This window comes from uncultured Capnocytophaga sp. (genome assembly GCF_963525585.1).
Taxonomy (GTDB): Bacteria; Bacteroidota; Bacteroidia; order Flavobacteriales; family Flavobacteriaceae; genus Capnocytophaga.
The window spans coordinates 1-56896 of sequence record NZ_CAURLX010000012.1 but is presented as its reverse complement, the minus strand read 5'-3'; the positions used below and the strand labels follow the sequence as shown (position 1 = coordinate 56896).

Genomic DNA, 56896 nt, shown 5'->3' with positions numbered 1-56896 from the left:
ACATAATAGTATCTGAGGAGTTCAAGAATATTTGTGAAAGAGAAAAATTAAAAGGATTTAATTTCAAAGAAGAGGGTTATTCTATTTGGAGATAAATCATAGAATTTGTGATATTTCAAAGGTTTTTTCACCGTTGGCTTGAGGTTGTTGCCTGTATTTATATAACAAGAGTTTATAGCTCCACTATGGGTAGAGTAGATGTTATTTTATATCCGATTTAGCAATGTAACTAACGAAAATAAGAGCATTGCTTGCTACTTTTTTATATGAAATTATGGGCTTGATTATGAGGTATTATCGTCTTGATTTTAGAATAGGGTAAATGGATAGCTCATAATGTATTAAATAAGTTGTTGGAATAAAAAATAAAAAATATATAGCTTAAAATAATAGAAATAATGCATTAAAAAATATATATTGATGAATTATTTTCTATTTGTAATTATTCAATAAAAAGTAATTTTTACTATAAAAAGCTGATATTCAGTTTTTTCTACTGGATATAACATTTGGATGAATTATTAATAATGCAATAAAATGAATTTTTTAATAAAATGATTTCAAAAAAACAATGTTTTTATAGTTGTTTATTCAAATTTTTAATGTATATTTGCACTTTGTAAATAAAAATGTATTCTTGTTAAAAAAAGAACACAGATAATAAAATTTGAATATGAATAACAACAAACAGCGAAGAAACCTCTTCTTATGGCTATTGCTCTTCCCCTTAGGGCTTTTAGCACAGCAGGTAACAGTAGAGGGAACTGTAAAGGACGAAGAAGGGGAGGGATTATTAGGCGTTTCGGTAACTCTAAAAGGGACATCCAAAGGAGTAGCAACCAATGCCAAAGGTTACTATCAACTTAAAGCACAGGAAGGAGAAATATTGGTCTTCTCCAGTGTGGGTTTTCTTACACAGGAAGTAGTGATTGGTAAGAGTAACCTGATAAATGTCACCCTTCAGCCAGAGGTAGAAGAGCTTAAAGGGACAGAAATAGTAGCAGTAGCCTATGGAACTACAGACAAAAAGTCCTTTACGGGTTCTATGACCACTATCAAGGAAGATGCATTCAAGGACAAGCAAGCGAATAATGTAGTCAAAGCTCTAGAGGGAGCTGTAGGAGGCGTTCAGATTACTTCAGGATCAGGGGAACCTGGTTCAGGAGCTACTGTGCGCATCCGTGGAATAGGCTCTATCAATGCTTCTAGTAGTCCGCTAATAATTATAGATGGGGTACCCTTTGAGGGAAGTCTTAATGCTATAAATAATAGTGATGTACAGAGTATCAATGTACTTAAGGATGCTTCTGCGGCGGCTTTATATGGCGCCAGAGGAGCAAATGGGGTAATAATCATCACTACCAAGAGTGGTACTCGAGGAAAGCTTTCAATATCGTTGGATAGCAAGGCTGGTTTTAACTATCGTGGTGTCCCAGAATATGACCTGCTTAGTTCGCCTTCTCAGTACTATGAGACTCTCTGGAGTGCTTTATATTACCAGAACTTATACGGGCAAGGGCTTGCTGATGACCAAGCACGTACAAGAGCCAGTAATCGCCTTATACGTAGTGTAGGAAGGGGATATAATATCTATAATGTAGCTGATAATCAAGTGGTAGGGGCTGATGGAAAGCTCAATCCTTTGGCTCAGCTTAAGTATTCTGATGCAGCTACTTTTAACCAATGGGATAAGGCTCTTTTTCATACGGGAGTACGTCAGGAACATAATTTCAGTATGAGCAAGGGAACAGAATATAATAGCTTCTATTTTTCCTTAGGATACTTGGGAGATGAAGGTTATAATAAGAACTCTTATTTTGATCGTTATGCTACTCGCTTCTCCTATCGAGGAGAAATAACACCTTGGTTGAGAGGAAATGCTACCTCTATGCTTACCTATACAGAAAAGCAAGGGGTTTCTAGTAGTTATGATAATCCTTTTGCTTGGACACGGCAGATAGCTCCTATCTATCCTATCTATGAGCACGATGCTAATGGTAATGTACTCCCTACCTATGACTATGGAGAAGGACGTACCTATAGTAGCAATGCTAATCCAGTAGCTACACAGAAGGAAAATAAGGATGTAACAAGGGATTTCTATTTCTCTCAGTCTCTTTCCTTGGATGCTATCCTGCATAAGAATCTCACCTTTTCTGCTACGGGTAATTTCTATGGAGATTTTTATGACTCAAATGTTTTTACCACTCCTTTAGGAGGTGAAGGAAAGGTGTTTGGAGGGAATATCTCCAAGTATAGAAGTGATGTTATAGTAATGACATTCAACCAATTACTTAGGTATAATAAGCAATGGAAGGATTACGGATTAGAAGGACTTTTAGGACACGAAACCCATAAGACTCGTATGGGGAACCTCTCTGGAGCCAAAAGGAACTTAGTAGATCCTCATAATACAGAATGGAATAATGCTGCCGTAATGGGGGGTATGAACTCCTATACAAGCCGTTACTTTGTAGAAGGGTACTTTGGGCAGCTCACAGCACATCATAAGCAGAAATACTTCCTTTCAGCGAGTTTACGTAGAGATGCCTCTTCAGTATTTGCTCCTGAACACCGTTGGGGTACTTTCTGGTCAGTAGGAGGTTCTTGGCTTTTACATCAGGAAGCTTTCCTAGAGAAAGCCACATTCCTTAACACTTTTAAGCTTAAGGCAAGTTATGGTGTACAGGGGAATGATGTACTCTATCTGCCAGATGGAGGCCGTTCGTATGTTCCTTATATGACACTTTATGAGGTAACCACCAACGGAAGTACCCCAGGACTCCGTGCACGATACAAAGGAAACCGAAACATCACTTGGGAAGAAAGTGCAAACTTCAATACAGGGGTAGAACTTGCCTTATGGAATCATCGTTTTACTCTGGAGGCAGACTACTTTATGAAAAAAACTAAGGACTTGCTCTTTAATATGCCTTTGCCTGCTACTTCAGGCTTCTCTTCAGAACCTCGTAATGTGGCGGATATGGAGAACAAAGGAGTGGATTTTACCCTTACTTTTGTTCCTGTGAGAACTGAGAATTTCCAATGGTCACTCTTTTTCAATGGATTGCATTATAAAAATGTGATTACTAAGCTTCCAGAGGAATTGCGTGAGAAAGGAGTCTCTCGAGGAGGAGGACAAATCCTTAAGGAAGGAGGAAGCCTATATGATTTCTATTTTGTACGTTATGCAGGAGTAAATCCTGATACAGGAGATGCTCAGTTCTATATCAAGAATACTGCTACAGGAGCTTATGAGGTCAAGGGTAGTACAAACTATGAACAGGATCATAGTCGCCAGTATGTAGGTAGTGCGATTCCTGACTTGCAGGGAGGTTTCGGGACAACCCTTACTTTCTCAGGCGTAGATCTTTCCTTGCAATTCGCTTATCAATTAGGAGGTAAATTCTTTGATTACCAATATGCTACCTTGATGCATATGGGAGAGCAAGGTAAAAACTGGCATACAGACATACTTAACAGATGGACCCCTGAGAACCGTTATACAGATGTTCCTCGTTTGGAATATGCAAACCAGAAACTCCTTAGTGGCTCTGATCGCTTTGTTGTAGAGGCTTCTTATCTTTCTCTTAAAAATATCTCCTTGGGCTATACCCTTCCTCAGGAAGTATGTCAGCGGCTCCATTTGAGCAAATTACGTTACTATATCACAGCAGATAATGTATATTTGTGGAGTAAGCGTAGAGGGTTAGATCCTCGTAGTAGTATCTCAGGGGCAATTGGCTCAGCTGTTTATAGCCCTATACGCACGGTTTCTTTAGGTATATCACTGACATTATAATAAAGCAAAATAAAATGAAAAAATATACACAACCTCTTCTTTTTGCCCTTCTTACATTAGCTTTTGGAGGGTGTTCCAAGGATCATTTTGATCCCAAAGTAGATCAGTATCTTTCCCAAGAGCGTAAGGATGAGCTCAAGGGAGAGGTAGAGAGCAAGGTTCGCTTGCTAGAGATAGAGCTTAATGGAATCTATAATAACAATGTTGCAGTACAGACCTCAGGAGCAGATAGTTTTGGGCTCAAAGCCATAGGACTTGCTACAGACCTTTCGGGTTTGGATATGATTCAGTACACCTATAGCTGGTTTGGTACGGACTATAATTTTGATATGTGGCGTGCTGAATTTGGGAGAACAGGATTTATGTGGAACTTTCTCTATAAACAAATTAGTTCTATCAATATGGTGCTCTCTGACTACTTTCCAGAAGTGCCTACCAATCAGGTGCTCTACCAGCAATATGCACAGCTGAAGGCTCTCAGAGGTATCTATTACTATTACTTAGTGAATCTTTATCAGCATTCTTACCAAGGAAACGCCACAAGCTTGGGAGTCCCCTTGGTACTTACTCCAAGTGATGGTTACTTAGCCCGAGCAACAGTGGAGGCGGTATATACCCAGATTAAAGAAGATCTCTCAGTAGTGGATAATGCACTCTTCCTAATCACTCCTAGTAAGACAGATGTGGATAAGGCGGTTGCAGCAACTTACTTAGCCAAAGTATATGCCCATCGTCAGGAATGGGGTCAGGTGCTTACCTATAGCCGAATGGTACTCAATAGTGGTTATTTTACCTTTACTTCTCCTACTGAGTTGCAAGCAGGTAAGTGGGATCTGGGAACCTCTTCTTGGCTCTGGGGATATGATGTTACTCAGGAGAATTCTACTCAATGGAGTTCGCTTTATGCGCACTTGGATAATACCATTGCCTTAGGGTACGCAGGGACAGGAGCTTTTAAGAATATCTATAGTAATCTTTATGCACAGATTCCCAATACCGATGTGAGGAAGCAACTATATATCAATCGTACCCTGTTTCCCACCATCGCTAATAGGTATCGACACTTGCCTGATTATGCCAATATAAAATTTGTTACAGATCAGAATTTCCTTTCGGATTACTGCTTTTTGAGGTTTGAGGATCCTTTCCTTCTTTATACAGAAGCCTTGGTAGAACTCAATCAGTTAGATACAGCCAGGAGAACATTATCATATTTCCTACAGACTTTCCGAGATGAGAGCTACACCTCTACAGCTGTAACTCAAGATGCTTTAAGAGATGAAGTACGTACTCAGAGGCGTATAGAACTCTGGGGAGAAGGAACCTCTTTCTTTGACTTCAAGCGTTGGGGAATGGGAGCTAATAGGACAGAGGTGGGGTCCAATCACGTATTTGCTATTCAAGTTCCTGCTGGAGATAGGCGATGGGTATACCAGATACCTACTAGCGAGATGGAAGCCAATACCCATATGGTACAGAATCAATAGTGATGAAAAAAAGTAAGAGAATGAGTTATCATTGGAATTAATTTTGTATTTTTGCCCCCTGATAATAAATACTCAAAAATATGAGTGATATACGTTATAATTGGACTAAGGAGGAAGTGATGGAAATCTATAATAAGCCTCTAATGGACTTATTATATGAAGCCGCTACTATTCATCGCCAATATCACGATCCCAATACGGTGCAAGTATCCACCTTATTGTCGGTCAAGACAGGGGGCTGTTCGGAGGACTGTTGTTACTGCTCTCAGTCGGCACGTTACCAGACGGAAGTAGAGATAGAACCTATGATGACCGTGTCACAGGTCAAGGCACAAGCCTTACGAGCAAAAGCATCAGGGAGTTCTCGGGTATGTATGGGTGCCGCTTGGCGTAATGTGAAAGATGGACCTGAGTTTGAGCAAGTGCTTGAAATGGTGCGTACCATTAACAAATTAGATATGGAAGTATGCTGTACCCTAGGTATGCTCACAGAGAACCAAGCTAAGCGCCTTTCAGAAGCAGGACTATATGCATATAATCATAATCTAGATACTTCGGAGGATTACTATAAGGAAATCGTCTCTACTCGTAGCTATGAGGATCGCTTACAGACAATAGATAATATTCGTAAGACAAATATCACTGTATGTAGTGGAGGTATTATAGGGATGGGAGAATCTCTTGAAGATAGAGCAAGTATGCTCGTATCTCTTTCTACACTATATCCGCAACCCGAATCAGTGCCAATTAATGCCTTAGTACCTATAGAAGGAACTCCTTTGGAGGAATTACCACCTGTAGATATCTGGGAAATGGTTAGGATGATTGCTACAGCTCGTATTGTGATGCCACAATCCCAAGTAAGGCTCTCAGCAGGGCGCACCCATATGAGTAGGGAAGGACAGGCACTGTGCTTCTTCGCTGGCGCAAACTCTATCTTTGCTGGAGATAAGCTCCTTACCACTCCTAATCCAGATATTAAGGAAGATATGCAGATGTTAGAACTCTTAGGAATGCGTACTCAGAAGCCTTTTGAGAAACACCCGCAACCAGTTACTGTAGAAGCTGCAGATTCACAAATTCCAGCTCTCGGAGAGAAACCTAAATGGTCACGACCTACACATAAAAATGCTCACAGTGAAGCTTACCAGAAGAGGAAATAGTATGTCATCTTTAATATAGAGAGAGGTTGTTCTATAAATTTAGGACAACCTCTTGTGTTATCCTTATGCTTAAGAGAGATAGATAACTATTTCTTCAATGTTATCTTCATATGAGCATATTTGTTTTCTAATATTCCCATCAAAAAATCTAGATTTTTCTTTACACGTATGTCTTCAGACTCATCGTACTTTTGCTTCATATAATTATAAGTCGTCCTACTTCCCTCATATTCGATTTCCAGAATGATATGTTCTGATATTTCATCCATAGGGATATCTGGATCCTTAATGAAAATATTCACCATTACTACCAATGCCAGCTCCCACGAATACTTAGAAAGCTCATTGTTCGCATACAAAAATATAGCTTCCGTATCAGAATAATCTAATTCCTCACACTCTTTTACAAGGTCGTGATACTTTCCTTCTATTATCATTTTAGTTTAGGTTTTTATCTCTATAAGCTAACGATTGATTAGTAATGAATCTCTTAGAGAGATTGCCTTTTTTATGGTTTCTTCTGATAGGTCAAAGGTATTTCCTAGCGAAAATAACCTTCCAGATGCTGTTTGTAGCACTTTTATTCCTTGAATAGGTGTAGAAAACTCTGGAAAATGCTTGTTGGAAAAGTAAGTTAGGTATCCAATCCAGAGATTTTCCCCTTTTGTAGGGATTCTATCTTCCAATTCATCGGAAATAACCACGGCATATTGCAAATCTTGGGTTTGTTCCAAGCATAGAATAAGTTTTTCTAGGGTATTTTCGTCTAATTCTTTGGAAAAATCGTTTGAGAATTGAATCATTATGGTTGCTGGGGAGCTGAATTTCTCCACTCCTTGCGAGACACTTATAGAAATATCTGCTACCGAGTGCTTGCTGATAGTTTTTTTCGTATTGAAAAAGAACAAAGACCCGAAAGGAGCCCAGCTGGTCGCCTCTATTGTAAGATGAGGATTATTCTTATCAGGGTTATGATAGGTGATTCCCTTGTCAGGGATGATGATATCACACAAATGCGTTTCATTAAAATCGGACAAATCCTCCTTAAAGAAGAAAAGCCTGTCCTTGTCATCCAATATGTGAAGATGCATTTGAGGAAATAGATTTTTGATAAGAGATAGCAACTTCTTACAATAGATGATATATTGCTTGGCATTCAGCGGTCGAAGACTCAGCCGAGAGATGATTTCTAAAGTATCCATATGATTAGAATTCTTTTATTAGCCTTCTTTATTGGGTAAGTGCTGAGTTAAGAATAAGAGTCTATAGAATTTCAGCTAAGCTATAGATGATAATTGAACTACCTGATAAAAGTACTAATTTCATTCACCAGATGAGAAACAGCATTAGAAGAAGGAGTTGGCTTGTTCATAAACTCTGAGAGGATAGCTTCCCTAAGAGAAGAAGCAGAGATTACCTTCTCCTCGGTGCTGAGCTTATGAATGATTTGTATGGTTGCATTCTTTGCTAAGAGCATTACATTCCAAAGGTTCTCACTGATATAAATCTGTTGGGTGATATTATGGTCGAATTCTGCGTTGATATGCTCAATAAGAAGGTGCTCATAAGCCTGTTTATCTTCGGAAGTAGGAGCCACACGTAGGGTAAGCTTTTGAGGGCTGATGCGGTCAAGGAGTAATACGAGGCGTTCGTATGCTTGGAGCCGTAGGGGTAGAGCTTCTTTCTGAAGGTCTTTCAGTAGGAGCCATTGGCGTTTTTTGTTTTCTCCCTTGAAGTATTGGTCAAAGAAGAAATAAGCGATTCCAGCCACAATAAGGGCAGGGAGGCAATAAGAGAGGGTTTGTAGAAAAAGGTTCATTTTATGTAATTTTATTTAAGGGTTATTTTTCTGTTTTATGTACGTGGAAAAAAAAAGTCAATTTTTTTCCACGTAGTTTTCTCTTTTGAGAATTTTGATTAGTTAGTATAACCAAAGCGTCGGAGTTGCTTGAGGTCGGAACGCCAATTTTTATTAACTTTTACATAGAGTTCTAGGTGGATTTGCTTTCCGAAGAAGGTCTCCAGATCGTGCCTTGCCTGCACTCCTACTTTCTTAAGAGCTTCGCCTTTATGCCCGATGATAATCCCTTTTTGGGTTTCTCTCTCTACCATAATGATGCTTCGGATACGAATAATCTCATCAGTTTCGCTAAAAGTTTCTGTTTCTACTTCTACCGAGTAAGGAACCTCTTTTTTGTAATTTAGAAGAATTTTCTCGCGGATGGTCTCATTGACAAAGAAGCGTTCGGGCTTATCGGTAAGCTGATCTTTAGGATAGAAAGCAGGAGAGGAGGGAAGTAACTCCAGAATACGGTGAAAAAGAGGTTCTATGTTGAAGTTTTCCAGAGCAGAAATAGCATAGATTTCTCCTTTAGGGATTTTTTCTTGCCATAGAGCGAGAGATTCTTTCACAGTCTGTTCATCGCTACGGTCTATTTTGTTTAAAAGGACAATAACAGGGACTTTGGCGTTATTAATCTTCTGGAAGAACTGCTCGTCCTTGAGGTCTTTTTGCCCTACCTCTACCATATAAAGGAGGATATCGGCATCCTCAAAAGCATCCTTGACAAAATCCATCATAGAACTTTGCAACTGATAGGCAGGCTTGATGATACCTGGGGTGTCAGAAAAGATAATCTGGAAGTTCTCTCCACTAACAATTCCAAAGATACGATGGCGAGTGGTCTGAGCCTTAGAGGTGATAATAGAAAGTCTTTCGCCTACAAGGGCGTTGAGTAAGGTGGATTTTCCTACATTGGGGTTTCCAATGATATTAACGAATCCTGCTTTGTGTTCCATAGAGTATTTTTTGCGTATAAATATTTAAATTATCGTACAAATACTAATTCTTTGTCACTAGAGAGTTCCTCATTGAAGGAATAGCCATCTAGATTGAACCCTTTGAGGTCTTCTGCTTCAGTGAGGTTGTTTTGAGCAATATAACGTACCATAGAACCTCGTGCTTTCTTAGTATAAGAGATGATAGTTCTAAGAGTGTCCCCTTTCCATTGTTTGAATATAGGTGTGATTATCGTAGCTTTGAGGCTAGAGCGGTTGATAACCTTGGCATATTCTACACTAGCGAGGTTAATGAGAAGTTCCTCGGGCTGTAGTTCTTTGTTAAGAGCTTCAGTCACTTTTTTCGACCAAAAATCATATAAATCAATAGCCTTATCAATGGTGATTTTTGTACCCATTTCTAAGCGATAAGGGGCAATAAGGTCTAGTGGCTTGAGTAGTCCGTAGAATCCGGAGGGAATTCTTAAGTCTTTTTGTAATCGTTGTATTTCCTCTAGGGAAAGAGAATAGGCATCCAGCCCTTCATATACCGTTCCTGCATAGGCGAAGAGGGCAGGGCGGGCATTCTCTGGGGTTAGTGGTAGGGAGAAGTCCTGATACCGTTCCCAGTTCAGCTGAGCTAGATTCATAGAGATTCCCATATATTGAGCTATTTGCCTAAGAGACAGTTCTTTGAGCTCCTTATGTACTTGAGCAATTTCTTTTTGGAATATAGGCTGAGTATATTCCTTAGTAGGAAGAGTAGAAAAAAAGTTCAGGTTCTTGGAGGGAGAGATGATGATTTTCACGAAAAATTATTTTAAGAGTTCAGTAAGATCGGCAAGGATACTCTGTCCTTTGTCTTGGTTATACCATTTTTGAAGTTCTTCTTTGAACTCAGGAGAGAGGCTTCCGTGTTCTTTTTTGTAGGCTTCTACCATAAGGGTAGCTGTTTTGGGTCTAGGTCCCCATACGTGCAAGACCTCAAGGGTTTCAGAGTCAAGAATGATAAGAATAGGAATTGCTTTTCCTCCATTAGTGAGGAATAGGTTCATCAGAGCTTCATTCTCATCACGAAGGACAATTTTGAGGTTGATTAGGGGATTTGCTAGCGCTATTTTTTCTAGTACAGGGACTATTTGAGCTGCGTCCGCACACCAGCCTTCGGAGATAATAAGCCACGTTTGTTTCTGGGTGTTTTTAGCAAAAGGAGCAAGTTCTTCTGGGGAAAAGTCCAAGGTGTTGTCTAGCCTTTTGATACGTTGGCGGTTGAGCTTGGTTAGTGAAACCATTGATTCAGAGTGGTCACAGCCTGTAGTTTTTCCTTGAGAGAGCAGTTCATCAATGTGTTGTTTGTATTGTGGGTAATCATATGCTTTTAAGAGGCTTTGTTGGATAATTTCTTTCATTGTTCAGTGTGTTAAAAGATTCTTATTAGGAGGCAAAGATACAAAATAATCTTGATTAGCAAAGGGATGAGGGGAAGTAGAAAATCAGTACAAACTTACGATATTTGGACACAGAAGTCAAGGGGAATATAGGTTAAATGGATAATAATTATTTGTTGTTGTTTGTTAAAAAAGCATACCTAAAAAGGTTTTAGGTATGCTAGAGATATTTCTATAAAAATAGGTTTGTAAATCCTTAATAACCAAAACTCTCATAGGAATGAGTTGTAGAAACATTCTGCCCAATAGTATTTTTTTGAGTGATAGCAATCTGAGTAGGATATCCTTTATCATTCTTTTGAGTGATATTATAAGTAAATTCAGTAATCTCTTGATGAGTGCCTTCAGTACGTGTTATTTTCGTTGTTTTCATTTGTTTTTTGCTATAGAAAGCAGGGAGATAAGGGGTTTCATCATAGGTGAGATTATCTGCGTTGAGGAGCTGGAATAGAAGCCCCTGAGTAGGGTTCTTCACAGCTGTATCATAGGTATATTCAGATATTTCGGTAGCGGTTACCTGTTGCCGAATTTTTTTTTCAAAGACAATCTTGGTGATATTTCCCTGTTCAATAGTATAGGTATAAGTATCCGTAATATCTCCATCGGTACGAGTAGCTACAACGGTATTAGCACTAGGGTAGGTGTAGGTAAGTACAGTCCCATTGGCATTGATAGATTTGTATAGTTTTTGGTTTTGATACTCAAAGGAAGCTGTGGTTGTCTGTCCAGCCTCTTCTCTGATAGAAGTAAGCTGTCCTTGAGAATTCTGTTCGAGGGTAAGCTTACGTGTTTGAGCTCCTGTAAAGGCAATTTTAGTGGTGATTTCTTTGGGAAGATTCTTTCCTGCATCATAGGAGAGGGTAGTTGTCTGCTTAGAGATAGGGTATTCATTATTATTCTGAAGTACTACAGAAGTAATGGAAGTAATACGACCTTCATTAATAGTAATGGTTTTTTTGGTGGCATTTGCTTCATTGTCAGTCCAAGATTTGGTTTGAGAGGGGAATACTTGAGCCTCTTGTTGAGAATTTTCCTCTTGAGAAGAAGGATTAGAGTTGCCAGAATTTTGGTCATCTTTACTGCAAGCTGCCAAAACAGAGGCTATGCCTGCCCAAAACAATAGTTTTTTCATCAAAATTAAATTAATTATGAATGCAAAAGTACAAAGAATTACTTTAGTATATAAATTTTAATAATAGATTAACTTTTTAGTAGTTAAACTTAAAGATATATGTCATTAAGACGTTTCGTTTTATTAGAGAAAAAATAAAAAGACTTAATAGTCATTTATTGTTATTTAGATTTTTTATAAATTAGTTCTAAGTAAAAAGATTTCTTTTGAATTTCATTAAGAAGTTTTATTTTTGCACCGTGATAGATACACACATTTTATATAAGAAAAATCAAAAGAAAAACAAGCGTATTTTAAGAAAAATAACTTTTTTATATGGAAAAGCATACCAACCATAAGGCGTGTAAGTTACTGGCAATGTTGTTTTTAGCAATGTTACTGCCTGTACAAATGTTTGGGCAAGGAGCTGAGGGGGATCCTATGAAGGGGAAAGACCTTTTCAAGGCGAACTGTGCTGCTTGTCATAAGCTCGATGGGAAGAAGCTCGTGGGGCCTCCTTTGGATGGCGTTACCCAGAGACGATCTACGGAGTGGTTACACAAGTGGATCAAGAATAGTAAGAGCCTTATAGATGCAGGAGATAAGGATGCGGTTGCTGTATTCGAGGAATACAACAAAGTACCTATGCTTGCCTATGAGAGCATTCTCTCAGATGAGGATATAGATAATGTCCTTGCTTATGTAACTGACCCAGCTAAGGCGGAAGCAGCTACTCCAGCTCCAGAAGCACCAGCACAAGAAGCAGTTGCACAGACAGAAGCTACTACAGAGCAAGCTCCTGTAGCAGTAGCAGATAAAGGAAGTAGCCTTTCTTTGGTATTGCTTATTGGATCAGTAGTTGCACTATTAGCTTTGGTTTTTGTGATTATCAAGTCTAATCGTGAGATACGTAAGCTTGCTAAAGAAAATAATAATGAGGAATACCTCAAGACTAGTAAGTATTATCCTCTTTGGAATATATTTGCTAAAAATAAACTTATCATAGGGGCTGTTATTGCTATACTTTTCTTCTCTTCTACCTATTTTGCCTTTGGTTATCTGATGCAAGTAGGGATTGATCAGGGGTATCAGCCTATCCAAGAAATACACTATTCTCACAGGATTCACGCAGGGGATAATCAGATAGATTGTAAGTTCTGTCACTCAGCAGCTCGTACCTCTAAGACAGCAGGTATTCCTTCGCTGAATGTATGTATGAACTGTCATAAAACTATAGATGAATATACAGGTCCTGTAACTGAGCAATATACTAAGGAATTCTATGATGGAGAAATCCAAAAACTCTACCAAGCAGTAGGTTGGGATCCTGATAATATGAGCTATACAGGTGTACAAAAACCTGTGAAATGGACCCGTATTCATAACCTCCCTGAGCACGTATACTTCAACCACTCTCAGCATGTAACTGTAGCAGGAGTAGCTTGCCAACAGTGTCACGGTGATGTACAAACAATGGAAATAGTAGAACAGCACGCACCTCTTACAATGGGTTGGTGTATCAACTGCCACCGTACTACTGAAGTGGATAATGCTAATCCTTATTATGAGAAAATCCACGAACAGCTAGCTAAGAAATATAACAAAGAAAAACTTACTATCGCTGAGCTTGGTGGATTAGAATGTGGTAAATGCCATTATTAATAATGAGTAATGAATAATGACTAAATTATTGAACATTAATCATTAACAATTAACCATTAACAATTAAGAAAATGTCATCAGAAAAAAAATATTGGAGAAGTGTAGAGGAACTGGATACGAATAATCCAGTAATAGACCAAATTCAGCAGAATGAGTTTGTAGATAAGCTCCCTACGCTTTACTCAGGCGAACACGAATTTTTGTCAAATAAAGAAGTAATGGAGGAGTCCTCCACTACACGTCGTGATTTTCTAAAATATGTAGGTTTTACCACAGCGGCAGCAGCTTTGGCGGCTTGTGAAGGACCTGTGCATAAGGCAATTCCTTATGTAGTTCTTCCAGAGCAGATACGTCCAGGAATTCCTGATTACTATGCCACTACAATTGCTGATGGGTTCGATTTTGCCTCTGTTTTGGTAAAAACCAGAGAAGGACGCCCGATCAAGATAGAAAATAATCGTGAGGCTTCCTATCGTGGTTGTGGGAATGCTCGTGTACAGGCATCTGTACTTACTATGTATGATAGCTATCGCGCTAAAGGACCTCAGAAAGGTAGTGAATCTATCACTTGGGATACACTAGATGGAGCAGTTGTAAAAGCACTTAATGAGGCACAAGCACAAGACAAGCAGATAGTACTTCTTACAGGTACTCTTGCAAGTCCTTCTACAACAGCTCTTATCAAAGAATTTACTGAGAAATATAGCAATACAAAGCATGTAATCTATGACGCAGTCTCTGAAGAGGCGGCAGTATTGGCTTTTGAAAAGAAATATGGCTTCCGTGCCTTAGCGGATTATGATTTTAGCAAGGCTGAGGTTATAGTTTCTTTTGGTGCAGATTTTATAGCTGATTGGCAAGGAGGCTATGAGGAGGACTATGCAAAAGGACGTATCCCAACTAAAGAGGGCAAGATGTCCAAGCACTACCAATTTGAAAGTAATATGTCTCTTACAGGGGCAAATGCTGATACCCGTGTAGCTCTGAAGCCTTCACAACTAAAGGTAGCTTTAGCAAAGTTCTATGGTTATCTTACTGGAAAGAACGTAGGAGGAGAACTTCCTGAGCGAGCAGAGGCAATGGTAAAGAAAGCTGCTGACCAGGCTAAAAAGGCTGGAGGTAAAGCAGTAGTGGTAACGGGTATTCAGGATGTGAATGCACAAAGCCTTGTTCTTGAAATCAACGAAGAGGTACTTCACAGTACAGCCTTTGACTATAGTCATCCAGTATATATCCGTCAAGGAAATAGTGCTGCTCTTAAGCAACTCCTTATTGATATGAATGTAGGTAAGGTAGGGGTGCTCATCACAGCAAATGTGAATCCACTTTATACACTTTATCCTCTTGATGCAATGGCTTTCGAAACAGGACTTAGCAAGGTCACTTCGGTGGCTTTCTCTCTTCGAGCAGATGAAACAGCCTTGAAAACTACCTATTTGGCAGCAGCACCTCACTATTTAGAATCTTGGGGAGATGTACAGATGCGAGAAGATTATTACGCACTAATGCAGCCTACTATCCGTCCGCTTTTTGATACCCGTCAGTTACAAGAAGCCTTACTCAAGTGGAGTGGTAAGGAAGCAAATTACTATGAATATATAAAGAATTTCTGGAAAGCAAATATCCTTGCCGAGGGATATGCTTGGGAAAAAGCTCAGCATGATGGATTCTATCGCTCAGCAAAAGAATATATATTGGCAGAGAAATCTCCAGTGCAAGATGTAGCACCTATGTTGTCCGCACTTACAGCTACCCCTGTTCAAGGTTTTGAACTTACCTTATATACAAAAACAGGTCTTGGAGATGGGCAACAAGCTAATAACCCTTGGTTACAGGAACTTCCAGATCCAATTACTCGTGTAAGCTGGGATAACTATCTTACAATGTCTGCTGCCGATGCTAAAGAACTAGGTATTAAGAATTGGCACGTAGCCAATGGTGCCTTGGATGGGGATTATGCAGAGATTCAGGTAGGACAAGTTAGGCTTAAAGTACCTGTACTTATTCAGCCAGGACAAGCTAAAGGCTCTGTAGGTTTAGCTTTTGGTTACGGGCGTAAAGCAGGTATGCAAAAAGAGATGCAAGTAGGGGTAAATGCTTATGTCCTCTATCATAACTTTAACAACGTACAAGCTGTAGCTTCTATTAAGAAAGCAGAAGGTACTCACGAATATGCTTGTGTACAGCTTCACAATACCCTAATGGGTCGTGGAGATATCATTAAGGAAACTACTCTTGAGGAATTTGTTACCAAGAGTCCAGAGGAGTGGAATAAAAAACCAGAAGTATCCTTAGACCATAAGGAAGTAAAAGCAACTTCAGTAACCCTATGGAAGGAGTTTGACCAGAGTACAGGACATTTCTTTAATCTATCAATAGACCTAAATGCTTGTACAGGTTGTGGAGCGTGTGTAATTGCGTGCCATGCTGAAAACAATGTACCTGTAGTAGGTAAGAGCGAGGTAAGACGTTCTAGAGATATGCATTGGTTACGTATAGACCGTTATTATTCTTCAGAAGAGACTTTTGCACAAGATGACCAGAAAGTAGAGGGTATCAGTGGCTTAGGAGCGGCTCTTTCTACATTTGGAGAGATGGAAACGCCTTCCGATAATCCACAGGTAGCTTTCCAGCCTGTAATGTGTCAGCAGTGTAATAATGCTCCTTGTGAAACTGTGTGTCCTGTAGGAGCTACTTCTCACGGGGTACAAGGACAAAACCATATGGCTTATAACCGTTGTGTAGGAACTCGTTATTGTGCTAATAACTGTCCGTATAAAGTACGTAGATTTAACTGGTTCTTATACAGCAATAATAATGAATTCGATTACCATATGAATAATGATTATGGTAAGATGGTACTGAATCCAGATGTAGTGGTACGTTCACGTGGTGTAATGGAGAAATGTTCTTTCTGTATCCAAGAAACTCAAGCTGTTATCCTACGTGCTAAGCGAGAAAACCGAGAAGTAAAAGTAGGAGAATTCAATGATGCTTGTGCGTGTGCTGCTGCTTGTGGTACAGGGGCAATGACTTTTGGAGATGTCAATAATCCAGCAGATCCTATTGTAGCTCTTAGCGAGGATAAACGTATGTATCACCTATTAGAACACGTAGGAGCGCGTCCAAATGTATTCTATCAAGTAAAAGTAAGAAATAACAATTAATAATTGATAATTAAAAAAATATGGCATCGCATTACGAAGCACCTATACGAAATCCACTGATAGTAGGGGAGAAGACCTACCACGATATTACGGTGGATATAGCACGCCCTGTAGAGGGCAAAGCCAATCGTCTTTGGTGGATAGTATTTACTATTGCTCTTTCCGCTTTCCTATGGGGATTGGGCTGTATTGTCTATACCGTATCCACAGGGATTGGTACTTGGGGACTGAATAAGACTGTAGGTTGGGCTTGGGATATCACCAACTTTGTATGGTGGGTAGGTATTGGTCACGCCGGAACCTTGATTTCAGCAGTATTGTTACTTTTCCGTCAGAAATGGAGAATGGCGATTAACCGTTCTGCAGAGGCGATGACCATCTTCTCGGTGGTACAGGCGGGAATCTTCCCAATTATCCATATGGGACGTCCTTGGTTGGCTTACTGGACAATGCCTATTCCGAACCAATTTGGTTCCTTATGGGTAAACTTTAATTCACCTCTTTTGTGGGACGTATTTGCTATTTCTACCTATCTTTCCGTATCTTTGGTATTCTGGTGGACAGGCTTGCTTCCTGACTTCGCGATGCTTCGTGATAGAGCAATTAAGCCATTCCAAAAGAAAATATACAGTCTCTTGAGCTTTGGTTGGAGTGGTCGTGCTAAGGACTGGCAACGTTTTGAAGAAGTCTCTCTAGTATTGGCAGGTTTAGCAACTCCATTGGTACTTTCTGTGCATACAATTGTATCTTTTGACTTTGCTACCTCAGTAATTCCAGGATGGCATACTACCATATTCCCTCCTTACTTCGTAGCGGGAGCTATCTTCTCAGGGTTCTCAATGGTAAATACCTTGCTAATTATTATGCGAAAAGTATGTAACCTAGAGAGCTATATCACCCTCCAGCATATAGAACTGATGAACCTAGTGGTAATGATCACAGGATCTATTGTAGGATGTGCTTATATTACTGAGCTCTTTGTAGCGTGGTATTCAGGAGTAGAATATGAGCAATATGCATTCCTTAACCGTGCAACAGGACCTTACTGGTGGGCTTACTGGATGATGATGACTTGTAATGTATTCTCTCCACAATTTATGTGGATTAAGAAGTTACGTCGTAGTATCCTCTTCTCATTCTGTATTTCCATTGTAGTGAATATAGGGATGTGGTTCGAGCGATTTGTGATTATCGTTACCTCTATCCATAGGGATTATCTTCCTTCTTCTTGGACAATGTTCTCACCTACAGTAATAGATATGGGAGTATATACAGGAACAATAGGATTCTTCTTTGTCCTCTTCCTGCTCTATGCAAGAACTTTCCCAGTAATAGCTCAGGCTGAAGTAAAATCAATCCTGAAGACTTCAGGGGAGAAATATAAAAAATTAAGAGATGCTAACCCACATAATTCCCATTAATGATGAGTAAGAAAGTAGTACAAGCAATCTATAACGATGATGACATCCTGATGGATGCTGTCAAGAAAGTGCGCCAAGCAAATCTTCAGATAGAAGAGATATATACGCCCTTTCCTGTTCACGGGTTAGATAAAGCGATGGGGCTTAAGCATACCCGTCTTGCGATAGCTTCATTTGTATATGGCTGTATAGGACTTACAGTAGCTATCCTGATGATGAATTATATAATGATAGAGGATTGGCCTCGTAATATAGGAGGAAAACCTAATTTCAGCTATATCGATAATTTACCGGCTTTTATTCCTGTAATGTTCGAGATGACAATTTTCTTTGCTGCACACTTAATGGTCATCAGCTTCTATATGCGTAGTAAGCTCTATCCTTATAAAAAAGCAGAGAATCCAGATCCACGTACCACTGATGACCACTTCCTAATGGAAATAGCTTCAACAGGGAATGATCAGGATCTTGTAAAGCTCTTGGAAACAACAGGGGCTGTAGAAGTGAAAATAGCCGACAAAAAAGCAATACAGATATGAGAAAAAGATATATAATTGCCCTTTTGGCAGTAGGAATTATGCTGACTTCTTGCTTTCGTAAGGATAGGCCGAACTACCAATATATGGCAGATACCGATATGTACTTTCCTGTAGGCTATGAGACCTATCAGGAGGCACCTGAAGGAAATCAAGCCCTTAAAGGTGGAATGGAAGCACAACTTCCTCCTGAAAATACCATCAAGAGAGGTTGGATGCCTTTTCTATACCCCAATACCAATGAAGGATATGAAAATGCTAAGGCTAACCTTATAAATCCTTTGAAAGCTGATAGCCTTTCTTTAGAAAAAAATATAAAGGCAGGAGCAGCTCTCTTTAACATCTATTGTATGGTGTGCCACGGTGCAGAGGGAGATGGACAAGGGATTCTTGTACAGAGAGATAAGTTCTTAGGAGTGCCCAATTATAAGAACCTAGATCTTACTCAGGGAAGCATCTACTATGTGATCTATCACGGACGTAACTCAATGGGTTCCTATGCTTCACAGCTTACACAGGACGAACGTTGGCAAGTAGCCCTCTATGTAGAACAACTTAGAAATAAACTCTTGAATAAATAACCCACTCAGAAATAAGAAATTATGTATTTGTTTTCAAAAAAAATCAAATTAGTCGCCATCCTCAGTATGGTAGTGGGACTTTTAGGAATAGGCTATAGTTTCCTCTCTACTCCTAGTAGTGTAGAAGCCTTAGGGGAACACGCTGGTCACGATGTGGAGCACGCTCATCACGTGTTACACCTATTACAGAATAAGCCTTGGGCAGCCCTCTACGTAGCGGCTTTGTTCTTCTTGCTTATTAGCTTAGGGGTATTGGCATTTTATGCTATCAATCGTGCAGCTCAGGCAGGCTGGTCCCCAATTCTTTTTAGAGTAATGGAAGGGATTACAGGTTACTTACCTATAGGAGGAGCTATCTTTTTCTTGTTGCTAGTAGCTAGTGGCTTGCATTGGAACCATTTGTTTATCTGGATGGATCCAGAAGTGGTAGCCCACGATACAGTTATCCAAGGAAAGACAGGTTACCTAAATGTACCTTTCTTCTTAGGGCGTGCAGCTGTCTATTTGCTAGGATGGATAGGCTATCGTCAGCTAGTACGCAAGTTCTCTAAAGCACAGGATATAGCTACTGATAATCGTCCTTTTGTAAAGGCATTTAAGTGGTCAGCAGGCTTTTTGGTATTCTTCCTAGTTACCGAATCAATGATGTCTTGGGACTGGATAATGAGTGTAGATCCTCACTGGTTTAGTACTCTCTTTGGATGGTATGTATTTGGTAGCTTTATTACAGCTTCTGTAGCAGCTATTATTTTGGTAACAGTAAGCCTTAAATCACAAGGATATTTAAAAGAAGTAAATGATAGCCATTTACATGATTTGGCAAAATATCTCTTTGGTTTCTCTATCTTCTGGACTTATCTTTGGTTCTCACAATACCTACTTTATTGGTATTCTAATATTCCAGAGGAAATAACCTACTTTATCACTAGGTTGAATGATTTTGAGCCTGTAATTTTAGGAATGTTAGCTATTAACTTCCTATTGCCTCTACTTATCCTAGTAGATTCAGACATCAAACGTAAGCCTTGGGTAGTAGGAACAATGGCTGTAATCATTCTTATGGGACATTATTTAGATTTCTATAATATGATTATGCCTGCTACAGTAGGAGATCAATGGAGTATAGGCGCAGGCGAAATAGGAAGCGTATTGTTCTTCTTTGGGCTCTTTACCTATATAGTGTTCCATACACTTACCAAAGCACCATTGGTAGAAGAGCGTCATCCACTGATGGGTGAGAGTGAACATTTCCATTACTAACATATTTTTCACTACTAATTTATATAGGTTAAAACAACTGGAGGCTCTCCTTACTGGGGAGCCTCTTCTTTTGTATAGGTATTTATCAGTAATCACTAGTTATAATGAATACTAAAGATTAAAAGTTAAAATTTTAATAAGAATAACTGTTCAGGCACAAATTCTTACATTTCGTGCTTAAAAATAGGATAAGGAGCTCTTCTATAGATTTTTATTAAGAAAAAATGTTTACCTTTGCCCTAACAATTTAGAAATTAAAGTTTAAAAAAATGAAAAAATTATTTCTCTTTGCAAGTGTAGCTGCTCTTGTAGCTGCTTGCGGTAAAAATGATGACAACAACCCTACTCCCCCTGATCAAGGCGGACAAGGTGGTGGACAGCAAACCCAATAGACAACTCCTACTCCTGTGCCTGCAGGATTTGTAAAAACTATTAAAGAGTATGACAGAGAAGAATCTGAAAGTAGTTTGTTAAGAACCACTACTTACAAGGTAGAAAATAACCTACTTAAAGGATGGGAAGTTCTCGAAGCTCCTAACTATAAAGTAACTAGTACCCTTGAATACGAAGGTCCTAATCTTAAAACCTTTAAGGTACAAACCGGAGAAAATGACAGTAATATTTACATATATACCTTTTCCTATCAAAACAACAAATTAGATAAAATCATCCGTAAACGTGGTGATGATGAAAATACAGTAGATACTTATCAAATTACTTTAGATGACCAAGGTCGTATTATTAAGAAAAAGCACGTAGGTGCTGATGGTTGGGATGGGCAAGAATGGGAAGCTACTTTTACTTATACAGGTAATACACTTACAGTACAAAAAAGTGGTGCAACAGTCAAATACATCTATACTTATACAGAAAAAAATGTAACTAAAGTAGTTAAAGAACCTTCTTTGGGAGTACCTACTAATCTTGAATATGATACTGAAGCAGTGAATGACTTGAATAACAAATATATTTATTTGACCTATATAGCTCAATTATTCAATCCTAGACACGGTATTGCTGCTGATGAATATGATAATATTCTAGCTTCTGTGGAGAGTCCTTTTGTACTCAATAGTGAAAATGTACTCAAAAAAGATGCATTTAATGATTATGAAATTCAAAAAAATGCACAGAATAAACCTACTAAAATTATTCAAAAGCAAGCAGGTATTGCTTTAAAAATAAAAGTATATGGTTATTAATAATATAGAGTAGCTAAGCTAAAATTGCGAGATTTTACAAAAATCTCGCAATTTTATTTTCTATCAATGAAGTTAAAATTTTGATAAAAAAGACAGTTCAGATACAAATTCTTACATCTCGTGCTTGAAAATACGAGAGAAGGGGGCTTTTATAGATTTTTCTTAAGAAAAAATATTTATTTTTGCCTTGATAATTTATAAATTAAAATTTGAAAAAATGAAAAAGTTATTTCTCTTTGCAAGTATAGCTGCCCTTGTAGCTGCTTGCGGTAAAAACGATGACAATACGCCACAACAACCTGTTGTTCAAGAACAAGGTACTATATTTCCTCGTGAATTACACGAAGGAAATGAGGGTTTTACAACAAACTATGAAAAGCAAGTTTTCACCTTTAATGCAGAAGGCTTGCCTACAAAAAGTGAGATTAAAAGTGTAAATAATGGTCAAGAAGGAGCTGCTTATAGTACAAGAGAGTTTATCTATTATTCAGGAAAGAAATTACCAAAGGAAATCAAAGAAAACGGTCAAACAGCTGAATTGACCTATAATGCAGAAAATAAGCTCACCACTGTGAAATACGGAGGTCAGACTTACTCATTTGAATATCAAGATGGAAAACTCTACAAACACGGCTCATCACAAGGTGAATATGTTTATACTTATCCTGATGCCACTACCGTAATCGCTAAAAAAGAGCAAGAAGAGGGGGGTAATAAAATTGTTCATACTTATACCTATACTCTTTCAGAAGGGAATATAGTCAAAGAAATAGAAGTAGTCAAAATAGGGGAAAATATAATGAGGGAACTGACCAATGTATATGAATATTTTACAGATGTGAAAAATCCCTATTATGGTGAATTATCTTGGCTTATCAATAGTGAATTTCCTAATGAAATCAAACCTTTTGATCAACAATTCTATAGCAAGAATCAACTAAAAAAGCAAACCATCATTAATGGTGGAAATATCATTGGAGAGAAGTATAAGGTAGTAGAAAAAGATAACAGAGGATATCCTACAAAATTAAAAATACAATACTTTACAGGAGCTCAAGAGACTTTAACAGGAGGAACTGATGAGGAAAGGTATTCTTATTAGAAATAAGGCTAAGTAAAATCTATAAGGAGCCTATTTGTCCTAGAGCAAATAGGCTCCTTACTTTTAAGGTCAGATAGGAATAGTAAAAACCGTGAGATTTTGCAAGAATCTTGTAATTTTATTTCTCAAAGCTACTTTAAGGAATTTTTGGAGATACTAAAGAATTAGAAAAAGATTTGGATATTCAGAAAGTAAAACGTATTTTTGTAGATAAAATTCGTCTAAATAAAACGTAAATCTTTGGTATTATGAAAATATATTTATGGAATCAATGGTGCTGGTTCTGTTGGGGACTAGTTCTGTATAGTAATGGGATATGGGGGCAACAGTTTGACCTCCGCCAGTGGGCGTGTTCTGATGGAGTGTCTCGCCCTTACGTAGTATATACTCCTGCAGGAACTTCAAAAACAGCACGGCCGCTGGTAGTATTCCTTCACGGAGGTATAGGAGCTTCAGGAGTGAAAAAAGACCCTGTAGAGTATGCTCGCAAGTCTCCTTGGGTAGCGCTTGCTGATGAGGGAAATTTCTGTCTGCTTTTTCCCTTTGGAGAACAAAAGGCTTCTTGGTTTGACCCTGTAGGGACTCAAATGTTACTGGGTGAGATAGAACAGCTTAAGTGGAATGGGGTAGCCGATCCTGAGCGGGTATTTTTGACAGGTTTCTCAGATGGAGGTTCAGGGGTATTCTACCTAGCAATGACTACACCTGACCCTTTTGCAGGTTTTATTCCTATGAACGGGAGTATCAAGGTGGCTAGTATGCTTGGTAAAGAAGGAATATATCCAGAAAATATGAATGGAAAACCAATGTATGTCATTAATACACAAGAGGATATACTCTACCCTTTGGAGCAGATGGAGGCAGCTGCTAATTACCTAAAAGCCTATAATCCTCATGTTACTTTCCGACCTTTGGCAGGGGGGCACGATATGAGCTATTTTGCAATGGAGAAGCCAGCTTTATTATCTTTTATTAATACCCATCAGCGTACTTTTCTTACAGAAATTTCCTTGGAGAGCTCTTCTCAGGGAAAAACAAGTATAGGCTGGCTTACTCTTAAGAAGATAGATACCTCAGCTACCAAAGCACAATGGCATACTTCCTACAAATATAAAATACAAAATAATAAGGCTGATTTTGGACTTAAGTATGATTACAGTTATCGAGGCGTAGGAGTACGTGTAGCAGGCTTTAAGAGTGACACGGCTACTGCAAAGCGAATGGGAGTGCAGGTAGGCGATGTACTGATTCAGATGGAGCAGGATTCTATCAGTTCTCCCTATAGTCCGTTATACTATACGGCGCGTAAGCGAGCGGGTGATTCCACAAGTCTTACCCTAATGAGAGAGGAACATCCCTTAATTCTGTATGGAAAGTTTAATACAGGATATCCTTATTATTTGTTGAATAATAAAAAACCTTCAGGGAAGATTCAAGGGCGTATAGAAGGAAAATATATATATCTAAAAGCTTCTTGTGTAGCTGATTATCAGATAGATAAAAGGAAACTCCCTCGTAAAATTAAGAAAGTAATTCTAGAGAAATAACCTAGGGAATTATACAGGATAAAATTAGTGAAAAGGGAGGAGTGTGGAGAAAGATATTTTTTGTATTTTTGCCCCTGATTCTGACCTTTAAAACACAGTGCAAGAATGTTTATAGACCAATTTATCCCTAAATCCTATTCACAACGTATAGAACGTGGTAAGGTGCAACATCGTGCTCCAAGTAATATAGCTCTGGTGAAATATTGGGGCAAGAAAGAGGAACAAATTCCAGAGAATCCCTCTATTAGCTTCACTCTAAGTGAATCCTATACAGATACAACCGTGGAGTTTGCCCCTAGAACAGATTTTACTACGAGTTTTCAGATAGATTTTTTCTTTGATGAGGAACCTAAGGGGAACTTTCTACCTAAAATAGAGACTTTCTTCACTCGGATACGGAACTATATGCCTTTTCTGAGGGATTATTATTTTATTGTCCGTACTCGCAACTCATTTCCTCATAGTTCAGGAATTGCCTCTTCAGCGAGTGGAATGGCAGCATTGGCTGTATGCTTGATGAAGATAGAAAAGCTCTTCTGTCCGGAGATGAGTGAGGTTTATTTTTATGAAAAAACCTCTTTCCTAGCTCGTTTGGGTTCGGGGAGTGCCTGTAGGAGTGTTACAGGGAGTGTAGTGATTTGGGGTGAGCATAGGGATGTTCCTGATAGTTCTGACCTTTATGGGGTACCTATGGGAGAAATCCACGAAGTATTTGACCAATATCAGGATACAATCTTACTCATAGATAAAGGACAGAAGCCTGTGAGTAGTTCAGCAGGGCATAAGCTGATGTATGATCACCCTTATGCACAGGCACGCTTTGTACAAGCTCGCCGTAATATCAGTTTGCTTAAGGATATCCTTAAGAGTGGTGACCTAAGTGCTTTCGGTCAGTTGGTGGAGAGTGAAGCCCTAAGCCTACACGCAATGATGCTGACTTCTAACCCCTATTATATCCTAATGCGTCCTAATACCCTAGCAGCTATAGAACAACTGTGGTACTACCGGATGAGTACTCAGGTACCTGTATGCTTCACCCTAGATGCAGGGGCTAATATACACGTACTCTACCCCAAAGCCTATAAGGACGAGGTACGTACTTACCTAGAGGAGCATATCAAGGAGTATTGTCAGGATGGGGACTTGATCTATGACCAAGTATATAGTGAATGATGAAAACATATCAGATAGGGCTCATTGGATTGGGATATGTAGGCTTCCCTCTAGCTTGCTTGTTTGCCAAGAAGTATCCTACACGGGGGTATGACCCTAAGAAAGAACGGGTAGAAGCACTCCTCAAAGGAGTAGATCATACAGGAGAAATCCCTACAGAGGTTATCCAAGAGCGTCTCTCTACCCATTTGCAGTGTAGCAACGACCCAGATATCCTTGAAGGTTGTAATGTATATATCATAGGGGTACCTACTCCCATAGACCTCTACCAGCAGCCTGACTTACGTCCGCTTGAGATTGCTAGCCAGACCGTAGGAAAGTATCTTAAGGAAGGTGCAATTGTTATTTATGAATCCACTGTATATCCAGGGGTTACCGAAGAGGTATGTGTGCCTATTCTTGCCAAAGCCTCAGGACTAAAGTATAACGAAAGCTTCTTTGTAGGGTATTCTCCTGAACGGATTAACCCTGGTGATAAGGCACATACAGTAGAGAATATCTGTAAGATTACCTCAGGTTCTACGCCTGTTATTGCTCAAGAAATAGATTGGCTGTATAATACTGTACTAGAGGGGGGGACCTATCCAGCAGGGAGTATAAAAATTGCTGAAGCTGCGAAGGTTATAGAAAATGCGCAACGAGATGTGAATATCGCTTTTATGAATGAAATTGCTAAGATATTCAATATTCTGGAGATAGATACCCAAGCAGTATTAGCCGCCGCTGGAAGTAAGTGGAACTTCCTTCCCTTTCGCCCGGGGCTAGTAGGAGGACATTGTATAGGAGTAGATCCTTATTACCTAATTCAGAAAGCAAAGCTCCACGGACTTTCCCCTCGCCTGATGATGGAATCACGTAAGATTAATGACGGAATGGGAGGTTATATAGCCCAACAGGTAATTAAGAAGATGTGTAAGAAGGGAATGCAGGTTAAGGGGGCGCGAATCTTGCTAATGGGATTCACTTTTAAGGAGAATTGTCCAGATATGCGTAATACGAAAGTGATAGATATTTATCACGCTTTACAGGAATACTCTGTAGAACAAACTCTTTATGATCCTTGGGTAAACTCGCAAGAGGCAAAGCAGGCATATGAGGTGCAAATAGAAACAGATTTTTCTCAAATTAAAAGAAAATATCAGGTGATTATTCTTTGTGTAGCTCACCAGCAATTTCAATCGCTTCCTATACAGGAGTTGCTCTCCGAAGGAGGTATTTTGTATGATGTAAAAGGGCATTTTAGGGATATAGCAACTGATAGTTTGTGAAAAATATTAACAATAAATAACAAAATAAATATAACGAATGTATTTGTAAGAAATTCATTTTCTTTCAGATACATTTTTTTTATAAAAAAATCACGAAAAACAACGCAAAAAACAAGAAAAAGTAGTATATTTGTCCTACAAAAACATTATACAAATGAAAGGACATCTGTTCATTGCCAAGCGAGCAGGGATACTGCTATTGGCGCTAATTATAGGGTGTGCACTTCTATGGTGGCTTCCCTATCCGTTGGAAACCCGTAAGGGGCTTGCCTTATTAGTAGTGGTAGCGATACTGTGGCTTACAGAGGCAATTCATATCACTGTCACGGCGATTTTGGTGCCTATTTTAGCCATTGTCTTGGGGTTAGTAGAGACTAAGCCTGCTTTGCAGCATTTTGCGAATCCTACCATATTTCTGTTCTTTGGAGGTTTTGCTTTAGCAGCTTCGCTTTCTACACAGGGGCTGGATAAGTACATTGCACATAAGGTACTTTCATTAGCCAAGGGAAATTTCCTGATAGCTATCTTACTTTTGTTCCTTACTACGGCTTTGCTTTCTATGGGGATAAGCAATACTGCCACAGCGGCGATGATGATCCCTTTGGGGATAGGGATGCTTAGGAAGCTTCCTTATGAGGAGAATAAATCTACTTATTGGTTTGTTATCCTAGGAATTGCTTATAGTTCTAGTATTGGAGGAATGGGTACTCTAGTGGGGAGTCCGCCTAATGCAATTGTTTCTTCTAACTTAGGAGTAACCTTTCAGCAATGGTTATGGTATGGAATGCCTATAGTAGCGGGACTATTACCCTTAATGGTATTAGTTTTGTATATTGTTTTTCGTCCCAAGCTTCATTTGCGTTTTGAGCAGGAGGAAGAGAAAGAAACGTCATTAAATGCTAAGCAATGGGGAGCTATTATCATCTTTGTAGCAACTGCTTTGTGCTGGATTTTTTCTACTCAACTCAATCCATTTATAGCAGGACTTTTTGGTATCAAGCCAATGGGAGACTTTGATAGTATTATTGCTTTGGTAGCGGCAGCTTTAGTATGTGTTTTTGGAATAGTAAGCTGGAAACAAGTACAAGAAAATACGGATTGGGGTGTATTGCTCCTTTTCGGAGGTGGACTTACGCTAAGTGCAGTGTTGGGAAGTTCAGGAGCAAGTAAAGCGATGGTAGGATGGATTGTATTCTTGGTTCAAGGAAATCATCACTTCTTGATAGCACTTTTGGTGGCAACATTTATCATTTTCCTTACCGAATTCACCTCCAATACCGCTAGCGCAGCTCTTCTAGTGCCTATATTTATCTCTATTGCACAAGAGTTACAAATGAATCCGTTAGGGTTAGCAATGATTATTGGAATAGGAGCCTCCTGTGCTTTTATGCTTCCGGTAGCTACTCCCCCCAATGCAATTGCTTTTGGAACAGGAATGCTACCTCAGAAGGTAATGGTCAGGGCTGGGTTCTGGTTGAATATCGTAAGTATTCTTTTTATATCAATTATGGGGTTCTGTTTTTGGTTCTGAAATCATCGTAAAAATTGTATAGTAGAAGCATTGGAGTGCAGAGATGTACTCCAATGTTTCTTATGGTTGGTTACAATGTTCTTAAGGTGCTTTTCTTAACCCATCCAGTACGTCCGTCAGCTATTTTTAGCTTACACCAATCCTCAAAGGTGTCTATAATTTCTACTTTAGTGCCTTCGTGTAAGGAAAAAGCTTCTTTGCTGTAGGTGTTAGGGGCTTCATAAAAGCGTACTTCCTTCTCGAATAAGATAGCAAAGTCATTTTCGAGAGTATAATGGCTTACTATACGTCCCAAGAAATAACATCCTAAAGAGCATACTAAGCATAGGATAAATAGGGTAAAACTTAATCGTTTCATCCAGATACGCTGAGTAAAATAGTACCATAAGAAAGCTCCTATTCCTAGGCATAGAGTTATAATTGCCCAAATAGCCCATCCTGTAGGGCTTTCTGCCCAGCTGATGCTTTCCATCAGGCGTGTTGTCCAGAGCTTAGGAACGGGCGTAATTTTGTCCAAACACATCCGTTGGGCATAGGTAAGGTTGGTTTGAATCATTGGGTCTTTAGGAGCGAGCTGTAGGGCTTTTTCATAGTAATAGATACTAGGGGCAATTTCTCCTTTTTTATAATGAGCATTGGCTAGATTATAGTATAGGCTAGCAGAGGTATACTTACGGTGGAGAATCTTCTGGTAGAGGTCTATTGCTTCCTGCCAGTCCTCTCGCTGGTAAGCACTTCCTGCCTGAGCAAAGAGTTCTTCATTGGTCTGTCCTTGACTATTCCACGAGCTTAGTAGGAAAGCCAATATACAGAGGCTTATATGTAAAGGAGTGAGTAATACTTTCATTGGTAATACTAAGTTTATAAAGAGATAATCCCTTTGATCTTGCCCGCTTCTTGGTAGTAATGGATAACCTCATCAGCAGAAGAGAGCACAAGGCGTACAGAATAGGCAATGTACTTACCACCAGAGGAGGGCTTCTCAGTAATCAGTGCATTGGAGTTGAGAAATACTGCGTGGAGCGCTTCTCTATTCTCTGCTAGATCAGGGAGGATAAACTTATAAAGGTATTCACAAGGGAATACAGTGGTTTGCTCTAATTCATTCTTGAGTTTGGCATAGAATGCCTCTGGGTTTTGTGTATTTTCTTCCATAAACAAAGTGATTAATTTAATTGGCAAAAATACAAAATAATTATTATATTGCCAATAGTTAGATAATAAAAAAGACTACCTCTTATGGGGTAGCCTTTTCAAAAAGTAATATATCAAAAACCTAATTACAAGTAGTAGTTTGAACTTTGTTCTTGTGCCAATCTCTTAAGCTGCTTTTTACAGCATCTACTCGGCTAGCAGGAACCGCAATACAAGTAATTGGCAAGCGGTTATTGCTATCCTCAACAGTACTAATGGTAGTGATATTGCTAAAGCCAAGAAGGTTTAACTTGGTAATATTCCTATTGCTAGGAATTACAATTGTCTTAAGGGTAGGGTTGCTTCCGGTGATGGTGGCAATGACTCCTCCTAGTTGTATCTCTTCAAGTAGAGCAAGGTTGCTAACATCAATGGTAGTTCCCCCTTCATTAAAGAGTATTAATTTCTTTACTTTACGCAAGTACTGAACTCCTTCTAGGTTTGTAACTCCATTATCTACAGTGAATTCATCAATGATTTTATCTAGATCAGCTTGGAAGAGTTCGTTGCTATCGGTATATCTGAAATAGGTAGCACGGTCAATCCTTTGTAGCTTTTGAATCAGAAGAGTTTTCAAGCGACGGTTAGGAATAGTAAGAGCTGTAGTACTATCTCCAGAACCATTGTTCTGAGCTCTATATTTTCCTGTGCTATCGGCAGTGTTAAGAGCAGAAGCTTCCGCTGCTGTTTTTACAATAATCTCATCAGGATTATTGCTCTTAGTACATTCACGACAAGTTCTCATTATCTGGAAATTACCAGCTACAGAAGAGAGATCTGTAATTAGCGGGGTAAGGTTGATAGAACCTGTAATTCGGTTGCCTAATAAGTTCAGCTTGGTAAGCTTAGTAAGCACACTGAAGATATTATTATCAATAGTTGTAAGGTTGTTACGCTCTAGAGAGAGATCCTCTACTAAGGGTGTATTATCAAAAGATACCTTATTGATACTATTGTTAACCAATCTTACCGTTTTCAGTACAGGTAAGTTCTTAAGCTCTATTTCCTCAAGGGTAGAAGTGGAGATGGTAAGAGTGTGAAGAGCAGAAAGCCCTGTAAGGGAAATCTTTCTCTTTCCATCAGCAAGAGTATTTTGCCCACTTGAAGGTAAAATATAGATAGAGGTAACATTCTTAAAGTATTCTAGCCCACTGAAAGAAGTAATTCCTTCTGCACTAGCAGTAATTCCTCCACTGTAAGCTTCAGCTTCTCCCATAGAAATTTCTCCATCATTGTTTCGGTCAATACTACGACCTGATGACTCAATAATAGCCGCTTTTAAGATAGGGTCAAGCTCAATATTTCGGTCTGTAGCATCTGTACTACTGTACTTAAGAGTATTCTCTACAATGTTCAATGCCGCAGCTTTAGCGGGGGTAGCTACCTTAATACGTACGATATCAGGGTTGTTACCATTGCGAAGAATTTGGGTTTCAGATCCTGTTTTGAGGTTAATTAAAGCAGAGAAATCCAATATCCCACTAAGCTGGTTCCCTAGTAAGACGATGTTAGTAAGCTTGGTTAAGTTATTGAGACTTACAGAAGTTAGGTGGTTATTGCTAGCTTCTAGCACTTGAAGGTTTTCAAAGAACTCTATTCCTGATAAGGAGCGGATATTCTTATCTGAAACACGGATGGCACCTACTGCTTTGGCTTCCTCACGGCTGATTTTACCATCATTATTACTATCTACTGATCCCATACCTTCAGTACCCTGCAAGAGAGCATTCTTAAAGTTGGTGTCAGCAATATAAATTTCATCTACAGGAATAGTCCACGCCCCATTGATTTTTTGATATACTTTATTATTCTGTCCAGTACGTACATAGTAATCTCCATCATTTCCTACATTATTGGATAGAGCTCCCTGATTTACATACACCTTTCCTCCAGTATAGGAAGGTAAGGAGGCAATAGCTCTCCAGTTATTGTCGCCAGAACGCTCATAGAGAATACGGGAATTGGTATCAAGCTGATACCTTCCAGAACTACTGTTAGGCACACCTGTACCAGTAGTAACTTCCTGTACACCTCCTGTCTGAGGTCTTGTGGCGGGCTCATCTGCCTCGTTTTTGTTACAGCTAGCCCCCAGAAAGCCCACTGTGAGCAACGAAATTGTTGCTAAGATACGTAAAGTTTTTCTCATAATTACTTAGTTTTGTTTAACATTACAGTCATTATTTTTACTTTTGATTAGGTATTTGATAGGGCAAAGGTAATCAATTTTTCACAAATGACCAACTAACCTCTTAACTATCTTTAGAAGAATAGCCTTATACACAGAGTTATGAACAGGCTAGAAGATAGAGAAAACAGTATATTTTATTAAAAAACCGGTTTTATGACATACATAAAACCGGTTTTTTAACATAAAAATGAAAGAAATGTTTATTCAGGAATAATTATACACAATTCATGTATTTTTGTTAATAACCCTGCCATTTCTGGATCCATTGGGCTACTACTTGGCTCCAATCATCACGTTCATTTAGGCAAGGGATACAATGATAGTCTGTTCCACCGTGCTCAAGGAAGGTTTCTTTACCCTCCATAGCAATCTCTTCGAGAGTCTCTAGGCAGTCGGCTACAAAGGCAGGAGTTACTACGGATAGTTGTTTGATACCCTTTTTGGCAAGGGCTTCTAGGGTAGCATCGGTATAAGGCTGTAGCCAAGGGTCTCTTCCTAACCGAGATTGGAAGGACACGCTATAGGTGTCTTTATCTAGTTTTAGTTCTTGTGCGACAGCCTCAGTAAGGGCATAACACTGGTGTCGATAGCAGTAAGCGTGGGCAGGGGAGGGGGTGTTACAGCAAGAACCATCTATTTGGCAATGGGAATGGGTAACATCACTCTTATGGATATGTCTTTCGGGTATCCCGTGGTAGGAGAAGAGTAGGTATTCATTCTCTCGATGGTATTCCTTGATAGAGGAGACTAGTACCCTGACATACTCAGGTTGGTTGTAGAAGGGAGGTAAAGAGGTAAGCTGTATATGCGGATACTTCTTCCGTAGAATCTTCTGGGTGAGTACCTCAATAGTCTCGGTAGTGGACATCGCATATTGGGGATACATAGGCATTAGGAAAAGTTCTGTAATGCCCTCCTGAGCTAGGGAAGCTATCGCTGAAGCGATAGAAGGGTTTCCATAACGCATAGCCATACGTACAGGAATAGTTACTTGTGCTTGTACCTTCTCGGTGAGCTTACGGCTATGTACTATTAGAGGGGAGCCCTCAGGTGTCCATACTTTCTGATAGGCCGCAGCTGATTTCTTCGGGCGTGTATGTAGGATAATCCCCTTGACTAGCAAAGCCCTGCTCAGGTAGGGCATATCAATTACTCGTGAATCCATCAGGAACTCATCTAAGTACTTTCTTACATCACTCACTTTGGTGGAGTCAGGAGACCCCAGATTGACGAGCAAAACTCCTTTTGACATTTATATAAAATTTGCCACAAAAGTACACATTTTTCATCTATTTCAGCCTCTTTGAGTATTGTTTTTTTCTATAGGAATAAATTTTTCTTAAAAAAGAGTTTTTAATTTCGAAAAAGATTGTATCTTTGCCTCACTAAAAACAACAATATGCAAGTAGATTTTTCTTTCCAAGAATATTTGGGCTTTCTAGCTTTCTTAGGAGTGGCTACAATGGGATTCTGGCTGATGATATTCCTTCTTACCTATGTGGTTCCTTATTGGCTCTTTGGTTCCATTATAGAGCGTATCAAAGAGAAACGAGCTGAGAGAAAGCTTCATAAGCAACAGGCTTAGTAAGATTACCTTTGCTTACAATAGGAAATAGAAAGCTACTTTTACAGAAGTATTTATACTTTTGTAAGAGTTCTTTTCATATCTGTATAACAAATAATTTATGAATGGCTAAAACTCTGAAAGACTATATAGAATCGCTTCCTTTGATAAAGAAATTAGTTTATTTTTTTAAGCAGATTCCCTTGGGGAAAAAGCAGGCTTTTTCTCTCTATGACCTCCTTGTACTCTATACAATAGGGATTGTTAGGGGTGCTCTCACCTATAGGGCAAGTGCTATTTCCTATAGTTTTTTTGTAGCTATATTTCCTTTTTTACTGGTGGTACTGAATCTGATTCCTTATATTCCTATTGAGGACTTTCAGAATGATTTTTGGGTATTTATTGATAATCTCCTACCTCCAGGGACGCATTCTTTTTTTGAAGATATCTTCGTGGATATTGCTAGTAAAAAGCGAGCAGGTTTACTCTCTACAGTATTCATTCTTTCCATTTTTTTGACTACCAATGGTATTAACGCAGTTTTTGGAGGCTTTGAAACCTCTTATCATATAGAACAAACTCGTGGTGTTATTCAGCAATATTTTATTTCAATGGGAGTGGCTATGCTTTTGGTCTTTGTATTGCTTTTCTCAGTGATTCTCTGGCTTGCCTTTGAGTATGTTCGCAGTTTGGGGATATTGCCCCTATTTGAGCAAATGGAATGGCTGGTTTCTCTGATTAAGAAGGTGTTTTTTATTCTAGTAACCTACCTATGTGTTTCTATTCTTTTCCATTTTGGTACTCCTGAGAAAGGAAATCGTTTCTTTTCGGCAGGTTCATTGCTCACTTTGTTGCTTTTTATTCTTACTACCTATGGTTTTGGGATTTATATAGAACATTTTGCTCGCTATAATCAGCTGTATGGGTCTATAGGGGCTTTGCTCATCTTCCTATTATATATATGGCTCAATGCTACCATTCTTCTTCTGGGATTTGAGCTGAATGCTTCCCTACTAAAGCTCAAAAAATCGGATAATTAATAGTTTTTTTTGCTAATAAAAGATTTAAAAATCTGTAATTTTAAGGCTGCCAAGACTTCATTTTTTTAATTAAACAGCATTTTAGTTAAAATACAATTAAAGAATATGTATGATAATTCTTTTTTTGTATATTTGCTCTATCTATGAGATCTCTTCTATAAGCCTCATAGAAAGGATTATTGTGCTTATAATTAAGGATATGAATATATTGAAAATCAAGTTTCTGCTAGGGTTATTTCTTTGCCTAAGTATGGGAAATATCTCCTTAGCTCAACAGAGGCAAACTCTCACGGGGATAGTGAAGGATGCCAATGCTAAGCCTCTTGTGGGGGTACTCATCAGTGTGAAGAATACCTCTCATAGTACTGTTACCGATTTCAGTGGGCAGTATTCTATAGAGATTACAAAGGGAGATACCCTTATTTTTTCTTTACAAGGAATGAAATCCTATGAGGTAACTCCTACCACAACGGTACTGGACCTTATTATGGAAGGAGACAAAGTAACTACAACTACGCCAGAGAAAAAAGAGAAGAATACTCCTATGAATACCAATACAAGGGGGCAAACTTCCATTGCAAAAGAAGTAAAACCTCTCTGGGTGCTTAATGGAGTGATTCTTCAGGACGATATCAGCCTAAAGCCTGAGGAGCTTGTCTCTGATGATGCCAAGATGCTCATTGCTTCAGCAATACCAGGGCTTACAGCTGAGAGTATTGAGAGCTTTAACGTCCTTAAGGATGCTTCTGCAACAGCCATCTATGGACCTCGAGCCATCGCCGGGGTAGTGGTGATTACTACCAAAAAGGGGACTGCTGGAAGTAGCTCTTTTACCTATACCAACGAATCTACTTTTCGCTTGATTCCTACTTATGGAGAGTATAATATAATGAATTCTAAAGACCAAATGTCTGTTATTCAAGAACTTCTACAGGGAGGGCATTTTAAGGCAGATGATATGGTCTTTTCTTCCGATAAAGGGGTGATGGGTAAGATGTATGAGCTCTATAATACCCTCAATGCACAAGGTAACTCTGTTGTTCCCAATACAGCAGCAGGGAGATTAGCTTATATGCAAGCTGCTGAACGCAGAAATACTGACTGGTTTAAGCAACTTTTCCAAACAAGTATTATGCAGAACCATACACTTTCATTTTCTTCAGGAAGTGAGAAATCCTCTTATTATGCCTCCTTGAGCCTTCTCTCTGATCCAGGATGGACAAAAGGGAGCAAGCTAGCTCAGTATGCAGGGAACCTCAATGCCATTTATAACCTATCTAAGGTAATTTCTCTGAATGTTATTACTGACTTGTCCTATCGTGATGAAACCTCTCCTTATATTTCCTCTACAGGCTCACTTTATAAGTATGCACTAAATCGTTCTCGCACCCTTGATCCTAAGGCATACTATACCCATCGTTATACGCCTTATAATATCTTCAATGAGATTGAGAATGCGTATATGGATACCGATATAGCCACCTTGCGCCTCCAAGCACAACTCTCTTGGAAGATTACTCCTAAGCTTGAGGCTGTAGTAATGGGAGCCATCCGTTACCAGTCTTCTATATATAACCAAGAAAAGACAGAAAACTCCAATGAAGCTCTTTCCTATCGTTATATACCCAATGCTATTGTAAGAAATAATAATTCTTATCTTTACAAAGACCCCAATGATCCTTTTGCGCAACCTATTCCGGTACTTACTCAGGGGGGTATTCGTATAAAAACAGAAAATACAGAACAAGCTAATAGCTTTAAGGCTACCCTTAACTATAATGACTCCTTTAGAGACGGCTTACACTTGGTATCTTTATTTGGAGGATTTGATATGGATAACGCTCGTTATACCAATGATGTGAATAGAAACTATGGAATCCTCTATAACTCTGGGAATTATGGAACCTATAACTATCTGTTATTCAAAAAATTCCAAGAAGAAGATGCCACTAAGTATTATGCAATCAATAATACGATTAGTAATTATCAGGCTTTCTTTGGAAATGCGTCTTATACATTCAAGAACCGCTATACTTTTACAGGAACTTTGCGTTATGATGCTTCTAATCAGTTTGGTGAGTCCCGTTATATTCGTTGGATGCCTACTTGGAATACAGGGCTTAGTTGGGATCTCTCTCAAGAAAATTTCTTCAAGCATCTCAGTCCTCTTTCTCACTGGAGCTTATATGGTTCTTTCGGAGTAACTGCAGTAGCTCCTTCGGTGAGCAACTCTCTTTCTCAAATCTATACTTCGCGTCCTTGGAAAAATTCCTCTCAGCAGGAGATAGGACTTCGCATTAGTAATGAAGCTAACCATAACCTTACCTATGAGAAAAATCAGGAACTGAACCTGGGAACAGCTTTTGGTCTTTTCGATGATCGTATAAATATCTCTATAGACTGGTTCAATCGTAGGAGTTATGACCTTATAGGTGATATTATTACTCAAGGATTGGGAGGAAATATTGTTAAGAAAGGGAATATGGCTGAAATGCGTATCCGAGGGCTTGAATTAGGTTTGGAAACCACTAATATCCAGCGAGGGGATTTCTCTTGGAGAACCTCCTTTGTTTATTCTCGAGCCAAGAATGAGGTGACTAAGCTCCTTACCAGTCCCAATATCTCTGATATGGTAGGGTATAATTCTTCCGATGCTACCTCACCAGGAGGGTTTGCTAAGGAAGGATACCCCTTGAAATCCCTTTTCTCAGTACCTTTTAATGGGCTTAATAATAAAGGGCTTCCTACTTTCCAAGATGCCGATGGCAATACGACTATTAGTAATATTCGCTTTGATAGCCAGAATGTGGATTTCCTAAAATATTCAGGAACCCTCATTCCTACTGATAAGGGAAGTTTTACCAATACCTTTAATTATAAGGGACTCTCCTTGGGTGTGGTACTCACCTATTCTTATGGAAATGTAGTACGACTCAGGAGGGTAAGCGATGTCTATAATGACTATACCAATGTACCTCGTGAGCTTAATAACCGTTGGCAATATGCAGGAGATGAACAAAAAACAAATATTCCTCGCCTTTACACAACTTATATGTATGAAAAAATATATGGAGGATGGAAGAATGTAACTCAGGCATATCTTACCTATGATTATTCCGATGTACGTATCGCCAAGGGAGATAATATTCGCCTGAAAGAAATTTCCTTAGGATATACCTTTGATAGGGAATTTTTACAGAATAGCCGTATTCGTCAGCTTAGTCTTAAGTTACAAGCTACTAATGTAGCCTTACTCTATGCCGATAAGAAGCTCAATGGAGATGATCCTGACTATCTAGCCAATGGATATACCCCCATCTCTCCCAAACGAATCATTTTCACTCTCCGAATAGGACTTTAATAATTATAATATGAAGAAAATTACCCTTATACTTACCTCTTTGTTCATCATTACGGGCTGTAATAAGCTCCTAGATGAAATTCCTGATGCGCAAGTACGTATCGATACTCCTGAAAAAGTAGGGAAGCTCTTGGTATATGCCTACCCTCAGGTAAGTGCTAGTTTGCTGAACGAACTTTCCTCAGATAATATCGGGGATGGAGGAAGCCTTATTACTTACTCTAACTTTCTTAGTGAAGAGGTTGCTTACTGGCGACCTGCACAGGAATATTTTGATTATGAAGGACTTAGGAATGTATGGCAATACCATTACCAAGCTATCAATCACGCTAATACAGCTCTTGAAGCAATAGAAAAATTAGGGAACACTTCCGAGTTACAAGCTGCTAAAGGAGAAGCTCTTGTGGCACGTGCCTATGCGCATTTTGAGCTAGCCAACCTTTTCTGTAAGCCTTACCATCCTACCGAAAGCGCTACCGATTTGGGAATCCCTTATAAGACTGAGCCAGAAAAAGAGCTTAACAACCTACAGCCCAGAGGAACTCTCGCTCAGGTCTATCAGCAGATTGATGCCGACCTTACCCAAGGACTTCCACTAATCAATGATAGCTTTTATGAGCAGCCTAAATATCATTTTAACAAGAAAGCAGCCTATGCTTTTGCTGCTCGTTTTTACCTTTATTACCAGCAGTGGCAAAAAGCAATAGATGCCGCTAATGAGGTACTTACTACTAATAATAATACGACTCTCAGCTTACTGAGGAAGTGGGAGGATTTCCGAGATGTAAATAAGGCGGGAAGTACCAAGCAGGGAAGCCGTGCGCTCTATTATACTCGTGAGGATATCCCTGCCAATCTTCTGTTATTGCCTGTATTTTCCCAGATTACCAACTATATCTCTGAGGACTATTCTCGCCGATATACTCACAATAGCCGTATTGCCAACCAAGAGACTGTGGCTACCAAGAACCTATGGGATCCAGAAGGAAAAACAGGATCTAATAACTTCGGATATGAGTTCTTCTGGTTTATGCCTATCAAAACTTCTAGTAACGAAAATGATATTGTTTTCTTTGACAAATGGCCTATTTTCTCAGGAGACTATTCTAGAAGTGTGATGGTGCCTTTTACCACCGATGAAACCCTTCTGGTACGTGCTGAAGCAAAAATCCTTTTAGGAGGAGATGCTAACTACCAAAGTGCCTTGGAGGATATCAATATGTGGACTTCTAAGTTTATTCAGGTTAAAACGATAAGTGGTTATACCAATCGTAATACCATAAATGATTTACAGACAGTCTATGATTTCTATAATAATATCAACTATTCTGAGGCTACCAATACAGGAGCTACCCAGAAGAAAAGGTTATCTCCTTCATTTACGCTTCTTAATGATGGTAAGCAGGAACCTCTTTTACACTACTTACTTCAGTGCCGTCGTATCCTAACTCTTGGAGATGGTTTGCGCTGGCAGGATGTACGTAGGTATAATATAGAAGTTGTCCGTTATGAGACGGATAATATCAATCGTAACCTATTCACTGTTAAGACGACACTTCCACCCAGTGACCTTAGAAGAACCTTACAGCTCCCTGCTATGGTCATTCAGGCAGGAACTACGCCTAACCCTAGATAATTAAAGCTTTTTGCCTTATGAAAAAAATATACTATATACTAATAATCCTTCCACTACTCTTCTTGAGCTGTGGCAAAGATAATGATACTTCTTCAGAGAGTGGTATTCTCTCTCAAGGAGGTGATGAACAGAGCTTAAACCCTCAAAATGCGCTAGATCGTTATATTGAGAAAACGCTTTCTAAGCCATATAATATTGATATCGTCTATCGATTCCTTGAACGTGAAATCTATCGTTCTTATACCTTTGCTCCTACCCAATATGAAAAAGCAGTAGAGTTTGTTAATGTTTTTAACTATCTCTTCGTAGAACCCTATATTAGGGTAACCTCACAGCAGTTTATGAAGGAACATTCCTTTAATTCGGTGGTACTGATAGGAGAGCCTGCGTTTAACCCTTCTGGGGTTAAGATTACTGGCTTTGCCAATGCAGGGATTAAGATTCACCTCTTGGAAATCAATCAGATAGAACCTAATAATATCTATTACTTGAATGACAATATCCTAGCGACTCTTTACCACGAGAATGCTCATACTTGGCATCAAGCAAAGCTTTTCTCTACAGAATATGAGCGTATCTCAGCTACCGATTATAAGCGAGATAACTGGATTACGGCTTGGGATCGCAATACCAGTAATTTCCTTCCTGCAGGCTTTATCACTGCATATTCTAGCTATAACAGTAATGAGGACTTTGTAGAGCTCTTAGCTCGTTATATTGTGTATTATAATGCTACATTGGACTGTGGTTGTGCTACTACTGATACTTCCTTAGATACTAATGGTGACGGCTTTAATGATGCTCTATATACTGCTTGGAAGGCTAAATTCACCAACTATGGTAGCCTTTATGATGGAGAATGGAACTATTATGAATCCTCTAAGGTATGGGAAGAGGAACTCAAGCGAGCCGATTCCAAAATTCGTCCTACAGAAACCTATACGGGGAAGCAAAAAATAGAACAAAAACTAGCTATTCTTAAGAAGTACCTTACTGATGAGTGGCATATCAATCTTGATGAGCTCCGTGCGGAAATACGTAGCCGTTATCCTTATGTAGTGGGTAGCGATTTTGAAGGAAATCCTGTCCCTAGAAAAGATTTTTCTGTATTAACTGATGATTAGAACTCGCATATGAAAAAATATATTCTACTAACCCTAATATTCCCACTTATAGCTGCTTGTACCTATAAGGAACCAGAAGTATTTGATGAAAAACCCGCAGGAAGAACCACAGAAACCCTTGATGCTTATAAAAAAGATTTGGAATATGATGGCTATTGGCTTCTTTCCTATTATCCTCAGGTAAATAGAAGTATTGCTAGCTATCCCAGAGCGGATCGGGGGCTTGGGGGATATAATATATTCCTAAAGCTCAAATCAGGAAAAGTATGGGCTTCCTCAGAGGTGGAAACAACTAATGATGAAGTAGCTTCTTTCTTTACCTATCAGATAACAGAGGGACCTACTCTGAGTTTTGATACCTATAACAAAGTACTTCACCACTTTAGAAGAACCTCAGGACAGTTTCCTAATGCTCGTGGAGGAGATATTGAATTTGTAATCCAGAAAAAGGAAGGTGATACTTTCACCGTAATGGGACGCTCTTCTAATGTAGAGATGTCCTTAGAAAAGTTCTCTGGGAATAGAGAAACTTACCTTAATAAAGTAAGGGAAAATGTAGCTCTCCTAAGAGGTAAGGGCTTAACTCCTATCACTCTTGGAGGTACCTCTGTAAGCCTGATGCTCTTTCCTAGCTATCGCCAGATTGTGTTCTCCTATGGTAGTGAAATCAAGCAACAAGCCTTCAGAGTGACTGATAGAGGAATTGTTTTTTTTGAGCCTATAACTATTAATGGAGTTACCCTTAATCAATTGAATTTTAATGATGATAATACAGCTCTGAAAACGCCAGATGGGGCTATTTCTACTACCTTGGTAGCTTGTCCTATAGAAATCACGAGAACAGCTAAAACAATTGATTTTGGAGGCTCAGGGGTCTCTACTGCTTTTACTAATACTTTTAACAATACCAATGCTTGGACACAGTGGGAGTATTCTTGGTATGATATGTCTTGGGATAAGGTGTTAAAAGTACAGATTCTCAATGGAAATGATGATCAAGATGCCACAGGATTCTACAAATATGTAACCAGTAGTGATAATACTTATGGAGCGGCAACCTACTATGAAGCTGACTTTGTAGCTGTAGGGGAACACTCTGATCAAGTGCGTATCCTACTGAAAGACCCTGCTGATAATGAGGCTTATAGGTCAGGAGCTCGGAAGAATTATATTCAATTCTTTTCCTATCTAGTGAATATTCTTTACAAAGAACTTGAAACCCAAAGTCCTTATCAGGTAGAAGATATGGGAACTTATTATAAACTTACTAGTGTAAATAATAGTGAATATTGGTTACATTTGAACAAATAAGAGATGCTTCTTTTCTTTTTTTGAATAGAAACCTTCTTCCTCAGTATTAGGGAGAAGGTTTTTTCAATGAATATGAGTATGGATCCTTATATCAGCTGAGAGCTCATTGATAGCTCTTAATCAAATTAACAAATATTAATAAATAATAATCTATTGGGTTTTATAAATATTTTTTTTGTGTTAAAAAAATAGATAAAACCATTTGTTTTTTTTAATTTTGCTATTCTATTTCAGGATAAAGGGAGTTTTACATATATCAAGAAAGCTTTCCTTTTTTAGATAACAGTAGAAAAATTAAAATATGAATACATTAAAATTCAGGATGTTACTAACAATCTTGCTCCTTCTTACAGGAAGTTATGCTTCCTTTGCTCAGGAGCAATTGAAAGTCTCAGGAGTGGTTAAGGACACTCAGTCTAAGCCACTTGTGGGAGTGCAGGTGGGTGTGAAGGGTACTTCACAGAATACCTATACTGATTTTGAAGGAAAGTATTCCTTGACAATAGTCAAGGGACAGACCTTGGTCTTCTCTCTACAAGGAATGACCTCTCAGGAGGTTACCCCTCAAGGAGCTATTGTAGATATTGCTATGCTTCGTGAAGGAGAGGTCGCTTCCAAAGAAAAAAAAGAAGGAGAAACCCCGATGAATACCAATACCCGAGGGCAAACTTCTATTGCTAAGGAAGCCAAACCCCTTTGGGTGCTTAATGGAGTGATTCTTCAGGATGAGGTAGACCTCAAGCCTGAAGACCTTGTCTCAGGTGATGCCAAGATGCTGATTGCCTCTGCTATACCTGGGCTTACAGCTGAAAGTATCGAAAGCTTTAAGGTGCTTAAAGATGCCTCAGCTACCGCTGTCTATGGACCTCGTGCTATTGCAGGGGTGGTGGTGGTTACCACTAAAAAAGGGAATTCTGGAAGTAGTACTATTACCTATACCAATGAATCTACTTTCCGAATGATTCCTTCTTATAACCAATATAACATTATGAACTCCCAAGATCAAATGGGATTCCTACAAGAAGCTATGCGAAAAGGACGTATGCCTGCTAATTATTTTGTAACCGCTCGCACCAAGGGAGTGGTAGGGCGTATGTATGAGCTAATGAATGTTCTCGGGAGTAATGGGCAACCCTTGGTATCCAATACAGAAGAAGGGCGCTTGGCATATTTAAGAGCTGCAGAACGTAGAAATACCAACTGGTTCAAGGAGCTTTTCCAGACAAGCATTATGCAGAATCATACCCTATCCCTATCAGCAGGAGGGGCAAAATCCACCTATTATGCCTCCTTGAATATTCTCTCTGACCCAGGATGGCAAAAAGGGAATACAATGAACCAGTATGCGGGAAGCCTTAATGCCAATTATAACTTCTCCTCTAAGCTCAGCCTTAATGTGATAACCGACCTATCTTATCAAGAGCAGAGAAGTTCTTATACCAACTTATATGAATATGCTTTGGCCTATCCTCGTACCTTCGACCCTAAAGATAGCTATTCCTACTATTATGCACCCCGTAATATTCTCAGTGAGATAGATAATGACTATCTTACAAGAGACTTGGCTACCTTGCGCCTTCAGGGACAGCTTACTTATAATATCACCCCTAAGCTCAAGGCAGTAGTGATGGGAGCTATCCGCTACCAGTCCAATATCCGTAATACAGAACGAACTGAAAAATCCAACTATGCAGAACGCTTTAGAGCTGCTCCTAATGAAACGGTAAGGGATTATAACTCCTATCTCTACAAAGATCCTAATGATCCATTTTCTATTCCTCAGGTGGTACTTCCTCAAGGAGGGGTGCGTATCAAGCGCGTACGTACTTCCAATGGAAATAACTTCCGTGCTACCCTGAACTATAATGATACTTTCCTTGACGGGCTTCATACAGTAGCACTCTATGGAGGGTTTGATATGGATAATACTAAAAAAACGGATGACACCAATAGGTTTTATGGAACTATCTATAATGCAGGAAATTTGGGAGCTTATACCTATAATTTCTTCAAATACCTCCAAGAACAGTCCGAGGATTATTATGATATTACCAATACAGTGGATAATAACCAGGCTATCTTCGGGAATGCCTCCTATACCTATAATAGTCGCTATACACTCAATGGTACCTTACGCTACGATGCTTCGAACCAGTTTGGTCGAGCCCGCTTTGTCCGCTGGATGCCTACTTGGAATGTAGGAGTTACTTGGAATGTAGCTCAGGAGAAATTCTTCTCCTCTCTCAAGCCTTTCTCACACTTAAGTTTCAGTGCTTCCTATGGGGTAACAGCAGTAGCGCCTTCTATGAGTAATTCCTTAGCACAGCTGTATTATCAGTTGGCTTGGCGTAACTCTGCTGAAAGGGAACCCAGTATCTATCGTTCTAATTTGGCTAATAATGACCTTACTTATGAGAAAAATCAAGAGCTAAACCTTGGCACTCAGTTTGGTTTGTTCAAATCTCGATTGAATGTATCCTTGACTTGGTTTCAGCGTAAGAGCTATGACCTTATAGGGAATGTAACTACACAAGGGGTAGGGGGGACTATCACCAAGAGTGGTAATATAGCTGAATTGCGTAGTCGAGGGCTTGAAATAGGCTTGGAAACTACCAATATCAAGACAGCGGACTTCTCTTGGAGAACTTCCTTTGTACATTCTTATAATACCAATGAAATTACCAAGCTCAACACCGCTCCTACTATAGGGGATATGGTAGGTTATACAGGAACTGGAGGATTCTCTCGAGAAGGATATCCCCTAAGCTCTCTCTTCTCAGTACCTTTCAATGGCTTGGATGGGGAGGGACTCCCTACTTTCCTTGACCAACAGGGCAACTCCACTCGCTTCAATATTGATATGAAGGACAGAAGGGTAGATTTCCTTAAGTATTCAGGAACCCTTGTTCCTACCGATAGGGGTAGCTTGGGCAATACCTTCTCCTACAAGGGAATATCAGTAGGAGTAGTGTTTACCTATGCTTATGGAAATGTGGTACGCCTTAAGGGAATTAGGAATATCTATAGCGGTACTTATGCGGATGCTACTTCTATTCCTAATGAAGTCAATGACCGTTGGCAGTTCGCAGGAGATGAGAAAAAAACTAATATTCCTGTGCTCTTCAGTGGTTACCAGCAGTACCGATATGGTTATAATAGTCTATTAGATAGAGCTTATCGCTCTTATGATTATTCCGATGTGCGTATAGCCAAGGGAGATAATATTCGCCTAAAAGAAATCTCTATAGGTTATACTTTTGATAAAAATTTCTTGCGGGAGACTCGTATTCGCCAGCTTAGTGTAAAGTTGCAAGCTACCAACCTTGCCTTACTTTATGCCGATAAGAGGCTCAATGGCGATGACCCTGATTACCTAATCTCCAACACCCCTATTGCTCCTAAGAGATTGATATTTACCCTACGTGTGGGACTATAACCTAAAAACTATTGACAATGAAAAAGATATATATACTTATAATAACTGCCTTTGCGCTCTCCTCCTGTAATGACTTACTCGATGAGATGCCCGATAAAAGGTTACAGGAGATTTCCACTCCCGAAGAGGTAAAAGCGGTACTTACTGATGCCTATCCTAAGACAACTGCTACCTATATCACAGAGCTTGCTTCGGATAATATTGCCGATAATGGGGAAGTGATTCCTTATGTACCTTTCTTTGCAGGGGAGGCAGCCTATTGGAAACCTGTAAAAGAATATTGGGACTACGATGGCTTACATTATTTTTGGGAATACCACTATGATGCTATTTCCTCTGCCAATCGTGCCCTAAAAGCAATAGAAGAGAAGTTGGGCAATGCCACTTCCCTAAACCCCGCCAAAGGGGAAGCGCTGATGATTCGTGCTTATGCACATTTCTGCTTAGCCAATGTCTTCTGTAAAGCATATAATCCTACTACCAGTAGTACTGATTTGGGACTTCCCTATATGACCCAGATAGAGGATAAGCTCATTGTAAAATATCCTCGTGGGAATGTAGCTGACTTCTATCAAAAAATTGCTACAGATATTGAGGCTGGACTTCCCCTAATTGATGATAACTATTATCAAATGCCTAAGTATCACTTCAATAGAAAGGCTGCTTATGCCTTTGCCGCTCGCTTCTTTCTCTATTACCAGCAGTGGGATAAGGCAATAGCCTATGCCAATGTAGTCCTTACAGAGAATGATGCTACCACTACCAATCTCCTTAGGAAATGGAGCGATTTCGGTGATGCTGCCAAGATAGGTTCCACTCGTAGGAATAACTATGCCCTCTATTATACCAAGGAAAACATAGATGCCAACCTAATGCTACAACCTACCTATACAGAAATCTCTGAGGCAAGTTATTTTAACGAAAACAATCCTGCTCGCTATATCCATAACTTCTTTGTCTCTGAAAAAGAGACCTTAGGAGCACGTAACCTTTGGGATCCCTTAGCACAGAATGCTACCAATGGGTATTCTCGCTATTGGTTCCTTCCCTTTACGAACAATACGGGAGGTAGGGAATATGATATTGTACTGATGGGGAAATTTCCTCGTTTTAAACGAGGATCTGACCTCTATGGGACTATCATTGTGCCTTTTACTACCGATGAAACCCTTATGGTACGTGCCGAAGCAAAGATTATGAAAAATGACCTTGAGGGAGCTATCAAAGACCTGAACCTTTGGACTAAGGGCTATGTTAAGGTACTAACTATACGAGGCTCTACCAATAGAAATACAGGTTTTACGGTAGATGATATCAAGACTTTCTATAATGATACCAATATGCCTTATTCCCAAAGTACTGTGGAAGGAGTTACTCAGAAGAAAAATCTTCATCCTACTTTTACCAACACCCTTTCGGAAGATCAAACAGCTATGCTACACTACCTGCTTCAGTGTCGCCGTATCCTAACTCTTGGCGAAGGACTCCGCTGGCAGGACATTAGGCGGTACAATATAGAAGTGCCTCGTTACCAAAAATATGGAAACGGAACCTATCAAGTATCCGATATACTTACCTCCGGAGATCTTAGAAACACTTTCCAGCTCCCCGATGAGGTCTTAGGAGCAGGAATGGAACCCAACCCAAGATAAAACACTGAACTTATGAAAAAAATACTATATTCTCTCCTAGCAGTAAGCCTTGTAGGATGTACTGCTAATGACAAACTTTCTGATGAAAGTTCCTTAATGCCCTCTATAGAGCATAATGAGCGGATTAACCCTCAGAACGAACTGGATAGATACCTCTATAACAATGTAGAGAAACCCTATAATATAAGCGTATTATACCAGTTTATCGAGGAAGAAGTAGACCGTACTTATACTTTTTCTCCTGTAAGATATGAAAAAGCAGTGGAGTTCGCCAATATCTTCAAATATCTCTTTATTGAGCCTTATGTGAAGATGACCTCCCAGAAGTTCCTCAATGAGCACTCTTTTAGGACACTAATCCTTATAGGAGACCCTGCCTTTAACCCCAATGGGTCTAAGCTGGTAGGGCTTGCTGTAGCAGGAGTCAAGATTCACCTTACCGAGATTAATAATACAGAACCTAATAATATCTATTGGCTCAATGATAATATCTTGGTAACTCTTTACCACGAGAATGCTCATACTTGGCATCAGTCTATTCGTTTTGACCCTGAGTATGAGAGAATTTCAGGAAATGACTATAAAGGAGGAAACTGGACAACCTCTTGGCAAGGAGAAGATTACCTCAAGGCAGGGTTTATTACAGGATATTCCAGCTTTAACAAAGATGAGGACTTCGTAGAGCTTTTAGCCCGCTATATTGTTTTCTTCAATGCAGATTTGGATGGTTGTAACTGTGCTACTACTGACCAGACTAAATGGGGTAGGAATTCCTCTGATCCTGATTTGCAGAGTTTCCCTGATGGTTATGATGCTGTGGCTTATTACAATTGGAGAAATAAGCGCTGGAACTATGGATTGCTCTATGATAACCGCTATGTAAATTATGATTCTTCTCAAGTATGGCAAGAGGTGATGGAGCGTGCCAATACGAAAATCCGTGATACAGAACAGTATACAGGTAAGGAAAAGATAGAGCAAAAAATAGCCATTATGAAGAACTATCTTTCCACCACTTGGAATATTGACCTTGATGCCCTACGTGCTGAAATCCGTAGCCGATACCCTTATGTAGTAGGGAAAGATTTCTATGGAAATACAGTGCCCAGAAAAGATTTCTCTAACTTAAATGACAATTAATTATGAAAAAATATATCAGCTTATGCCTTGCTTTGCTCTCTCTTACTGCTTGCCAGTATAAGGAAGATCCTGTTTTCGAACAAAAACCTACAGAGCGTACCCTCTCTGTTTTAGGCAAATATAAGCAAGTTCTGGAAGGAGATAATGGATATTGGCTTCTTACCTACTATCCTGAAGAATATCGAGATGGTTTTTGGGTATATCCTTATTATCCTACAATTTTTCCTTCTACCAATGATTATCCTAAGTACCACCATGCTTTAGGAGGGTATAATTTTGTCCTGAAATTCTCAGAAGGAAAGGTAACCGCCTCTTCAGAGGTGAAAACGACTAATGACGAAGATACCTCTCGCTATACTTATTCATTGGCGGAATTTCCGATTTTGAGTTTCAATACTTATGGAGAAGTACTCCATCATTTCTCTCACGTAACGTCTAACTTTCCTAATGCTAAAGGAGGAGAAGTGGATTTTATTATCGAAAAAGAGCAAGATGGAGGTTTCACTCTCAAAGGGAAAAGAAATGAAAATATAATGACCCTGACCAAGCTCACTACCGATAGAGAGGCTTTCCTTAACAAAATCCGAGAAAACCGAGATGTACTTAAGAACAAAGGACTTTCTCCTATCCAAGTAGGAGGGGTAGAAGTGAAGCTTGACCTCTTTCCCAGCGTACGTCAGTTGGCTTTCATCTATGACGAAGGACGTAAGTATGAACAACGGGCTTTTATCCTTACCGAAAAGGGAATCAAGCTCTATGAGCCAGTGACTATTAATGGGCATACTCTCTCAGAGTTCTACCTGAACGATGCTAAGACTGCCTTGACTACCCCTGACGGAAGTATCAGCTCGGATTTTGTAACGTCTCCTCTGCTTCCTCCTACAACAGCGGGAAGTAGCTTCCAGATATGGTTCTTGAACGGTTATGTGTCTCCTTCTTTGGTTAGAAGTTTCAATACCACTAGGCGCAGAACAGCTCGCTTATTACCAGGATTTACCCTTTCTGAACAATTGCTCTTTCTTACAATGGATGGAAACGAAGGAGACCGATCCACAGGATTCTATATGGAGAATGTCTATGATACAGATGACACCTACAAGCTCACTGCTTACTATATGATGGACTTTGTAGGAGTGGCAGGAGCGGCTAATCAGGTGAAAATTCTTATAAATAACCCTAAGGATGAAGGAAACCATTTGTTCTATTGTAGAGAGCATTTAGGGAAGTTTATGGAGGACATAGCTAAGCAATCCCCCTATATTGTAGAGGAATATTCAGATGATTATTATAAGCTCACCGCAGCAAGAGATGCTAATGTGTGGATGCTTGTTAAGAAATAAAAAATGTGTAACAAACCTTGAAAATCCTTTCCTTAGTGAAGGGATTTTTTTATTGTCTAGAAGAAGGGAAGTACTTTTGATGGTCAAAGACATTGCTTGGGGCTGTTGTTTTATATCAATAGTAGAGTGAATGTGTATGATTAACAGTTATTTAATAAAAAAGAGTTCTTAGTCTTATTTTGTAAGGATTTTTTATGTTAAAAAAATGACTGGATTCGTTTCTTTTTTGTAACTTTGTAACTCAAATTTACAGCAAGGAAAAGCTTGATTTTGCTTGAAAAAGCTGTTTATTTTCAGAGGGAACAACAAGAAAAATAAGATATGAATACATTGAGAATGAAAATGCTACTAATGCTATTGCTCTTTCTGGGAGGAGGCGTTGCCTCCTTCGCTCAGGAGCAATTAAAAATCTCTGGGGCGGTCAAGGACGCTAAGTCCAAGCCCCTCTCAGGGGTTTTGGTGACGGTTAAGGGGACATCCCTTTCTACTCACACCGATTTTGATGGGCTTTATACCCTGACTCTCTCCAAGGGGCAATCCTTGGTTTTTTCTTTGAAAGGAATGCAAACGCAGGAAATAACTCCTACTTCTTCTGTTGTAGATGTTACTTTGCTAGCAACAGGTGAACAGCTTACTAAAAAAGAGGTTTCTGCTCCTATGAATACCAATACCCGTGGGCAAACCTCTATTTCCAAAGAAGTAAAACCTCTATGGGTACTCAATGGGGTGATTCTGCAGGATGATATAGACCTTAAGCCTGAGGAGCTCGTCTCTGATGATGCTAAAATGCTGATTGCTTCAGCTATTCCTGGGCTTACTGCTGAGAGCATTGAGAGCTTTAAGGTGCTTAAGGATGCTTCTGCTACAGCGGTATATGGTCCTCGAGCTATTGCTGGTGTGGTAGTGGTAACTACTAAGAAAGGTACTTCAGGAGCAAGTACTATTACTTATACGAATGAATCTACTTTTCGTTTTATTCCTACTTATGGGGAATATAATATTATGAATTCTCAAGACCAGATGTCTGTTATTCAGGAGTTGATTCGTGGAGGACACCTTACCCCTGATATTACTTCTATCTGGGAGAGAAAAGGATTGATGGGTAGAATGTACGAGTTACACAATGTAGTAGATGCTAATGGGAATTTCGCTGTACCCAATACTCCTGAAGGACGATTGGCTTATATGCAAGCCGCTGAAAAAAGGAATACCAACTGGTTCAAGGAGCTCTTCCAGACAAGTATTATGCAGAACCATACACTTTCTTTTTCTTCTGGAAGTGATAAATCCTCTTATTATGCTTCCTTAAGCCTCCTTTCTGACCCAGGCTGGCAAAAGAACACTACTTATTCCCAATATTCAGGAAACCTTAATGCGAACTATAACCTCTCTTCTAAGTTTTCCTTGAATGTTATCACAGACCTTTCTTATAAAACACAATCTACACCAATTATAACAGAAGGATCTATTTATAATTATGCGCTTACTCATTCTCGTATTTTGGATCCCAAGGAACATTATAAGTATAGATATACGCCTTACAATGCTTTGGAAGAGATTAATAACTCCTATACAGATACTGATATAGCAACATTGAGACTTCAAGCTCAGCTTACTTATAAAATTACACCTAAAGTTAAAGCTACTCTAATGGGCGCTATTCGTTATCAGTCCAATATAGCCAATAAGGAACTGAATGAAAACTCAAATTATGCGAACTCATTTAGGTATATGCCCAATGCCTTAATAAGAACCTATAATAAGTATCTCTACAAAGATCCCAACAATCCATTTGCTTTGCCTGTATCGGTACTTCCTGAAGGAGGTATTCGTAGAAAAACAGAAGCGACCACTACCGCTAATACTTTCCGAGCTACCCTCAATTATAATGATTCTTTTGCCAATGGATTACATACGCTCGGACTCTTTGGAGGATTTGAAATGGATAATGCTAAGCATACGAATGATATTACAGATCATTTTGGGCTCTTATATAACTCTGGAAATTATGGGACTTATTCCTACAAATGGTTCCAGTTCTGGCAAGAACAAGGGTATACTTATTATAGCTTGAATAATACTATTAATAACAATCAAGCATTCTTCGGGAATGCTACCTATACCTTTAAGAATCGCTATACCGTCAATGGTACCTTGCGCTATGATGCTTCTAACCAGTTTGGTCCTTCTCCTTATATCCGCTGGATGCCTACTTGGAATACAGGAGTGAGCTGGAATGTAACTCAAGAGCACTTCTTTCAATATCTTAAACCAATTTCTCACCTAAGCTTCAACGCTTCTTTTGGGGTAACTGCCGTAGCTCCTTCAGTGAGCAACTCCCTTTCTCAAATCTATACGAATGACCCTTGGCGTAACTCCTCTCAGAGAGAGTTGGGATTGAGCATCTCCAATACAGCCAACCACGACCTTACTTATGAGAAAAACCAAGAACTAAACCTAGGGGCGGATTTTGGACTCTTCAATGACCGTGTGAACTTATCTTTGACTTGGTTCAACCGTAAGAATTATGACCTTATAGGAGGAATTACCACACAAGGAGTCAGTGGTACTATTGTCAAAAAAGGAAATATGGCAGAGATGCGTACTCAAGGATTGGAAATAGGCTTGGAAACTACCAATATCAAAACAGCTGATTTCTCTTGGAGAACTTCTTTTGTATATTCTCGTGCAACCAATGAAGTAACCAAGCTCCTTACCAATCCTACTATTCAGGATATGGTTGGGTATAACTCTAAGAAAGCTACTTCACAAGGAGGATTTGCCAAAGAAGGTTATCCTTTAAAATCCCTTTTCTCAGTACCTTTTAACGGATTGGATAATAGAGGACTCCCTACTTTCAAAGATCAAAATGGAGAAACGACCATCAACGGAGTACGTTTTGATAGTCCGAATGTAGATTTTCTAAAATACTCTGGAACGCTTATTCCTACCGATAAGGGAAGCTTTACGAATACCCTTAATTACAAAGGAATCTCTTTAGGAGTGGTACTGACCTATTCTTATGGAAACGTCGTGCGCCTAAGAGGAATGAGAAATATATACAATGACTATACTACAGTGCCACGAGAGCTTAATAACCGTTGGCAATACCCTGGTGATGAGAACAAAACCGATGTGCCTGTTCTCTATACAACCTATATGTACCAAAGATTATTCAATGGCTGGAAAGAGCTTAACCAAGCCTATCTAACTTATGACTATTCTGACGTACGTATCGCCAAAGGGGATAATATCCGTCTGAAAGAAATTTCTTTAGGCTATACCTTTGATAGAAATTTCTTACGAGAAAGCCGTATTCGTCAGCTTAGTGTGAAGCTACAAGCTACTAACTTGGCACTTCTCTATGCTGATAAGAAACTTAATGGTGATGACCCTGACTTCCTAGCCAATGGACATACTCCTATCTCTCCTAAGCGATTGATTTTTACCTTGCGCATAGGATTGTAATAATAATTTAAAACAGTGAATAATGAAAAAAATAATATACCTGATAGCAGGCATCTCTTTGTTCTCTTCTTGTAGTGATCTCCTTGATGAGCTTCCTGATAGCCAAGTACCTGTGAATTCTCCAGAGCGTATTAAGCGAGTGTTAGTGAATGCTTACCCTGGGGCGAGTGCTATGATGCTTAATGAGTATTCTAGTGATAATATAGCTGATAATGGAACTATCGTAACGGACTTTAATTACCTTACTGACGAGGTCGTTTATTGGAAAACTATTAATGAATATGGGAACTATGAAGGGCTGGAATATGTATGGACACAGAACTATAAAGCCATTAGTCACGCTAATGAAGCCTTAGAAGGAATTGCTAAATTAGGAAATGATCCTAAGCTCAACCCAGCCAAAGCAGAGGCTTTGCTAGCACGTGCTTATGCACATTTTGAGCTGGTCAATACCTTCTGTAAGGCGTATAATCCTACTACTAGTAATGCCGACTTGGGGATACCTTATGCACTTACCTCTGAGACGAAGCTGGATCCTAAGTATGGTAGAAGTACTGTAGCTCAGGTCTATCAGCATATTGCTGCCGACTTACAGGAAGGACTTCCATTGATAGAGGATAGTTATTACCAGATGCCTAAGTATCACTTTAACAAGAAAGCAGCTAATGCCTTTGCCGCTCGTTTCTATCTCTATTACCAGAATTGGGACAAGGCAATAGAATATACCAATAATGTCCTTTCTACCAATGATGTTACTACTAAGTCTTTGCTTAGGAATTGGGAAGATTTCCGTGATGTGAATAAGGCAGGAAGTACTAACCAAGGAAGTCGAGCCCTATACTATGCACGTGAAGATATAGAGGCTAACTTATTGCTTTTACCTATTTCCTCTCAGCTTCCTACTGCTTATTATACCCAAGGGGTGGCAAAGCGTTATACACATAATGTTTTTATCTCCGAAACACAGACTATTGAGGCTAAGAATGTATGGGATCCTCAAGGAAAATCAGGGAAAAATAATTATGGATACGAATTCTATTGGTTTATGCCTATTAAGGTAGATAATGGGCGTAATAGTACTGTTTTCTTTGATAAATTTCCTTCTTTTTCTACTGGAAGTACCTCTAGAACCGTAATTGTTCCTTTCACAACAGATGAGACACTCTTGGTACGTGCCGAAGCAAAAATTCATAAGGGAGAATATGAAGCTGCCTTGAAGGATTTGAACCTCTGGACATCTAAGTTTATCCAACAGAAGACGATCTTAAGTTATTCCTCTCGTAATGAGGTAACTCTAGACCAAGTAAAGTCCTTCTATAACGCAATGGCTTATTCTCAGAATACTCAGGACGGTCTTACCCAGAAAAAACAGCTGACCCCCTCTTTTCCTATTGCCAATGATGGTACTGCGGAACCGCTCTTACATTACTTGCTTCAGTGTCGTCGTATCCTTACCCTTGGCGAAGGCTTACGCTGGCAAGATGTTAAGCGATATAATATAGAAGTGTCTCGTTTCCAGACTGATAATGTAGATAGGCACCTGAACGAGTTCAAAGCAAGTCTTCCGGCTTCCGATGAGCGTAGAGCCATTCAGCTTCCAGCCTCTTCTATTAAGGCAGGCATACAACCTAATCCTAGATAACAAATACTTTACTTATGAAAAAAATACTATATATATTAGCATCTCTTCCTTTTCTTTTCAGCTGTAGTAATGATAAGGTATCTTCCGAAAGTAAGCTTGGGGGAGAGGAAGGAACCCAAGTGATGGATACCCATACTCCCTTAGATGATCGCTTGGAAAGAGATTTTGCTCGTCCCTATGGGATTCGCATCATCTACCGATTTCTAGAACGTGAAATCAACAGAGGATATACTTTCACTCCTACTAAGTATGAAAAAGCGATTGTTTTTTCCAATGTGTTCAGTTACCTATTTATAGAACCTTATATCAAGGTAACTTCTAAGCAGTTTATGAAAGAACACTCCTTTAATACGGTCATTCTCATAGGAGAACCTGCATTTGCTCCTAACGGGAATAAGTACGTAGGTTTTGCTGTGGCAGGAGTCAAAATTCACCTCTTGGAGATGAACCATCTCAAGACGGATAATATTTATTATCTGAATGAGAATATGCTGGCTACTCTCTATCACGAGAATGCCCACACTTGGCACCAAGCCAAGCTCTACACCTCTGACTATGAAAGGGTCTCAGCCTCTGATTACAAAAGAGATAGCTGGTCTGTATGGACAGGAGATGATTTTCTTAAAGCCGGCTTTATGACCGCTTATTCTTCCTTTGATAAGGATGAGGACTTTGTGGAGATGATCGCTCGTTATATCGTCTATTATAACGCTACATTGGACTGTGGATGTGATATTGCCAATCACCCAGGTACTGATGCCAATAATGATGGCTTTAATGATGCTCTTTATACAGCTTGGAAAGCAAAGTTCGTCAATTATGGAACCCTACAGAACCCCAATACTTACCGTCCTTATTTCTCTACTAAAGTATGGGAGGAAGAACTTCAAACAGCTAATGCAAAAATTCGTTCTACAGAGACCTATACAGGAAAGCAGAAGATAGAACAGAAAATCGGTATTATAAAGAGCTATCTCTCTAATGAATGGAATATCAATTTGGATGAATTACGTGCTGAAATTCGTAGCCGTTATCCCTATGTAGTAGGAAAAGATTTCGAAGGAAATACCGTTCCTAGAAAAGATTTCACTACCTTAGAATAATTAAAAAAGAACTTATGAGAAAATACATTATATTACTTTTGGGAGCGTCTTTATGGACTTCTTGTGATTATAGGCAGGAAGAAGTCTTTGATAAAACCCCTGCAGAACGTACTGCAGATAAGCTCAATGAGAATAAAACCGCCTTAGAATACGATGGTTACTGGTTGCTCTCGTGTTATCCAGAGGTGTATAGGCAAGGACTGGAAACTACCGATTATGTACATCGAGCGATAGGAGGGTATAATATTCTTCTCAAGCTCAATAATGGAAAAGTTGTGGCTTCCTCTGAATTTATGATTAATAATGATGAAGTAGCTTCTTTCTATTCCTATCAGCTCACCGAAAAGCTTTCCCTGAGCTTTGATACTTATAATGAAGTGCTACATCACTTCAGAACCACTTCAGCTCAGCATCCCAATGCTCGTGGAGGGGATATTTTCTATGATATTATCAAAAAAGAAGGCGATACTTACACTTTACAAGGTAGAACCTCTCGCAACCTAATGACCCTTACCCGTTTCTCTGGAAATCGTGAGGCATATTTGAACAAAATACGTCAAAATATACAGCTCTTCATAGGAAAAGCTCTTAATCCTATTACTGTAGCGGGCAAAACCGTAAAGCTAAATCTTTCCCCTGGCTATCGCCAATTGCTCTTTAGCTATGATAATCAGAAAGTACAGCAGGCTTATATCTATACAGATAAGGGGATTAAGCTCTATGAACCTGTTGTTATAGAAGGGGTTTCTATAGATGAATTGTATATCAATGACACCCAGACGGCTCTTACTACTCCCGACGGAACTATTGCTGCCAACTTTGTCTCTTCTCCTATAGAGATTACCGATACGGCTAAGGAAATCCTTTTTAATGAAGAATATGGCTATGTTTCTGCAGGTATTTTTGCGATGTACACAGAAGCCAAGAACGAAATCGCTCGCCAACAAATTTGGTATGACCTCCTAAGGGATCCTTATCTCTATGTGAAGAATATCAAGGGAAGCGATAGTGAATCCACCGCGGGATTGTCTAAGTATATCTCCTATGCATCTCCTTATAGTGGTGGCGTATGGACATTCTATGAGGTAGATTTCCAAGGTGTACCTGAACATCCTGACCAAATACAAATGGTACTCAAGGGACCTTCTACCAATGTAGCTTATAGCGAAGGAGATTATAAGAATAATATCCAGTATTTCTCCCCATTGGTAAGGCTTTACAGGAGAATAGCTGAAAAGGGACCTTATACAGTTAATAGTACTCAGTATAATGATTATTACTTGCTTACCAGCACTAAGGATAGCAATCTTTGGTTCCTTCTTAGCAAGTAAAGGAGCATAATAAGATCGATTTTCTTTGTTTTTTAAGTTTTTGACTTTCCCTTTCTCTTAGGAAGGGAAAGTTTTTTATTGTAGAGGTGTATATAGAAGTGAAATTAGGATGATTTTGCTTTCTATG

41 protein-coding genes are annotated in these 56896 nt (G+C 39.3%); 30 read left to right on the top strand and 11 right to left on the bottom strand.

All coding sequences use genetic code 11. From position 1 onward, the window contains the following. The first annotated feature begins 673 nt into the window (after window positions 1–673). The 3 genes from RYK20_RS04640 to bioB all read left to right on the top strand — a co-directional run bounded on the left by RYK20_RS04640 (window position 674) and on the right by bioB (window position 6452). Window positions 674–3802: a TonB-dependent receptor gene (locus RYK20_RS04640; RefSeq protein ID WP_314894578.1), complete on the top strand. Its 3129-nt coding sequence runs from the start codon at window positions 674–676 to the stop codon at window positions 3800–3802. 14 nt (window positions 3803–3816) lie between these two features. Further along, a complete protein-coding gene (locus RYK20_RS04635) occupies window positions 3817–5289 on the top strand; it encodes a RagB/SusD family nutrient uptake outer membrane protein (RefSeq protein ID WP_314894577.1) in 1473 nt (490 codons plus the stop codon). A gap of 80 nt (window positions 5290–5369) precedes the next feature. Then, window positions 5370–6452 (top strand): biotin synthase BioB, encoded by a 1083-nt coding sequence (bioB, locus tag RYK20_RS04630; protein ID WP_314894576.1) that lies wholly within the window; start codon window positions 5370–5372, stop codon window positions 6450–6452. A gap of 86 nt (window positions 6453–6538) precedes the next feature. Here bioB and RYK20_RS04625 read toward each other — a convergent pair whose 3' ends face one another. The 7 genes from RYK20_RS04625 to RYK20_RS04595 form a co-directional block, all read right to left on the bottom strand. Further along, on the bottom strand, window positions 6539–6889 hold the full coding sequence (locus RYK20_RS04625) for a hypothetical protein (RefSeq protein WP_314894575.1): 351 nt from the start codon (window positions 6887–6889) through the stop codon (window positions 6539–6541). 27 nt (window positions 6890–6916) lie between these two features. After that, window positions 6917–7654 (bottom strand): hypothetical protein, encoded by a 738-nt coding sequence (locus tag RYK20_RS04620; protein ID WP_314894574.1) that lies wholly within the window; start codon window positions 7652–7654, stop codon window positions 6917–6919. A gap of 98 nt (window positions 7655–7752) precedes the next feature. After that, the gene (locus RYK20_RS04615) at window positions 7753–8271 is read right to left on the bottom strand and encodes a hypothetical protein (RefSeq protein ID WP_314894573.1); all 519 of its coding nucleotides are present in this window, start codon (window positions 8269–8271) and stop codon (window positions 7753–7755) included. A 98-nt stretch (window positions 8272–8369) separates the two neighbouring features. Beyond that, complete coding sequence (gene era, locus RYK20_RS04610; RefSeq protein ID WP_297978165.1) at window positions 8370–9251, bottom strand: GTPase Era; 882 nt, start codon at window positions 9249–9251, stop codon at window positions 8370–8372. Window positions 9252–9280: 29 nt separating this feature from the next. Continuing rightward, entirely contained in the window at window positions 9281–10039 is a 759-nt protein-coding gene (gene yaaA / locus RYK20_RS04605) for a peroxide stress protein YaaA (RefSeq protein WP_297978164.1), read from the bottom strand. Between the two features lie 6 nt (window positions 10040–10045). After that, window positions 10046–10639 carry a thioredoxin family protein gene (locus RYK20_RS04600; RefSeq protein ID WP_314894572.1) on the bottom strand — a complete coding sequence of 198 codons (594 nt, stop codon included), beginning with the start codon at window positions 10637–10639 and terminating at the stop codon, window positions 10046–10048. Window positions 10640–10874: 235 nt separating this feature from the next. Continuing rightward, window positions 10875–11810: a hypothetical protein gene (locus RYK20_RS04595; RefSeq protein ID WP_314894571.1), complete on the bottom strand. Its 936-nt coding sequence runs from the start codon at window positions 11808–11810 to the stop codon at window positions 10875–10877. A 315-nt stretch (window positions 11811–12125) separates the two neighbouring features. On the opposite strand from RYK20_RS04595, the gene RYK20_RS04590 reads away from it, so the two are divergent. The 13 genes from RYK20_RS04590 (at window position 12126) to RYK20_RS04530 (ending at window position 28239) form a co-directional block, all read left to right on the top strand. Beyond that, window positions 12126–13451 carry a c-type cytochrome gene (locus RYK20_RS04590; RefSeq protein ID WP_314603056.1) on the top strand — a complete coding sequence of 442 codons (1326 nt, stop codon included), beginning with the start codon at window positions 12126–12128 and terminating at the stop codon, window positions 13449–13451. A 71-nt stretch (window positions 13452–13522) separates the two neighbouring features. After that, window positions 13523–16618: a TAT-variant-translocated molybdopterin oxidoreductase gene (locus RYK20_RS04585; RefSeq protein WP_314894570.1), complete on the top strand. Its 3096-nt coding sequence runs from the start codon at window positions 13523–13525 to the stop codon at window positions 16616–16618. Window positions 16619–16638: 20 nt separating this feature from the next. Further along, window positions 16639–18039, top strand: a complete 1401-nt coding sequence (nrfD, locus tag RYK20_RS04580; protein WP_311455651.1) for an NrfD/PsrC family molybdoenzyme membrane anchor subunit — start codon at window positions 16639–16641, stop codon at window positions 18037–18039. A gap of 2 nt (window positions 18040–18041) precedes the next feature. Then, window positions 18042–18578, top strand: coding sequence for a DUF3341 domain-containing protein (locus tag RYK20_RS04575; RefSeq protein WP_311455653.1), 537 nt, complete (start codon window positions 18042–18044; stop codon window positions 18576–18578). Then, the gene (locus tag RYK20_RS04570; protein ID WP_311455654.1) at window positions 18575–19156 is read left to right on the top strand and encodes a cytochrome c; all 582 of its coding nucleotides are present in this window, start codon (window positions 18575–18577) and stop codon (window positions 19154–19156) included. Before RYK20_RS04575 ends, RYK20_RS04570 begins: the two co-directional genes overlap by 4 nt. Before the next feature lie 21 nt (window positions 19157–19177). After that, window positions 19178–20416: a quinol:cytochrome C oxidoreductase gene (locus RYK20_RS04565; RefSeq protein WP_297980021.1), complete on the top strand. Its 1239-nt coding sequence runs from the start codon at window positions 19178–19180 to the stop codon at window positions 20414–20416. 269 nt (window positions 20417–20685) lie between these two features. Beyond that, entirely contained in the window at window positions 20686–20808 is a 123-nt protein-coding gene (locus RYK20_RS04560; protein WP_314894569.1) for a hypothetical protein, read from the top strand. 15 nt (window positions 20809–20823) lie between these two features. Then, a complete protein-coding gene (locus RYK20_RS04555) occupies window positions 20824–21618 on the top strand; it encodes a hypothetical protein (protein WP_314894568.1) in 795 nt (264 codons plus the stop codon). A 217-nt stretch (window positions 21619–21835) separates the two neighbouring features. Next, window positions 21836–22720: a hypothetical protein gene (locus RYK20_RS04550; protein ID WP_314894567.1), complete on the top strand. Its 885-nt coding sequence runs from the start codon at window positions 21836–21838 to the stop codon at window positions 22718–22720. A gap of 248 nt (window positions 22721–22968) precedes the next feature. Continuing rightward, window positions 22969–24267 (top strand): PHB depolymerase family esterase, encoded by a 1299-nt coding sequence (locus RYK20_RS04545; protein ID WP_314894566.1) that lies wholly within the window; start codon window positions 22969–22971, stop codon window positions 24265–24267. Between the two features lie 105 nt (window positions 24268–24372). Then, a complete protein-coding gene (locus RYK20_RS04540) occupies window positions 24373–25440 on the top strand; it encodes a diphosphomevalonate decarboxylase (protein ID WP_314894565.1) in 1068 nt (355 codons plus the stop codon). Beyond that, the gene (locus RYK20_RS04535; RefSeq protein ID WP_314894579.1) at window positions 25440–26708 is read left to right on the top strand and encodes a nucleotide sugar dehydrogenase; all 1269 of its coding nucleotides are present in this window, start codon (window positions 25440–25442) and stop codon (window positions 26706–26708) included. The genes RYK20_RS04540 and RYK20_RS04535 overlap by 1 nt, the downstream gene beginning before the upstream one ends. A gap of 154 nt (window positions 26709–26862) precedes the next feature. Further along, the gene (locus RYK20_RS04530; protein WP_311455661.1) at window positions 26863–28239 is read left to right on the top strand and encodes a DASS family sodium-coupled anion symporter; all 1377 of its coding nucleotides are present in this window, start codon (window positions 26863–26865) and stop codon (window positions 28237–28239) included. Between the two features lie 70 nt (window positions 28240–28309). Here RYK20_RS04530 and RYK20_RS04525 read toward each other — a convergent pair whose 3' ends face one another. The 4 genes from RYK20_RS04525 to hemH all read right to left on the bottom strand — a co-directional run bounded on the left by RYK20_RS04525 (window position 28310) and on the right by hemH (window position 32873). Then, the gene (locus tag RYK20_RS04525) at window positions 28310–29086 is read right to left on the bottom strand and encodes a tetratricopeptide repeat protein (protein ID WP_314603050.1); all 777 of its coding nucleotides are present in this window, start codon (window positions 29084–29086) and stop codon (window positions 28310–28312) included. Between the two features lie 14 nt (window positions 29087–29100). After that, window positions 29101–29394 (bottom strand): DUF493 family protein, encoded by a 294-nt coding sequence (locus RYK20_RS04520; RefSeq protein WP_314603049.1) that lies wholly within the window; start codon window positions 29392–29394, stop codon window positions 29101–29103. A 121-nt stretch (window positions 29395–29515) separates the two neighbouring features. Then, a complete protein-coding gene (locus RYK20_RS04515) occupies window positions 29516–31579 on the bottom strand; it encodes a hypothetical protein (protein ID WP_314894564.1) in 2064 nt (687 codons plus the stop codon). Between the two features lie 280 nt (window positions 31580–31859). Beyond that, on the bottom strand, window positions 31860–32873 hold the full coding sequence (gene hemH / locus RYK20_RS04510) for a ferrochelatase (protein WP_314894563.1): 1014 nt from the start codon (window positions 32871–32873) through the stop codon (window positions 31860–31862). Between the two features lie 147 nt (window positions 32874–33020). Here hemH and RYK20_RS04505 point away from each other — a divergent pair, with 147 nt between their 5' ends. From RYK20_RS04505 to RYK20_RS04440, 14 genes are all read left to right on the top strand, one after another. After that, window positions 33021–33206, top strand: a complete 186-nt coding sequence (locus tag RYK20_RS04505) for a hypothetical protein (RefSeq protein WP_297978126.1) — start codon at window positions 33021–33023, stop codon at window positions 33204–33206. Between the two features lie 104 nt (window positions 33207–33310). Then, window positions 33311–34225: a YihY/virulence factor BrkB family protein gene (locus RYK20_RS04500; RefSeq protein ID WP_314894562.1), complete on the top strand. Its 915-nt coding sequence runs from the start codon at window positions 33311–33313 to the stop codon at window positions 34223–34225. Between the two features lie 199 nt (window positions 34226–34424). Then, complete coding sequence (locus RYK20_RS04495; RefSeq protein ID WP_314894561.1) at window positions 34425–37586, top strand: SusC/RagA family TonB-linked outer membrane protein; 3162 nt, start codon at window positions 34425–34427, stop codon at window positions 37584–37586. Between the two features lie 10 nt (window positions 37587–37596). Further along, window positions 37597–39222, top strand: a complete 1626-nt coding sequence (locus RYK20_RS04490) for a RagB/SusD family nutrient uptake outer membrane protein (RefSeq protein ID WP_314894560.1) — start codon at window positions 37597–37599, stop codon at window positions 39220–39222. Between the two features lie 17 nt (window positions 39223–39239). Then, window positions 39240–40346 carry a substrate import-associated zinc metallohydrolase lipoprotein gene (locus tag RYK20_RS04485; protein WP_314801064.1) on the top strand — a complete coding sequence of 369 codons (1107 nt, stop codon included), beginning with the start codon at window positions 39240–39242 and terminating at the stop codon, window positions 40344–40346. A gap of 9 nt (window positions 40347–40355) precedes the next feature. After that, window positions 40356–41657, top strand: coding sequence for a DUF4302 domain-containing protein (locus tag RYK20_RS04480; protein ID WP_314894559.1), 1302 nt, complete (start codon window positions 40356–40358; stop codon window positions 41655–41657). Between the two features lie 301 nt (window positions 41658–41958). Beyond that, window positions 41959–45093, top strand: a complete 3135-nt coding sequence (locus tag RYK20_RS04475) for a SusC/RagA family TonB-linked outer membrane protein (protein ID WP_314894558.1) — start codon at window positions 41959–41961, stop codon at window positions 45091–45093. Window positions 45094–45110: 17 nt separating this feature from the next. Continuing rightward, entirely contained in the window at window positions 45111–46745 is a 1635-nt protein-coding gene (locus RYK20_RS04470; protein ID WP_314894557.1) for a RagB/SusD family nutrient uptake outer membrane protein, read from the top strand. Window positions 46746–46757: 12 nt separating this feature from the next. Then, window positions 46758–47885 (top strand): substrate import-associated zinc metallohydrolase lipoprotein, encoded by a 1128-nt coding sequence (locus RYK20_RS04465; protein ID WP_314894556.1) that lies wholly within the window; start codon window positions 46758–46760, stop codon window positions 47883–47885. A 2-nt stretch (window positions 47886–47887) separates the two neighbouring features. Then, a complete protein-coding gene (locus tag RYK20_RS04460; protein ID WP_314894555.1) occupies window positions 47888–49225 on the top strand; it encodes a DUF4302 domain-containing protein in 1338 nt (445 codons plus the stop codon). Window positions 49226–49546: 321 nt separating this feature from the next. Then, window positions 49547–52693, top strand: a complete 3147-nt coding sequence (locus tag RYK20_RS04455; RefSeq protein ID WP_314894553.1) for a SusC/RagA family TonB-linked outer membrane protein — start codon at window positions 49547–49549, stop codon at window positions 52691–52693. Window positions 52694–52715: 22 nt separating this feature from the next. Continuing rightward, window positions 52716–54335, top strand: coding sequence for a RagB/SusD family nutrient uptake outer membrane protein (locus tag RYK20_RS04450; protein WP_314894552.1), 1620 nt, complete (start codon window positions 52716–52718; stop codon window positions 54333–54335). Between the two features lie 14 nt (window positions 54336–54349). After that, complete coding sequence (locus RYK20_RS04445; protein ID WP_297978117.1) at window positions 54350–55438, top strand: substrate import-associated zinc metallohydrolase lipoprotein; 1089 nt, start codon at window positions 54350–54352, stop codon at window positions 55436–55438. A gap of 14 nt (window positions 55439–55452) precedes the next feature. Continuing rightward, window positions 55453–56769 (top strand): DUF4302 domain-containing protein, encoded by a 1317-nt coding sequence (locus RYK20_RS04440; RefSeq protein ID WP_314894551.1) that lies wholly within the window; start codon window positions 55453–55455, stop codon window positions 56767–56769. Window positions 56770–56896 lie beyond the last annotated feature (127 nt).

Excerpts from the sequence above, each read along its gene's own strand:
- RYK20_RS04640 (WP_314894578.1), top strand. The coding sequence starts at position 674 with ATGAATAACAACAAACAGCGAAGAAACCTCTTCTTATGGCTATTGCTC.
- RYK20_RS04635 (WP_314894577.1), top strand. The coding sequence starts at position 3,817 with ATGAAAAAATATACACAACCTCTTCTTTTTGCCCTTCTTACATTAGCT.
- bioB (WP_314894576.1), top strand. The coding sequence starts at position 5,370 with ATGAGTGATATACGTTATAATTGGACTAAGGAGGAAGTGATGGAAATC.
- RYK20_RS04625 (WP_314894575.1), bottom strand. The coding sequence starts at position 6,889 with ATGATAATAGAAGGAAAGTATCACGACCTTGTAAAAGAGTGTGAGGAA.
- RYK20_RS04620 (WP_314894574.1), bottom strand. The coding sequence starts at position 7,654 with ATGGATACTTTAGAAATCATCTCTCGGCTGAGTCTTCGACCGCTGAAT.
- RYK20_RS04615 (WP_314894573.1), bottom strand. The coding sequence starts at position 8,271 with ATGAACCTTTTTCTACAAACCCTCTCTTATTGCCTCCCTGCCCTTATT.
- era (WP_297978165.1), bottom strand. The coding sequence starts at position 9,251 with ATGGAACACAAAGCAGGATTCGTTAATATCATTGGAAACCCCAATGTA.
- RYK20_RS04600 (WP_314894572.1), bottom strand. The coding sequence starts at position 10,639 with ATGAAAGAAATTATCCAACAAAGCCTCTTAAAAGCATATGATTACCCA.
- RYK20_RS04595 (WP_314894571.1), bottom strand. The coding sequence starts at position 11,810 with ATGAAAAAACTATTGTTTTGGGCAGGCATAGCCTCTGTTTTGGCAGCT.
- RYK20_RS04590 (WP_314603056.1), top strand. The coding sequence starts at position 12,126 with ATGGAAAAGCATACCAACCATAAGGCGTGTAAGTTACTGGCAATGTTG.
- RYK20_RS04585 (WP_314894570.1), top strand. The coding sequence starts at position 13,523 with ATGTCATCAGAAAAAAAATATTGGAGAAGTGTAGAGGAACTGGATACG.
- nrfD (WP_311455651.1), top strand. The coding sequence starts at position 16,639 with ATGGCATCGCATTACGAAGCACCTATACGAAATCCACTGATAGTAGGG.
- RYK20_RS04575 (WP_311455653.1), top strand. The coding sequence starts at position 18,042 with ATGAGTAAGAAAGTAGTACAAGCAATCTATAACGATGATGACATCCTG.
- RYK20_RS04570 (WP_311455654.1), top strand. The coding sequence starts at position 18,575 with ATGAGAAAAAGATATATAATTGCCCTTTTGGCAGTAGGAATTATGCTG.
- RYK20_RS04565 (WP_297980021.1), top strand. The coding sequence starts at position 19,178 with ATGTATTTGTTTTCAAAAAAAATCAAATTAGTCGCCATCCTCAGTATG.
- RYK20_RS04560 (WP_314894569.1), top strand. The coding sequence starts at position 20,686 with ATGAAAAAATTATTTCTCTTTGCAAGTGTAGCTGCTCTTGTAGCTGCT.
- RYK20_RS04550 (WP_314894567.1), top strand. The coding sequence starts at position 21,836 with ATGAAAAAGTTATTTCTCTTTGCAAGTATAGCTGCCCTTGTAGCTGCT.
- RYK20_RS04545 (WP_314894566.1), top strand. The coding sequence starts at position 22,969 with ATGAAAATATATTTATGGAATCAATGGTGCTGGTTCTGTTGGGGACTA.
- RYK20_RS04540 (WP_314894565.1), top strand. The coding sequence starts at position 24,373 with ATGTTTATAGACCAATTTATCCCTAAATCCTATTCACAACGTATAGAA.
- RYK20_RS04535 (WP_314894579.1), top strand. The coding sequence starts at position 25,440 with ATGAAAACATATCAGATAGGGCTCATTGGATTGGGATATGTAGGCTTC.
- RYK20_RS04530 (WP_311455661.1), top strand. The coding sequence starts at position 26,863 with ATGAAAGGACATCTGTTCATTGCCAAGCGAGCAGGGATACTGCTATTG.
- RYK20_RS04525 (WP_314603050.1), bottom strand. The coding sequence starts at position 29,086 with ATGAAAGTATTACTCACTCCTTTACATATAAGCCTCTGTATATTGGCT.
- RYK20_RS04520 (WP_314603049.1), bottom strand. The coding sequence starts at position 29,394 with ATGGAAGAAAATACACAAAACCCAGAGGCATTCTATGCCAAACTCAAG.
- RYK20_RS04515 (WP_314894564.1), bottom strand. The coding sequence starts at position 31,579 with ATGAGAAAAACTTTACGTATCTTAGCAACAATTTCGTTGCTCACAGTG.
- hemH (WP_314894563.1), bottom strand. The coding sequence starts at position 32,873 with ATGTCAAAAGGAGTTTTGCTCGTCAATCTGGGGTCTCCTGACTCCACC.
- RYK20_RS04505 (WP_297978126.1), top strand. The coding sequence starts at position 33,021 with ATGCAAGTAGATTTTTCTTTCCAAGAATATTTGGGCTTTCTAGCTTTC.
- RYK20_RS04500 (WP_314894562.1), top strand. The coding sequence starts at position 33,311 with ATGGCTAAAACTCTGAAAGACTATATAGAATCGCTTCCTTTGATAAAG.
- RYK20_RS04495 (WP_314894561.1), top strand. The coding sequence starts at position 34,425 with ATGAATATATTGAAAATCAAGTTTCTGCTAGGGTTATTTCTTTGCCTA.
- RYK20_RS04490 (WP_314894560.1), top strand. The coding sequence starts at position 37,597 with ATGAAGAAAATTACCCTTATACTTACCTCTTTGTTCATCATTACGGGC.
- RYK20_RS04485 (WP_314801064.1), top strand. The coding sequence starts at position 39,240 with ATGAAAAAAATATACTATATACTAATAATCCTTCCACTACTCTTCTTG.
- RYK20_RS04480 (WP_314894559.1), top strand. The coding sequence starts at position 40,356 with ATGAAAAAATATATTCTACTAACCCTAATATTCCCACTTATAGCTGCT.
- RYK20_RS04475 (WP_314894558.1), top strand. The coding sequence starts at position 41,959 with ATGAATACATTAAAATTCAGGATGTTACTAACAATCTTGCTCCTTCTT.
- RYK20_RS04470 (WP_314894557.1), top strand. The coding sequence starts at position 45,111 with ATGAAAAAGATATATATACTTATAATAACTGCCTTTGCGCTCTCCTCC.
- RYK20_RS04465 (WP_314894556.1), top strand. The coding sequence starts at position 46,758 with ATGAAAAAAATACTATATTCTCTCCTAGCAGTAAGCCTTGTAGGATGT.
- RYK20_RS04460 (WP_314894555.1), top strand. The coding sequence starts at position 47,888 with ATGAAAAAATATATCAGCTTATGCCTTGCTTTGCTCTCTCTTACTGCT.
- RYK20_RS04455 (WP_314894553.1), top strand. The coding sequence starts at position 49,547 with ATGAATACATTGAGAATGAAAATGCTACTAATGCTATTGCTCTTTCTG.
- RYK20_RS04450 (WP_314894552.1), top strand. The coding sequence starts at position 52,716 with ATGAAAAAAATAATATACCTGATAGCAGGCATCTCTTTGTTCTCTTCT.
- RYK20_RS04445 (WP_297978117.1), top strand. The coding sequence starts at position 54,350 with ATGAAAAAAATACTATATATATTAGCATCTCTTCCTTTTCTTTTCAGC.
- RYK20_RS04440 (WP_314894551.1), top strand. The coding sequence starts at position 55,453 with ATGAGAAAATACATTATATTACTTTTGGGAGCGTCTTTATGGACTTCT.